This window comes from Arthrobacter sp. Sr24 (assembly GCF_054511175.1).
Genome location: NZ_JBTNDB010000019.1, coordinates 1 through 57,671, shown reverse-complemented (window position 1 = coordinate 57,671; position 57,671 = coordinate 1). Strand labels below are relative to the sequence as shown.

The 57,671-nt window shown below is 59.8% G+C and carries 51 protein-coding genes (1 of these 51 running past the window's edge); 33 read left to right on the top strand and 18 right to left on the bottom strand.

What is annotated here, in order from left to right; all coding sequences use genetic code 11:
• From ACX80D_RS12745 to glmM, 13 genes are all read left to right on the top strand, one after another.
• A protein-coding gene (locus tag ACX80D_RS12745; RefSeq protein WP_459323081.1) for a carbohydrate ABC transporter permease crosses the window boundary here: on the top strand, positions 1-219 show its final stretch. It extends 693 nt beyond the left edge of the window; the window shows 219 of its 912 coding nt (coding positions 694-912); its start codon lies off the left edge, out of view; it ends in the stop codon at positions 217-219.
• A gap of 125 nt (positions 220-344) precedes the next feature.
• Positions 345-1,694 (top strand): ABC transporter substrate-binding protein, encoded by a 1,350-nt coding sequence (locus ACX80D_RS12740; RefSeq protein WP_459323079.1) that lies wholly within the window; start codon positions 345-347, stop codon positions 1,692-1,694.
• A 224-nt stretch (positions 1,695-1,918) separates the two neighbouring features.
• Entirely contained in the window at positions 1,919-2,947 is a 1,029-nt protein-coding gene (locus tag ACX80D_RS12735) for a P1 family peptidase (protein ID WP_459323077.1), read from the top strand.
• Positions 2,948-3,107: 160 nt separating this feature from the next.
• Positions 3,108-3,329 carry a translation initiation factor IF-1 gene (gene infA, locus ACX80D_RS12730; protein WP_009358723.1) on the top strand — a complete coding sequence of 74 codons (222 nt, stop codon included), beginning with the start codon at positions 3,108-3,110 and terminating at the stop codon, positions 3,327-3,329.
• Positions 3,330-3,358: 29 nt separating this feature from the next.
• Complete coding sequence (rpmJ, locus tag ACX80D_RS12725) at positions 3,359-3,472, top strand: 50S ribosomal protein L36 (RefSeq protein WP_011775570.1); 114 nt, start codon at positions 3,359-3,361, stop codon at positions 3,470-3,472.
• Positions 3,473-3,662: 190 nt separating this feature from the next.
• On the top strand, positions 3,663-4,040 hold the full coding sequence (gene rpsM / locus ACX80D_RS12720) for a 30S ribosomal protein S13 (RefSeq protein WP_459323076.1): 378 nt from the start codon (positions 3,663-3,665) through the stop codon (positions 4,038-4,040).
• A 108-nt stretch (positions 4,041-4,148) separates the two neighbouring features.
• Positions 4,149-4,550, top strand: coding sequence for a 30S ribosomal protein S11 (rpsK, locus tag ACX80D_RS12715; RefSeq protein ID WP_038464649.1), 402 nt, complete (start codon positions 4,149-4,151; stop codon positions 4,548-4,550).
• A 131-nt stretch (positions 4,551-4,681) separates the two neighbouring features.
• A complete protein-coding gene (locus ACX80D_RS12710; protein ID WP_062286657.1) occupies positions 4,682-5,692 on the top strand; it encodes a DNA-directed RNA polymerase subunit alpha in 1,011 nt (336 codons plus the stop codon).
• An 86-nt stretch (positions 5,693-5,778) separates the two neighbouring features.
• Positions 5,779-6,273, top strand: a complete 495-nt coding sequence (gene rplQ / locus ACX80D_RS12705; protein ID WP_459323075.1) for a 50S ribosomal protein L17 — start codon at positions 5,779-5,781, stop codon at positions 6,271-6,273.
• A 103-nt stretch (positions 6,274-6,376) separates the two neighbouring features.
• Positions 6,377-7,276 carry a tRNA pseudouridine synthase A gene (locus tag ACX80D_RS12700; protein WP_459323073.1) on the top strand — a complete coding sequence of 300 codons (900 nt, stop codon included), beginning with the start codon at positions 6,377-6,379 and terminating at the stop codon, positions 7,274-7,276.
• A gap of 259 nt (positions 7,277-7,535) precedes the next feature.
• Positions 7,536-7,979, top strand: a complete 444-nt coding sequence (gene rplM, locus ACX80D_RS12695; RefSeq protein WP_363843371.1) for a 50S ribosomal protein L13 — start codon at positions 7,536-7,538, stop codon at positions 7,977-7,979.
• Between the two features lie 37 nt (positions 7,980-8,016).
• The gene (gene rpsI / locus ACX80D_RS12690; protein WP_459323072.1) at positions 8,017-8,532 is read left to right on the top strand and encodes a 30S ribosomal protein S9; all 516 of its coding nucleotides are present in this window, start codon (positions 8,017-8,019) and stop codon (positions 8,530-8,532) included.
• Positions 8,533-8,842: 310 nt separating this feature from the next.
• Positions 8,843-10,189, top strand: coding sequence for a phosphoglucosamine mutase (gene glmM, locus ACX80D_RS12685; protein WP_459323070.1), 1,347 nt, complete (start codon positions 8,843-8,845; stop codon positions 10,187-10,189).
• A gap of 90 nt (positions 10,190-10,279) precedes the next feature.
• Here the strand turns inward: glmM and mscL are convergent, their stop codons facing one another.
• From mscL to coaA, 3 genes are all read right to left on the bottom strand, one after another.
• Positions 10,280-10,687 (bottom strand): large conductance mechanosensitive channel protein MscL, encoded by a 408-nt coding sequence (mscL, locus tag ACX80D_RS12680; RefSeq protein ID WP_459323068.1) that lies wholly within the window; start codon positions 10,685-10,687, stop codon positions 10,280-10,282.
• Positions 10,688-10,760: 73 nt separating this feature from the next.
• Positions 10,761-11,333 carry a M15 family metallopeptidase gene (locus ACX80D_RS12675; protein ID WP_459323067.1) on the bottom strand — a complete coding sequence of 191 codons (573 nt, stop codon included), beginning with the start codon at positions 11,331-11,333 and terminating at the stop codon, positions 10,761-10,763.
• Between the two features lie 518 nt (positions 11,334-11,851).
• Positions 11,852-12,820 carry a type I pantothenate kinase gene (coaA, locus tag ACX80D_RS12670; RefSeq protein ID WP_459323066.1) on the bottom strand — a complete coding sequence of 323 codons (969 nt, stop codon included), beginning with the start codon at positions 12,818-12,820 and terminating at the stop codon, positions 11,852-11,854.
• Positions 12,821-12,961: 141 nt separating this feature from the next.
• On the opposite strand from coaA, the gene glmS reads away from it, so the two are divergent.
• From glmS to ACX80D_RS12645, 5 genes are all read left to right on the top strand, one after another.
• The gene (glmS, locus tag ACX80D_RS12665) at positions 12,962-14,914 is read left to right on the top strand and encodes a glutamine--fructose-6-phosphate transaminase (isomerizing) (protein WP_459323064.1); all 1,953 of its coding nucleotides are present in this window, start codon (positions 12,962-12,964) and stop codon (positions 14,912-14,914) included.
• A 69-nt stretch (positions 14,915-14,983) separates the two neighbouring features.
• Entirely contained in the window at positions 14,984-15,331 is a 348-nt protein-coding gene (locus tag ACX80D_RS12660; RefSeq protein ID WP_363843391.1) for a holo-ACP synthase, read from the top strand.
• Between the two features lie 2 nt (positions 15,332-15,333).
• Complete coding sequence (locus tag ACX80D_RS12655; RefSeq protein WP_459323062.1) at positions 15,334-16,902, top strand: NAD(P)H-hydrate epimerase; 1,569 nt, start codon at positions 15,334-15,336, stop codon at positions 16,900-16,902.
• A 391-nt stretch (positions 16,903-17,293) separates the two neighbouring features.
• Entirely contained in the window at positions 17,294-18,331 is a 1,038-nt protein-coding gene (gene mgrA, locus ACX80D_RS12650; protein WP_459323060.1) for an L-glyceraldehyde 3-phosphate reductase, read from the top strand.
• Between the two features lie 238 nt (positions 18,332-18,569).
• Positions 18,570-19,649 carry an inositol-3-phosphate synthase gene (locus ACX80D_RS12645; protein WP_459323059.1) on the top strand — a complete coding sequence of 360 codons (1,080 nt, stop codon included), beginning with the start codon at positions 18,570-18,572 and terminating at the stop codon, positions 19,647-19,649.
• Between the two features lie 165 nt (positions 19,650-19,814).
• Here the strand turns inward: ACX80D_RS12645 and ACX80D_RS12640 are convergent, their stop codons facing one another.
• The 6 genes from ACX80D_RS12640 to ACX80D_RS12615 form a co-directional block, all read right to left on the bottom strand.
• Positions 19,815-20,774, bottom strand: coding sequence for a DUF559 domain-containing protein (locus ACX80D_RS12640; RefSeq protein ID WP_459323058.1), 960 nt, complete (start codon positions 20,772-20,774; stop codon positions 19,815-19,817).
• A 175-nt stretch (positions 20,775-20,949) separates the two neighbouring features.
• Positions 20,950-22,656 carry a glycoside hydrolase family 13 protein gene (locus ACX80D_RS12635; RefSeq protein ID WP_459323056.1) on the bottom strand — a complete coding sequence of 569 codons (1,707 nt, stop codon included), beginning with the start codon at positions 22,654-22,656 and terminating at the stop codon, positions 20,950-20,952.
• A complete protein-coding gene (locus tag ACX80D_RS12630) occupies positions 22,656-23,525 on the bottom strand; it encodes a carbohydrate ABC transporter permease (protein ID WP_459323055.1) in 870 nt (289 codons plus the stop codon). The genes ACX80D_RS12635 and ACX80D_RS12630 overlap by 1 nt, the downstream gene beginning before the upstream one ends.
• Complete coding sequence (locus ACX80D_RS12625) at positions 23,522-24,442, bottom strand: carbohydrate ABC transporter permease (protein ID WP_459323053.1); 921 nt, start codon at positions 24,440-24,442, stop codon at positions 23,522-23,524. Before ACX80D_RS12625 ends, ACX80D_RS12630 begins: the two co-directional genes overlap by 4 nt.
• A gap of 3 nt (positions 24,443-24,445) precedes the next feature.
• On the bottom strand, positions 24,446-25,777 hold the full coding sequence (locus ACX80D_RS12620; RefSeq protein ID WP_459323052.1) for an ABC transporter substrate-binding protein: 1,332 nt from the start codon (positions 25,775-25,777) through the stop codon (positions 24,446-24,448).
• 9 nt (positions 25,778-25,786) lie between these two features.
• Positions 25,787-27,946 (bottom strand): alpha-galactosidase, encoded by a 2,160-nt coding sequence (locus tag ACX80D_RS12615; RefSeq protein ID WP_459323050.1) that lies wholly within the window; start codon positions 27,944-27,946, stop codon positions 25,787-25,789.
• Positions 27,947-28,063: 117 nt separating this feature from the next.
• Here ACX80D_RS12615 and ACX80D_RS12610 point away from each other — a divergent pair, with 117 nt between their 5' ends.
• Entirely contained in the window at positions 28,064-29,239 is a 1,176-nt protein-coding gene (locus ACX80D_RS12610; RefSeq protein ID WP_459323048.1) for an ROK family protein, read from the top strand.
• Positions 29,240-29,334: 95 nt separating this feature from the next.
• A complete protein-coding gene (locus ACX80D_RS12605; RefSeq protein WP_459323047.1) occupies positions 29,335-29,898 on the top strand; it encodes a hypothetical protein in 564 nt (187 codons plus the stop codon).
• A gap of 146 nt (positions 29,899-30,044) precedes the next feature.
• On the opposite strand, the gene ACX80D_RS12600 is transcribed toward ACX80D_RS12605, so the two are convergent.
• The gene (locus ACX80D_RS12600) at positions 30,045-33,209 is read right to left on the bottom strand and encodes a S8 family serine peptidase (protein ID WP_459323045.1); all 3,165 of its coding nucleotides are present in this window, start codon (positions 33,207-33,209) and stop codon (positions 30,045-30,047) included.
• 367 nt (positions 33,210-33,576) lie between these two features.
• Positions 33,577-34,827 carry a D-inositol-3-phosphate glycosyltransferase gene (gene mshA, locus ACX80D_RS12595; protein ID WP_459323043.1) on the bottom strand — a complete coding sequence of 417 codons (1,251 nt, stop codon included), beginning with the start codon at positions 34,825-34,827 and terminating at the stop codon, positions 33,577-33,579.
• A 215-nt stretch (positions 34,828-35,042) separates the two neighbouring features.
• Between mshA and alr the strand changes: the two genes are divergently transcribed.
• From alr to tsaD, 5 genes are read left to right on the top strand one after another with little or no spacing between them, the layout of a single operon-like run.
• Entirely contained in the window at positions 35,043-36,263 is a 1,221-nt protein-coding gene (gene alr / locus ACX80D_RS12590; RefSeq protein WP_459323041.1) for an alanine racemase, read from the top strand.
• Positions 36,263-36,886: a tRNA (adenosine(37)-N6)-threonylcarbamoyltransferase complex ATPase subunit type 1 TsaE gene (tsaE, locus tag ACX80D_RS12585; protein WP_459323040.1), complete on the top strand. Its 624-nt coding sequence runs from the start codon at positions 36,263-36,265 to the stop codon at positions 36,884-36,886. Before alr ends, tsaE begins: the two co-directional genes overlap by 1 nt.
• 2 nt (positions 36,887-36,888) lie before the next feature.
• Positions 36,889-37,623, top strand: a complete 735-nt coding sequence (gene tsaB, locus ACX80D_RS12580; protein ID WP_459323039.1) for a tRNA (adenosine(37)-N6)-threonylcarbamoyltransferase complex dimerization subunit type 1 TsaB — start codon at positions 36,889-36,891, stop codon at positions 37,621-37,623.
• Between the two features lie 39 nt (positions 37,624-37,662).
• Positions 37,663-38,247, top strand: a complete 585-nt coding sequence (locus ACX80D_RS12575; RefSeq protein WP_459323038.1) for a GNAT family N-acetyltransferase — start codon at positions 37,663-37,665, stop codon at positions 38,245-38,247.
• Positions 38,244-39,335 (top strand): tRNA (adenosine(37)-N6)-threonylcarbamoyltransferase complex transferase subunit TsaD, encoded by a 1,092-nt coding sequence (tsaD, locus tag ACX80D_RS12570; protein WP_459323036.1) that lies wholly within the window; start codon positions 38,244-38,246, stop codon positions 39,333-39,335. The genes ACX80D_RS12575 and tsaD overlap by 4 nt, the downstream gene beginning before the upstream one ends.
• Before the next feature lie 57 nt (positions 39,336-39,392).
• Here the strand turns inward: tsaD and ACX80D_RS12565 are convergent, their stop codons facing one another.
• The 3 genes from ACX80D_RS12565 to ACX80D_RS12555 all read right to left on the bottom strand — a co-directional run bounded on the left by ACX80D_RS12565 (position 39,393) and on the right by ACX80D_RS12555 (position 42,942).
• Positions 39,393-40,682, bottom strand: a complete 1,290-nt coding sequence (locus ACX80D_RS12565) for an APC family permease (protein WP_459323034.1) — start codon at positions 40,680-40,682, stop codon at positions 39,393-39,395.
• Positions 40,683-40,835: 153 nt separating this feature from the next.
• Positions 40,836-41,480 carry a DedA family protein gene (locus tag ACX80D_RS12560; protein WP_459323033.1) on the bottom strand — a complete coding sequence of 215 codons (645 nt, stop codon included), beginning with the start codon at positions 41,478-41,480 and terminating at the stop codon, positions 40,836-40,838.
• Positions 41,481-41,799: 319 nt separating this feature from the next.
• Positions 41,800-42,942: a glutamate--cysteine ligase gene (locus ACX80D_RS12555; protein WP_459323032.1), complete on the bottom strand. Its 1,143-nt coding sequence runs from the start codon at positions 42,940-42,942 to the stop codon at positions 41,800-41,802.
• A 109-nt stretch (positions 42,943-43,051) separates the two neighbouring features.
• Here ACX80D_RS12555 and ACX80D_RS12550 point away from each other — a divergent pair, with 109 nt between their 5' ends.
• Complete coding sequence (locus ACX80D_RS12550; protein ID WP_459323031.1) at positions 43,052-43,873, top strand: shikimate 5-dehydrogenase; 822 nt, start codon at positions 43,052-43,054, stop codon at positions 43,871-43,873.
• Between the two features lie 221 nt (positions 43,874-44,094).
• Here the strand turns inward: ACX80D_RS12550 and ACX80D_RS12545 are convergent, their stop codons facing one another.
• Positions 44,095-45,330, bottom strand: coding sequence for a class I SAM-dependent methyltransferase (locus tag ACX80D_RS12545; RefSeq protein WP_459323030.1), 1,236 nt, complete (start codon positions 45,328-45,330; stop codon positions 44,095-44,097).
• Between the two features lie 145 nt (positions 45,331-45,475).
• Between ACX80D_RS12545 and ACX80D_RS12540 the strand changes: the two genes are divergently transcribed.
• The 4 genes from ACX80D_RS12540 (at position 45,476) to ACX80D_RS12525 (ending at position 49,383) form a co-directional block, all read left to right on the top strand.
• Positions 45,476-46,453, top strand: coding sequence for a siderophore ABC transporter substrate-binding protein (locus tag ACX80D_RS12540; protein ID WP_459323029.1), 978 nt, complete (start codon positions 45,476-45,478; stop codon positions 46,451-46,453).
• A gap of 149 nt (positions 46,454-46,602) precedes the next feature.
• On the top strand, positions 46,603-47,574 hold the full coding sequence (locus ACX80D_RS12535; protein WP_459323028.1) for an ABC transporter permease: 972 nt from the start codon (positions 46,603-46,605) through the stop codon (positions 47,572-47,574).
• On the top strand, positions 47,567-48,631 hold the full coding sequence (locus ACX80D_RS12530; protein ID WP_459323026.1) for an iron chelate uptake ABC transporter family permease subunit: 1,065 nt from the start codon (positions 47,567-47,569) through the stop codon (positions 48,629-48,631). The genes ACX80D_RS12535 and ACX80D_RS12530 overlap by 8 nt, the downstream gene beginning before the upstream one ends.
• The gene (locus tag ACX80D_RS12525) at positions 48,628-49,383 is read left to right on the top strand and encodes an iron ABC transporter ATP-binding protein (RefSeq protein ID WP_459323025.1); all 756 of its coding nucleotides are present in this window, start codon (positions 48,628-48,630) and stop codon (positions 49,381-49,383) included. The genes ACX80D_RS12530 and ACX80D_RS12525 overlap by 4 nt, the downstream gene beginning before the upstream one ends.
• A gap of 135 nt (positions 49,384-49,518) precedes the next feature.
• Here the strand turns inward: ACX80D_RS12525 and ACX80D_RS12520 are convergent, their stop codons facing one another.
• Complete coding sequence (locus ACX80D_RS12520; protein WP_459323023.1) at positions 49,519-50,331, bottom strand: ABC transporter permease; 813 nt, start codon at positions 50,329-50,331, stop codon at positions 49,519-49,521.
• Positions 50,328-51,233 (bottom strand): ABC transporter ATP-binding protein, encoded by a 906-nt coding sequence (locus tag ACX80D_RS12515; protein ID WP_459323022.1) that lies wholly within the window; start codon positions 51,231-51,233, stop codon positions 50,328-50,330. Before ACX80D_RS12515 ends, ACX80D_RS12520 begins: the two co-directional genes overlap by 4 nt.
• Before the next feature lie 320 nt (positions 51,234-51,553).
• On the opposite strand from ACX80D_RS12515, the gene groES reads away from it, so the two are divergent.
• Together groES and groL are read left to right on the top strand one after the other, a co-directional pair.
• A complete protein-coding gene (gene groES, locus ACX80D_RS12510; RefSeq protein WP_038464523.1) occupies positions 51,554-51,850 on the top strand; it encodes a co-chaperone GroES in 297 nt (98 codons plus the stop codon).
• Positions 51,851-51,953: 103 nt separating this feature from the next.
• A complete protein-coding gene (gene groL, locus ACX80D_RS12505) occupies positions 51,954-53,558 on the top strand; it encodes a chaperonin GroEL (RefSeq protein WP_459323020.1) in 1,605 nt (534 codons plus the stop codon).
• A gap of 102 nt (positions 53,559-53,660) precedes the next feature.
• Here the strand turns inward: groL and ACX80D_RS12500 are convergent, their stop codons facing one another.
• Positions 53,661-55,565 (bottom strand): heavy metal translocating P-type ATPase, encoded by a 1,905-nt coding sequence (locus tag ACX80D_RS12500; RefSeq protein ID WP_459323019.1) that lies wholly within the window; start codon positions 55,563-55,565, stop codon positions 53,661-53,663.
• A 338-nt stretch (positions 55,566-55,903) separates the two neighbouring features.
• On the opposite strand from ACX80D_RS12500, the gene guaB reads away from it, so the two are divergent.
• Positions 55,904-57,415 (top strand): IMP dehydrogenase, encoded by a 1,512-nt coding sequence (guaB, locus tag ACX80D_RS12495; protein ID WP_459323018.1) that lies wholly within the window; start codon positions 55,904-55,906, stop codon positions 57,413-57,415.
• Positions 57,416-57,671 lie beyond the last annotated feature (256 nt).

Here is a 57,671-nt window from a genome sequence, read left to right as displayed (position 1 = left end):
GAATGGAACGAGTACCTCTGGCCGCTGCTGGTGGTGGACAGGGCCGAGATGATGACCCTGCCCGTGGGCCTGACATTGCTGCAGAACAACGACGGCGTGACCAACTGGGGTGTGCTGATGGCCGGCACCGTTCTCATCACCGTCCCAGTGCTGATCGTGTTCTTCCTGCTTCAGAAACGCATTGTCACCGGGCTCACTTCCGGTGCCGTCACCGGCTAAGCGCCCGCAGCTTCTTCATTCTTTTCCGTACGCTTTTACACCCGCCTCTTCTACATTCATGAGCAACCCAGCAACCGTGCCCTCCGCAGCCTTGCGAGAGCGGCAAATTATCCAAGGAGATCAGCATGAACGCTTCACCCTTTGCCAACCTGAATCGCCGCCAGCTACTGCAACTGGCCGCCCTCGTGGGTGGTTCGGCAGCTCTGGCAGCATGTGGTGGACCCGCCGTCGGACAGGCTGGTGGCGCTGCCACTGACGAGGCCATCGACTGGAAGGGTGTCACTGCCGCCAAGGAGATCACCTGGTGGTCCAACCACCCCGGCACCTCCAAAGACCTTGAATCCGAGCTCATTAGCCGCTTCAAGGAGGAGACAGGAATCCAGGTCAACCTCGTCACCGCCGGCGCAAACTACGACGAAGTGGCGCAGAAGTTCCAGGCATCCTCAGGTGCCAGCAACATTCCTGACCTGGTGATTGCCAGTGACGTATGGTGGTTCCGCTACATGATCAACGGTCAGATCCTGCCGCTGGATCAGTTGGCGCAGCACCTTGAAATGGACACCGCGGACTTTAACACCACTCTTTACAACGATTACGAATTCGGTGAAAATCACTGGGCCATTCCCTACGCCCGTTCCACCCCGCTCTTCTACTACAACAAGTCCGTGTGGGAGAAGGCCGGATTGCCTGACCGTGCACCCAAGACCTGGGCTGAATTTGATGAGTGGGCCCCCAAAATTGCCGCTGCCACTTCCGTGACGCCGCTGGGACTGGGCAAGGGAACTTCCTGGACCGCGTGGTGGTTCTGCAACATGCTCTGGGGTGCGGGCGGTGCTTACTCCAAAGACTGGACCATGACCCTGGATACTCCAGAAGCCCTCGAAGCGGCCAAGTACCTGCAGAAGATTGTGTACGAGGACAAGAGCGCTGCCGTTACTGCGAAGGACCAAGTAGCCGATTTCGGTGCAGGCCTGACCGGGTGCACCATTGCCTCCACCGGGTCCCTCAGTGGCATTATCGATGCAGCCAAGTTTGACATCGGAACCGGATTCCTGCCCGAGGGCGTCCAAGGGGCAGCCTGCCCCACCGGAGGCACCGGCTTGGCAATCCCCGCAGGAAAATCACCCGAGCAGCAGTTGGCCGCCGGCATGTTCTTGAAGTTCTTGACCAACGCTGAGAACACTGCGTATTTCTCCTCCAATACCGGCTACATGCCGGTGCGTACCTCCGCTGTGGAGGGCGAAACCATGAAAGCTGTTTACGCGCAGCAGCCGCAGTTCCGAACTGCTGTTGATCAGCTGGCCACAACTCGTGTTCAGGACTGGGGTCGCGTGTTCGTTCCCAACGGCGACAAAGACCTCACCACAGCCATTGAGAAGATCATGCTCCAGCAGGCAGATCCCGCAGAAGCGTTCACCACGGCCGCTGCCTCCATCACCAAGTCCTACGAGGAAAACGTCAAGCCCTACCTCTAAGCGTTCTGGCCGTTTTGGCCCTGTGCCGGGCTGGCCCGCAGCACACCACGAGAAAAACTGCCCCTAACCGGGATTACTCTCCGCGTGTGCTGTGGGCCAGCTGGCGTTTGTGCTGAACGTGAGTCTTAGGGTTTCGGGCCCCCGTGGTGAATGTCAGTGCCCCGGTAGATAATCAAGGCACGCAGTAAGTGCAGCTCATCACTAGCGGCAAAGGAGTTCAGCAGATGAACATTGGAAATGCCGAAGCACACAGAGACGTAAGTACTCAAGGAAGTGCAGTAGGAAACGCTGAACCGGGCTCGTACGGAGCCATCACCGATGTGCCCGGTATCCGAGTGGGTCAGGCCCAACGCCACACCGGCGGATGGCTAACCGGTGTAAGCGTGGTCCTACCGCCGCCAGACACCATTGGGTCGGTGGATGTCCGGGGCGGAGGCCCCGGCACTCACGAGACCGATGCCTTGGATCCTTCCACCATGGTCTCCACCGTTGACGCGATAGCGCTGACCGGGGGCAGTGCTTATGGGCTGGCGGCCGCCGGGGGAGTGCAGCGATGGTGCGAGGAACAGGGTCGCGGGTTCCCTGTGCCCGGAGGCGTCGTGCCTATTGTCCCGGCTGCTGCCATTTTTGATCTGGGACGAGGAGGTGACTTTACCGCCCGGCCAACCCCGGACATGGGTTATGAAGCGGCACTTGACGCTGCTGGGTCTCCGGAAGGGGCCGACGTCGTCCGTGGGAATGTGGGCGCCGGGACTGGCGCCGCCCTGGGGGCCGGACAGTTCAAGGGCGGGCTGGGAACAGCTTCGGTGCGGCTGACGGGGGAAAATGCCCACATTGTGGTGGGTGCTCTCGCAGTGGTCAATGCTGCAGGCATTCCGTGGAGGCCGGGAGCTCCTACAATCCCCGCCGGAGACGGGCTGAACACCACGCTGGCCGTGGTTGCCACGAATGCCACGCTCACAGTAGCTCAAGCCCAGCGCACGGCCACCGCCGCACATGCTGGAATGGCGCGGGCACTGAACCCGGTGCACACCCTCGCCGATGGGGATACGATCTTTACTCTCGCCACATGCGCGCAATCATTGGTGGTCGACCCCAAGCTTCCCGTGGGTTCTCTGATTGAGCTGCAATCGGCCGCGGCGGAAGCGGTTCGGCTGGCGATCTTAGATGGTGTGGCTTGCGCAGAAGAAGTGCAAACCCCGGTGGGGATACTTCGACCTTTCGCGGCGGGGGCGCCGCAGAGCTCAATTTAACTTATTTGACTATTTGCACTATAGTGGGTTGTTGGTTGTCTGTGCCTGCCCAATTATGGGATGCGCACTTGCGAACAATAATTAGTAGTAAATCCAATGCCGGACTGAAACGGCTCCCACAGGAGCTTTCTAAGACGGCGCAACAAAGTTAGCGGAGGATATGGCCAAGAAAGACGGGGTCATTGAGATCGAGGGCGTTGTGACGGAAGCGCTGCCCAACGCGATGTTTCGTGTTGAGCTGACGAACAAGCACATCGTTCTTGCCCATATCTCAGGAAAAATGCGCCAGCACTACATTCGTATCCTTCCTGAGGACCGAGTTGTGGTGGAGCTGAGCCCGTACGACCTAACCCGTGGTCGTATCGTCTACCGCTACAAATAACCACAACTGCAATCACGCAAAGGAATGCCATGAAGGTCAAGCCGAGCGTCAAGCAGATCTGCGATAAGTGCAAGGTGATTCGCCGTAACGGTCGAGTCATGGTGATCTGCGAGAACCCGCGCCACAAGCAGCGCCAGGGCTAATTTCTCTTCTTCAGGAGAAACCCCGGGCTTTTGCTCACGCAAGTAAATTAATAAGGCAGCACAAGTTGGACGAAGGCGGAGCAATCCGCAACCGTGTCAACGGACCCCTGGTCGGAGGCCAGGGCCGCATCGATAAAATATGCGGGTGTACTGCCTACGACCTCCGGTTTACACATAGGAGAAGCCAAATATGGCACGTCTCGCTGGCGTAGACCTTCCCCGCGAAAAGCGGCTGGAAGTAGCGCTTACATACATCTACGGCGTGGGCAAGACCCGTGCAAAGAATGTCCTGACCGAAACGGGTATTTCCCCGGACGTCCGTGTCAAGGACCTTTCTGACGCTGAACTCGTTCAGTTGCGTGACAACATCGAGGGTAACTACAAGGTTGAGGGTGACCTTCGCCGCGAAGTAGCAGCTGATATCCGCCGCAAGGTTGAAATCGGCAGCTACCAGGGTATCCGTCACCGTCGCGGCATGCCCGTGCATGGCCAGCGCACGAAGACCAACGCACGTACCCGCAAGGGTCCGAAGCGCACCGTCGCAGGCAAGAAGAAGGCCGGCAAGTAAAACCCGCTCGCCAGCTTGAAAGGTTGCCTTATGCAGCTGTTTCAGATGTTGGCAAGCGTGGGCTTTAGCCTATGCCGTCCCCTCATTAAACTTTAGTAGGAGAATAAAATGCCCCCAAAGACTCGGGGCGCGGTTCGTAAGCCGCGTCGCAAGGATAAAAAGAATATTGCGCTGGGCCAGGCGCACATCAAGAGCACCTTTAACAACACCATCGTTTCCATCACGGATCCGAACGGTGCTGTCATTTCATGGGCTTCTGCCGGTGAAGTTGGCTTCAAGGGCTCGCGTAAGTCAACTCCGTACGCTGCACAGATGGCTGCTGAAGCAGCTGCCAAGCGCGCACAGGAGCATGGCCTTCGCAAGGTTGACGTTTTCGTAAAGGGTCCGGGCTCGGGCCGCGAAACGGCTATCCGTTCGTTGCAGGCTGCTGGCCTCGAAGTTGGCTCCATCTCGGATGTCACTCCCAGCGCCCACAACGGCTGCCGTCCGCCCAAGCGCCGTCGCGTCTAACGAGAATTAAAGCTACAGAGTTGGCCTTCACTACGGTGGGGGCCAACTCCGCCGCCGTTAAGTCTCGTCAGCCGCCATTTCCACTACCTGTGTTGCGTCATATAGCGGATGCTCGCTGAAAGGAAAACCCAGTGCTCATTGCACAGCGCCCCACCCTATCTGAAGAGGTAGTTTCCGAGAATCGCTCACGGTTCATCATTGAACCGCTGGAGCCCGGCTTCGGTTACACCTTGGGAAATTCACTGCGTCGGACCTTGTTGTCCTCCATCCCTGGCGCTGCTGTCACCAGCATCCGCCTCGATGGTGTCCTGCATGAGTTCACCACGGTTCCCGGTGTGAAGGAAGATGTCACTGAGATCATCCTGAACATCAAGGGCCTGTCCGTGTCTTCGGAGCATGACGAGCCCGTCGTCGCCTACCTGCGCAAGCAGGGTCCTGGCGTCGTTACGGCTGCCGACATTGCTCCTCCGGCCGGTGTGGAATTCCACAACCCTGACATGCATATCGCCACACTGAACTCGAAGGGAAAGTTCGAACTCGAACTGACCATCGAGCGCGGTCGCGGTTACGTTTCAGCAGCTCAGAACAAGAACGTAGATCAGGAAATTGGCCGTATCCCGGTTGACTCCATCTACTCACCCGTTCTGAAGGTGACCTTCCGCGTGGAGGCCACCCGTGTTGAACAGCGCACCGACTTTGACAAGCTGATTGTTGATGTAGAGACCAAGCAGGCTATCTCCCCGCGGGATGCCATTGCCTCTGCCGGCACCACGCTAGTTGAATTGTTCGGTTTGGCTCGCGAGCTGAACACTGCCGCTGAAGGTATTGAGATTGGTCCGTCCCCGACGGATGCCGCTCTTGCCGCAGACATGGCCCTGCCGATCGAGGATCTGGACCTTACCGTCCGTTCCTACAACTGCCTCAAGCGTGAGGGCATCCACTCCGTGGGTGAACTCGTTGCTCGCTCCGAGGCTGACCTGATGGACATTCGTAACTTCGGTGCGAAGTCCATTGACGAGGTAAAGGCAAAGTTGGTTGAGCTCGGTCTCTCCCTGAAGGATTCCCCTCCAGGATTTGATCTGGCCGCCCGTGCCGCAGCCCTTGATGAGAACGACGACGCTTTCGGCGACGACGAACTCTAAAGTTCGAACAACAAATTTTTTAGTCGCCTGGGCGGATGTGTTTGACACATCCGCCACAGTGCGGCTGACACTTGAGGAGAAACACCATGCCTACACCCGCTAAGGGTCCCCGCCTCGGAGGCGGAGCGGCTCACGAGCGCCTAATGCTCGCGAACCTGTCCGCCGCTCTGTTCGAGCACAAGCGGATCACCACCACCTTGACCAAGGCCAAGCGCCTGAGCCCCTACGCAGAGCGACTGGTAACTTTCGCAAAGCGTGGAGACTTGTCATCACGCCGCCGCGTTCTCGGCCTGATCAGCGACAAGGGCATTGTCCATGAGCTGTTCACCGACATCGCCAAGGCTGTAGAAAACCGCGACGGCGGCTACACCCGTATCACCAAGATCGGCAACCGCAAGGGCGACAACGCTCCCATGGCTGTCATCGAACTCGTTCTGGACCCGGTCAGCGCTAAGCAGGCCGTTGTGAAGGAAGCTACCGCTGCTGCCGCCAAGGCTGCCCCGGTTGAAGAAGCCCCGGTTGAAGAAGTTGTAGAGACCGAAGTTGTAGCTGACGAAGCTGCCGCTGAGGAGACCAAGTAAGACCTAAGCGAAAGCTTAGAATTTACTTAGAAGGACCTGTCGCCCTGCTGGGTGACAGGTCCTTCTGCATGTCCGGAACTTGCCCGACCCCTAGAATTGAGCCATGCATAATCCGAAATTGACCCCCGAATACCAAGGCTTGATTCGGGCACGCCTGGACATTGCCTACGATGGCGGACCCTACAGCGGGTGGGGTATTCAGCCAGTTGAGCGCACTGTACAGGGAGTGATTGAGGAAGCTTTGGCCGTCATAGTGCGCCGTCCTGTCAGGCTTACTGTGGCCGGACGCACCGATGCCGGCGTCCATGCCCGCGGTCAGGTCGCTCATTTTGACCTGACCCCGCTGGAATGGGACGGGCTTCGGCGCGGGCATGATCTATTACCTGAAGCGTCGCTTCGAAGGCGCCTGAACGGGGCCCTGGGGATGGTGTTGCGCGAGTTGCGGGGGACTGTAGAGATTGTTGACGCGTCACGAGCTCCAGTGGGCTTCGATGCCAGGTTCTCCGCGCTGTGGCGGCGTTACAGCTACAGGATCGCTGATGGCTCTACGCGGAAAGACCCGTTGCAGCGGGCGCTGACGTTATGGCACGAACGCGATCTTGACGTTTCATTGATGAACCAGGCCGCGGTGCCCATGTTGGGGCTGCAAGATTTCCGAGCTTTCGCTAAACCCCGTGATGGCTCGACAACTGTCCGAACGCTGCAGCGCTTCGACTTTGAGCAGGACTCTGACGGTGTGATTAACGTCAATGTCCAAGCTGACGCCTTCTGCCACAACATGGTGCGTGCCCTACTAGGAGCTTCGCTGCGGATCGGTGAGGGACAGGAGTCGCCCGCGTGGATGTATGAGCGATTAATGGCGGGAATCCGGGACGCAAAGTCGGTTTTAGCGGCTCCCCACCCGCTGATCCTGGAGGAAGTTCACTACCCGCACGAGACCGCCATGCATGAAAGAGCCGTCCTCACTCGAACCCGAAGGGCCGTTCCTGAGCCCGTTGTGTGAAGAAATCCGGGCTTGCACGTACCCCCGCTTTGACCCGGGGTCATTATTAAAGGTATCGTGGATAGTCGTTGTGCGTGTCCTATCTCGATACCACGCGCCCGTTACAGGTCCGGTTGCAGGACTACCACTGAATGGGCGTCATCGGGAAGTGTAAGGATGACTGGTGTTAGAGCCCTCACCTCTGTTCCGGTAAACGCATAGATAGCAGGTGTCAACCATCTGTGACACCACCTAAGAACAAGAAACGAAGGCAAAAACCGTGCGTACGTATACCCCGAAGCCCGGCGATATCTCCCGTCAGTGGCACATTATTGATGCCAATGACGTTGTCTTGGGCCGTCTTGCCAGCCAGACCGCAACACTGCTGCGTGGAAAGCACAAGCCGACCTTCGCTCCCCATATGGACATGGGCGATTTCGTCATCATCATCAACGCCGAGAAGGTTGCCCTGACCGGCGCCAAGCTCGAACAGAAGCGCGCTTACCGCCACTCCGGTTTCCCGGGCGGCCTCTCAAGCGTTAACTATGCAGAACTGCTGGAAAAGAACCCGGTTCGCGCAGTGGAGAAGGCCGTAGCCGGCATGCTCCCGAAGACCAAGCTGGGCAACGCTCAGATCAGCAAGCTGAAGGTCTACCGCGGCGCCGAGCACCCCCACGCAGCTCAGCAGCCTCAGACTTTCGAAATTACCCAGGTCGCCCAGTAGTCCTGGCCACCGCCTAAATCATTAACCAAGGAGAATCGTGGCTCAGAACACTGAAGAGCTGAACACCGAGGCCGTTGTGGCCGAGGAAGAAGTTTTGACTAGCTACACGAGCGAAAGCTCAGCTGCAACTGATGCAGCACCCAAGAAGGAACGCCCGGCACTGACTGTCTCAGGCGCAGCTGTTGGCCGTCGCAAGCAGGCAATCGCCCGCGTTCGCGTCGTACCCGGCACCGGCAAGTGGGTTGTGAACGGCCGCGAGCTGTCCAACTACTTCCCGAACAAGCTGCACCAGCAGGAAGTAAACGATCCCTTCCGCATCCTGGATCTGGATGGTGCCTACGATGTTTGGGCCCGCATCCACGGTGGTGGCCCCTCGGGCCAGGCCGGTGCATTGCGTCTCGGTGTTGCTCGTTCCTTGAACGAGATCGACGTTGAGAACAACCGCGCCATCCTGAAGAAGGCAGGCTTCCTGACTCGTGACGCTCGCGTCATCGAGCGTAAGAAGGCTGGTCTTAAGAAGGCTCGTAAGGCTTCGCAGTACTCCAAGCGCTAAATATTACCGCTTACACAAAAGCCCCGCTCACCACGAGCGGGGCTTTTTTGTCCCCAAATCCCTGACGCTATCTCACCTTTGGTGTGTTTTTCGCGGACGCTATCGCACCTTTGTGATTTTTCTGCATAACAAGTCCTAGTGTGCAGCATTCGTTCAGGTGCGATAGCGCTGGGCAGATTGACACCATTGCTGCGCTAGCGTCGCCAGGGATGGCACCATTGCTGCGCTAGCGTCTGGGGGAGGGACGGTGTGGCCGAGGGCATGCCGACGGCGGAACGGATTTCCCGTTTCATGATTTAGACTGAACAGGATGTCAAGATTATTTGGAACAGACGGTGTCCGCGGTTTGGCCAATGGCCTGCTGACGGCTGAATTGGCCCTATCCCTCGCACAGGCTGCTGCTGTGGTGCTCGGTCATGAACAGATGAGCGAGGGTAAGCGCCCTCGTGCTGTGATTGCTCGTGACCCCAGAGCCAGTGGAGAGTTCATTGCTGCTGCCGTAGAGGCAGGCTTAGCAAGTGCTGGCGTAGACGTTTACGACGCTGGCGTACTGCCCACTCCAGCGGCTGCCTTCCTCATTGCTGATCTGGGTGCCGACTTCGGGGTTATGATCTCGGCCTCGCACAACCCGGCGCCGGATAATGGAATCAAGTTCTTTGCTCGGGGTGGCAACAAACTCCCCGACCACGTTGAGGACGCCATTGAGGCACAGTTGCAGCTCGCCCCCTTCCGTCCGGTGGGCGTAGATGTGGGGCGAATCCAGCGCTTCTCGGATGCCGAAGACCGCTATGTGGTGCACCTGCTCGGGACCTTGCCGCACCGCCTGGATGGTCTGAAGATCGTCTTGGACTGTGCTCATGGAGCGGCCAGCGGTTGCTCGCCTCAGGTATTCACAGATGCAGGGGCACAGATCACAGTTATTGGCGCTGACCCTGACGGCCTGAACATCAACGACGGTGTTGGCTCCACACATCTGGGACTGCTCCAGGAAACGGTGCTGGCTACCGGGTCGGATCTTGGGATCGCCCATGATGGAGATGCCGACCGCTGCCTTGCCGTGGATCACGAAGGCAACATCATTGATGGCGATCAGATCATGGCTGTTCTGGCGCTGGCGCAGAAGGCTGCCGGGGAGCTGAAGGACGATGTCTTGGTAGCCACCGTCATGAGCAACCTTGGCCTGAAAATCGCGCTGCGCAACGCTGGTATTACTATCCGTGAAACAGGCGTAGGCGACCGTTACGTGCTCGAAGAAATGCGCCGCGGCGACTACACTCTCGGTGGTGAGCAGTCCGGGCACGTTATCTTCTCCAAGTACGCCACTACAGGTGACGGCGTGCTGACTGGTTTGCAACTGGCTGCCCAGGTTGCCAAGACCGGCAAAACCCTCAAGGAATTGGCTGGTGTCATGACTAAGCTTCCCCAGGTCATGATTAACGTCAAGAACGTGGACAAGAGCAGGGCCGCTTTAGTGCCGGCCATCAATGCTGCCGTGGCCCGGGCCGAAGCAGAGCTGGGTGACACCGGTCGTGTGCTGCTGCGTTCCTCAGGAACAGAAGCGCTGGTACGTGTCATGGTTGAAGCCGGAGACATTGAAACCGCAGAACGCATTTGCGATGACTTGGTCAGTGTGGTCAAGGCCGAGCTTTCGTTCTAATTTCTCGCTTCAAAGTTCTTGCAACGAAAGAAGGTGGCCATCCCGTGAGGGATGGCCACCTTCTTTCGTTTGTGTTCAGGGTAGTTGTCGTTAGTGCTGGCCGCCGCTGGGCGTGGTCTTGAGTGCATCGCGGATTTCGGTGAGCAGGAGGATCTGCGGATCCACGGCTGCTTCCTCTTCCTTGATGCCAAGTTTGGCGTTGCGTCGGGCGATCATGTGGTTCATTGGGACTACAACTATGAAGTAGATGGCGGCAGCAACAATGATGAAGTTCACCAAGACGGTGAGGAAGACACCGAATTTGATGTCAACTCCATTGATGGTCAGGATTGCGAAACTGTCAAAGTCGGTGGAACCGACTAGTGCTGCGATAAGCGGCATCAGGATGTTCTCAACGAGGGAGTTGACCACTGCCCCGAAGGCTGCACCGATGACGACGGCGACGGCAAGGTCTACGACGTTGCCCTTCATTATGAAATCTTTGAATCCCTTTAGCATGCACTCAAGCTACCGCACTCTTGATGAAACTGGGTGAATACTGGGTGTATTCGCGGGAAAACTATTTGTAGCCCTATTTGTAGCCGGGGGCGCCGGGAAGCCCCAGATACTCTTCGTAGCTGTGGAAGCCCCGAACCAACATGTCCTCAGCGACAGCCACACCCACATAGCGAAGATGCCACGGCTCGGCCGCATATCCAGTCGTTGATTCAGAACCAGGACCATAGCGAACCACAAAGCCGTGTTCGTGGGCATGAGCGGCGACCCACTGGGCCCCGGCTGTCTCCGCAAAGCAGGAATGGAATTCACAGGCCGTACCAGCGCCTGCATCACCAATGTCCATAGCTAGTCCGCTCTGGTGCTCGGAAAATCCGGGCCGGGCCGAGGTGGTGTCAGCTGTCGCCGACCCCTTGGTGGCCACGTAGCCGCGGTAGAGGCCCATCTGCGTGTCATAGGAGCGGTAGCTGCTCAGCAGACTTAGCTGCACTCCCTGTGCTGCTGCAGCGGTGAACATGCGTTCGGCGGCCGTGGCGGCTTCGGCACGTAGCAATCCAGGCTCCCCAGATCCCTCGGGTATCGCCGGAACTATAAGATCCGACGGCGAATACTTCAGCGGGGCTAGCGCGTGATGTTTATTAACCAGCACCAGGGGACTCTTGGGATTGAAAATGTTCAGCAGCGATCGATCTTTCGGAGTGGATGCCCCTGAAGCAAAAGCCTTGTGAACGGGTGAATCTTTCGCCGCGCCCTTGATCAAGGGAGGCGTGGGTGTGGCTGAAGGGGGCAGAGGAGTCGCAGAGCCGCCCGACACGGCAAGCTTCGAGGCAGCACTCGATGATTCGCTCGCAGACGGCGAAGACCAAGACGTCGAGGAAGAGGGGGAATCGGAAGAGGAAGCAGTTTTTGCTGGAGTAGACAGCGGCGAACTAGCAGAAGGCACCCAAGGAGTGCCCGGCGTCGTGCGCAGAACTGTTGAGAGGGCTGGTTGTGGACCGGCGACTGGCTCGGTGGAACCTGCCAAGCCGAGGGCCCCTCCAACAACCAATGCGGCACCCACACAAGAAAGCATGACCCCGCCGGGCCGCGGCCATGAGAACTCGCGGCGCAGGCGTTCGCCGGGTGACTGTCGGGGGCGGCGTGCCTGGTGGAATCCCACAACGGGCACTAGACCTTCCTCAACAACATGCGTCGGATGGAATGGTCAGCGTCCTTGGTGAGCACCAACTGGGCGCGGCCGCGGGTGGGCAGCACATTCTGGAGCAAATTGGGTTCGTTGATGCTCTTCCAAATTTTCGAGGCCGTAGCGGTGGCCTCGACATCGGAGAGGTCTGCGTAGCGCCGGAAATAGGAATCCGGATTTGCGAACGCGCCACTACGCAAGGAACGGAAACGGTCGATGTACCACTGCTCAATGTAGCTGGTTTTGGCATCCACGTAGATGGAGAAATCGAAAAAATCACTCACGGCCAGGCCGGAGCGTCCATCGGTGCGGGGGCGGGCTGCCGCGAGCACATTCAGGCCCTCAACAATGAGGACGTCGGGGCGGCGGACCACCACTTCCTTGTCCGGCAGGATGTCGTAAGTCAGGTGCGAGTACATGGGGGCGCGGACCTCTTCGGCGCCGCTCTTGATGGCGCTGACGAAGCGTAACAAGGCTCGGCGGTCGTAGGACTCCGGGAACCCCTTTCGGCCCATGAGACCACGGCGCTCAAGCTCGGCGTTGGGATAAAGGAAGCCGTCGGTAGTGACTAGTTCCACATTGGGAGTGTCGGGCCAGCGGCACAGCATCTCCTTGAGGACGCGCGCCGTTGTGGATTTGCCCACAGCAACGGAGCCGGCAACACCAATCACGAAAGGGGTGCGGGAGCCGCGCTCGCCTAGAAAAGTGGTGGTGGCGCTGTGCAGGTGACCGGCCGCGCCAACGTAAAGGTTAAGGAGGCGGGAGAGGGGCAGATAGACATCGTGTATCTCTCGCATGTTCAGTTGGTCCCCGAGTCCACGGAGCCGCTGAACATCGGATTCGTCTAGGGGCTGCTCAATTTTATTGGCAAGACGAGACCACGTCTGGCGGTCCAGCTCCACGAAAGGAGAGGCACTGACGCCGTTGCTTGGCTCGGTTCTTTGCGCTGTCACATCTGCAATTCTGCCTTGTTTGGGGTGAGGTGGGAAACGAGACCCAGATAACAGTGTCTGGGTCGAGACATATTTTCAGGGCCGAACACTAGGAAGACGTAGAACGTCCTTTGAATTCCGCGGGGCTTATGATTGTTTTTCATGTGTGGAATTGTGGGATACGCCGGCACCGCCCCGGCTCAAGGTAGTGCGTCAACGACTGGCCAGCGTGCCCTAAAAGTGATTGTGGAGGGTCTGCGCCGGCTGGAATACCGCGGCTACGATTCCGCCGGAATCGCTGTGGCGGGTGCAGAGGGCATCGCCATGCGCAAGAAGAGCGGAAAGTTGGTCAAGCTGCTCGATGAGCTGGAAGCCAACCCGCTGCCGGACGCATCTGCAGGGATCGGGCACACCCGTTGGGCAACGCACGGTGGTCCCACCGACGCCAACGCCCACCCCCACGTTGTGGCTGGCGGGAGCTTGGCCGTGGTGCACAACGGCATCATTGAAAACTATTCACGACTCAAGGCCGATCTGCTGGCCCGTGGCCACAGCTTCGCTTCAGAGACTGACAGCGAAGTAGCCGCCACGCTTCTCGGCGAAGCCTACGCCGAGTTGGAGGCCTCTGATTCAGAGTCCTCGGCTTCAAGCTCAAACACTGACGCGCACGACGCCGGAGCCTCCGATGGCGGTCGGCTCGCCTTGGCCATGCGCCAGGTTGCGCAGCAGCTCGAAGGCGCCTTCACGCTGGTGGCTACGCACGCCTCCCAGCCAGGTGTAGTGGTTGCCGCCCGCAGGAACTCACCTCTTGTTGTGGGTTTGGGTGAGGGCGAAAACTTCTTGGGTTCGGACGTTTCCGGATTCATTGACTACACCCGTCGGGCCGTGGAACTGGGCCAAGATCAGGTAGTCTCCATCACCGCCAACTCGGTGGAAATCACCGACTTCCACGGCGCGCCTGCGCAGGGCAAAGAATACTTGGTGGACTGGGATGCTGCTGCCGCTGAAAAGGGTGGCTACCCCTCCTTCATGGAAAAGGAAATCCATGACCAGCCCGACGCCGTAGCGCAGACCCTGCTGGGACGCACCGACGGCGAAGGTGTTCTAACCTTGGATGAATTGCGCGTTGATCCGTCAGTTCTGAAATCCATCAACCGGATCATTGTGCTGGCCTGCGGCACCTCCGCTTATGCCGGACAAGTTGCCCGGTACGCCATCGAACATTGGTGCAGGATCCCCACCGAGGTGGAGCTGTCCCATGAGTTTAGGTACCGGGATCCCATCGTGGATGAGCGCACCCTGATCGTCTCCATCTCGCAGTCCGGGGAAACCATGGATACCCTGATGGCTGTTCGCTATGCGAAGGAACAGGGTGCAGTAACGGTCTCGATCTGTAATACCAATGGTTCTACGATTCCCCGCGAATCCGATGCCGTGCTGTACACGCATGCGGGCCCGGAAATTGCTGTGGCCTCCACCAAGGCATTCCTAGCCCAGATCACCGCCACCTACCTTCTGGGCCTGTATTTGGCACAGTTGCGCGGGAACCTGTTCCAGGGCCAGATCAAGGACATTCTGGCTGAACTGGCCAAGACCCCGGCCAAGATTGCTGACGTGCTGGCCAATGCTGAGCAAATCAAGAGCCTTGCCCGCAGCATGGCTGACACCCGCACCGTGCTCTTCCTGGGGCGTCATGTGGGTTACCCCGTTGCCATGGAAGGCGCCTTGAAACTCAAGGAACTGGCCTACATCCACGCCGAGGGCTTTGCTGCAGGTGAACTCAAGCATGGTCCCATCGCGCTCATTGAAGAAGGCCAGGCCGTTATTGTGGTGGTTCCTTCGCCGCGTGGCCGCGATTCCCTCCACGCCAAGGTGGTTTCCAATATCCAAGAAGTTCGTGCCCGCGGCGCCATGACCATTGTGATTGCTGAGGAAGGGGACCTCTCGGTACAAGACCATGCAGAGCATGTGTTCTACATTCCCGAGACCAGCACCCTGTTGGCACCGCTTTTGGCCACGGTTCCGCTACAGATCTTTGCGTTGGAACTTGCCTCGGCCAAGGGATATGACGTGGACCAGCCGCGCAACCTTGCCAAGTCTGTCACCGTCGAGTAGCAGTTCGAGCCGCGGCGCCTCATGACCCAGTGAACGGGTGAGTCAGCGCGTGGGGGATAGGGTGGAGCCATGATTATTGGCATTGGTGTAGATGTAGTTGACATTGAACGTTTTGGCCGCCAGCTGGAGCGCACGCCCGGGCTTCGCGAACGTCTCTTTGTGCCGGCTGAGCGTGGCCTGAATACCCGCTCGCTCGCTGCACGTTTCGCCGCGAAGGAGTCTGTGGCCAAGGCGCTGGGTGCTCCCGCTGGTATGAACTGGCAGGATTGCTGGATTGGGCTAGATGAGCACGGGCCCACCATTAACGTCAAAGGCACCGTGGCAGCCGTGGCGAAATCCAAGGGCATCAAGCACTGGCACTTGTCTATGAGTCACGACGGCGGTATTTCCACCGCCATGGTGATTGCCGAAAGCTGATAATGATCAGCGCCTACACCGCCACCGCGATCCGCGCCGCTGAGCAGCCGTTGTTGGCTGCTGGACACGGTCCGGAGCTGATGCGCCGGGCAGCGCACGGGCTGACACAAGGCGTGGTGAAGGTCTTACGGGCACGCGGGCGCCGCGTGTACGGGGCGCGCGTGGTGGTGCTGGCCGGGTCGGGCAACAACGGTGGTGATGCGCTCTATGCTGGGGCCGCTTTGGCTGCCCGTGGTGCACGCACGACGGCGGTTCTCACCGGCGCTCGAACCCACGCGGAGGCGCTGGCTGCTTTTCGGCGCGCGGGAGGGCGCTGCGTTACTCAGGAAGACGCGGCGTCAGCGGAGCTGTGGGACGAAACCTTCTGGGACGAAGCCGTGCGGGCCGACGTGGTGCTGGACGGACTCTTGGGCACGGGCGGGCGCGGGGGCCTACGCGGCGCCGCGGCTGAACTGGTGGCCCGGTTGCAAGATTTGACAGGCAGAGACCGGCCCGCCGTGGTGGCCTGCGATCTGCCCAGCGGTGTGGACGCCACCACGGGAGCCGTTCACGGGCCTGTGTTGCGAGCCGACACGACCATCACCTTCGGGGCGCATAAGAGTGGGCTGCTCGTGGCGCCCGGAGAACAATTCTGCGGCACTGTGGAGCTCGTTGACATTGGAATTACTGAGTTCCTTGAAGATCCTGTGATGTTTCGGCTCGAAGCTGCTGACCTAGCGCAACTTCTCCCTCGCCCCGCGGCCGCCGACCACAAATACACGCGCGGGGTGGCGGGCGTTATTGCTGGTTCGCCGCAGTACCCAGGTGCCGGATTGCTGGCTGTTTCGGCGGCTTCGGCGTGCGGCCCCGGCATGGTTCGGTACCTTGGCCCCGCATCCATGGCGGCTGCCATTCATGGACGCAATCCAGAAGTGGTTTGCTCTGCGCAATCGCCACGGCAACTGCATGTTCAGGCGTGGCTAGTGGGACCTGGGATCGACGGCGACGACGCTCAAAGAGACCGGGCCGCTGCTGCCATCGACTCAGGGTTACCCACTGCGGTTGACGCAGGCGCACTGGAGCTAGTAAGCCCGGCCCAAGGGCAGGCAAACTCTCATTTGATCCTCACCCCGCATGCCGGCGAGCTGGCAGCCATGATGTCCCGTGCCGGAATTGGGGTGGACCGTGCCAGTATCGAGGCGGAACCACTTGCTGCGGCACGCGCGGCTGCAGATTTACTCGGTGCTGTGGTCCTGCTGAAGGGCGCCACCACGGTGGTTGCCGCGCCCGATGGCACGGTGTTCACGCAGGCCAACGGTGCCCCGCAGCTGGCCACCGCCGGGAGCGGAGACACGCTGGCCGGGATCCTCGTTGCACTGCTGGCCATGGCCGCTGTTACGGTGAAAGTTGGGAAGCCTCGCGAGCTTGCACCCACAGGTCTTGCACCCCACGAGCTTGCACGCACAGCTGCTCTGGCGGCGGCGCTGCACGGTGAACTCTCTCAGGTTGACGCTGACGCTCCGCTAAATGCCGGACAGCTGGCGGCTCGCATCCCAGACGTTTGGGCACGGTTGTGCCAAATAAAACAGTAGTTAGAGCAACACTTTTTAGCTGCGCTTCCTATTGAAATCACGGGGTGGGCGGAGCCGCCGAAGAGCCCGCTCTCACCGACTGCTGTCTGCCAGGTGGGACGGCTGCAACAAGCGCCCCCCGTGCTCCGACGTCGCAGGTTCTTTGGCGGACTGCCCTTGGGGCGCGGGGACGACGGCGCGCTGCCGGATATCGTGTTGCTACAGCTATACCCAAGGCCAACCAGTGGTGGATGTACGCTTCCCTCAAGCTGTTCAACCGAGGCGACAATGCGGTGGACTTCACACTCCAAGGAGCGGGCCATGCCGCGCATTCGGTGCTGGTGATGCGCGCTCCGGATCGCGACTAGACACAGATCACAGTTCTGCGTTGAAACGTGGCAATATAGAACGTATGACCTTTCACGCCGCGGAGAACCGCTATGAAACCATGCCCTACCGCCGAGTCGGCCGCAGCGGACTGAAGCTGCCTGCCATCTCTTTGGGTTTGTGGCATAACTTTGGTGACGACAAGCCCTTTGAGATCCAGCGCGATATTCTGCGCCGGGCCTTCGATCTGGGTGTGACTCACTTTGACCTGGCCAATAACTACGGCCCGCCAGCAGGAAGTGCCGAGACTAACTTCGGCCGTCACTTCAAGGATGACTTTGCCGCGCACCGCAATGAACTGATTATCTCCACCAAGGCTGGCTATGAGATGTGGCCTGGCCCGTACGGCGAATGGGGCTCACGCAAGAGCCTGCTGGGCAGTCTGGACAGCTCGCTGACACGCATGGGCCTGGACTATGTAGACATCTTCTACAGCCACCGCCCGGACCCGGAAACTCCCATGGAAGAAACCATGGGCGCACTGGATTATGCTGTCCGGTCCGGCAAGGCCCTGTACGCGGGTATCTCCTCCTACACACCCGCACAGACTCTAGAAGCCGCTCGCATACTGAAGGAAATGGGTACCCCGCTGCTCATCCACCAGCCCTCCTACTCCATGCTCAACCGCTGGACCGAGGACGGGGAGCCGAACCTTTATGAAACGCTCGACGCCGTTGGGGCCGGCTCCATCGCCTTCTCGCCTCTGGCTCAGGGTGTGCTGACGGACCGTTATCTGAAGGGTGTGCCCGCCGATTCTCGCGCTGCCAAGGAGCACTTCCTGTCCGAGAATGATCTGACGGAAGAGAAGATGGCGCGGGTTCGCGGACTCAACGATATTGCTGCCGGACGTGAGCAGTCGTTGGCGCAGATGGCCATCGCCTGGATTCTGCGCGATCAGCTCAAGGGTGCCCCGGTGACCTCAGCTTTGGTAGGCGCTTCCAGCGTTACCCAACTGGAGAACAACGTTGCCGCCATCAACAACCTTGAGTTCAGCGAAGCCGAATTGAGCGCGATCGATGAGTTCGCCGTCGAATCTTCCATCAATAGGTGGGCGCAGAAGTAGGATCAGGCACGCTTTCAGTAGCGAAAGCAAGTGTTTGTGACAAAATAACGAGACATTGTTGCCCCGAGGGAACAAAATCGGGGCAACAAGAGTTGACTAGAATGGTTAAGGCGCCGTAGGGGCGTCAGATCCGGCCAAGTAGCCGTGCGTCGTGTCTTTATGTGAAGCGTGAAGTCGTGCGTCGACCCATCACCGCAGAGTGTGCGCCGGATCCGTGTGATTTTTATGAAGGAGTTCCGTGTCCAATCATCCTATTCGGGTGGCCATTGTCGGTGTAGGCAACTGTGCCTCATCCTTGGTCCAAGGCGTCCAGTACTACCAGAATGCTGATGCCAGTGTTAAGGTTCCCGGCCTGATGCACGTTGAATTCGGCAAGTACCACGTCAATGACGTGCAGTTTGTGGCCGCTTTTGACGTTGACAGTAAGAAGGTCGGCCTAGATCTCTCTGACGCCATTGGCGCCAGCGAGAACAACACCATCAAGCTTGCAGACGTCCCCAACCTGGACGTTCCGGTCCTGCGTGGGACCACTCTTGACGGTCTGGGCAAGTACTACCGCGAGACCATCGTTGAATCAGACGCTGAAGCTGTGGACGTTGTGGCCGAGTTGAAGGCCGCCAAAGTCGACGTCATGGTTTGCTACCTGCCCGTCGGTTCCGATGCTGCCGCCAAGTTCTACGCCCAGTGCGCCATTGACGCTGGCGTGGCCTTCGTCAACGCACTGCCTGTCTTCATCGCCGGCACCAAGGAATGGGCCGACAAGTTCACCGCCGCTGGTGTTCCGATCGTGGGAGATGACATCAAGAGCCAGATCGGTGCCACCATCACGCACCGTGTCATGGCCAAGTTGTTCGAAGACCGCGGCGTGGTCCTGGACCGTACCTACCAGCTAAACGTTGGTGGCAACATGGACTTCAAGAACATGCTTGAGCGTGACCGCTTGGAATCCAAGAAGATCTCCAAGACTCAGGCCGTCACCTCCAACACCTCAGCCGTGTTGTCCGCTGATGATGTCCACATTGGCCCGTCCGATTACGTAGCCTGGCTCGATGACCGCAAGTGGGCTTTTGTCCGCTTGGAAGGTCGCAACTTCGGCGACGCCCCTGTCTCGCTGGAATACAAGCTTGAGGTGTGGGATTCCCCCAACTCGGCCGGTGTCATCATTGACGCTATCCGTGCAGCCAAGATCGCTTTGGATCGCGGCATCGGCGGACCCATCCTGTCCGCTTCCAGCTACTTCATGAAGTCCCCGCCGGAGCAGTACGCCGACGACGTGGCTCACGAAAAGGTAGAAGCCTTCATCCGCGGAGACATCTAACCCGCAGCTTCCTCCTTCTCTTCTTCCTTCCGACGCTAGTGCAGCAATGGTGTCTTTTTCCTAGACGCTAGTGCAGCAATGGTTGGATGCAACAGAACGCTCTCTCGCTCTGGTGAGGGGGCGTTCTGCTGTCTGTGAGCTCTTCTGCGGTAGCGATCCACGAAGCTAGGCTCTGAATTGGCCGGAGGCAAAACCGGAAGTGATTGAGGGGTCTGTCCTAGCATTTCGTAGGGCCCATCTGATGCCGTCAAGAGCAGTTTCAAAACCGTCTGCCAGGTCTTCCTGAGTGAAGATCAGAACGGTCCAGCCGGCTGCTTCGAACGCCTTGTCGCGTCGCCTGTCGCTGCGGCGTTGAATCTCGTCCAGGTGGTGGCCGCCGTCGTACTGCAAGGCAAGGTGCTGGTTGCGGTAGCCGGCATCGGCAGATGGAGCATCGGGGCGATCCCAGAGCTTGATCTGTAGCTCCGGTTCTGGCAGACCGGCGTCGAGCATGGCTAACCGCAGGAGTGTTTCAGGGCTGGAATCGGAGCCCACCCGAACCAGCTCGAGGGCCTCCCGGGCACGGACGATCCCTTGTAGGTTGGGGTGCATGCTGAGCATGGCCCGCAAGGATGCGATCGTGGCGTAGGGTTCTTCCCGGCCCTCAAACACCGCCCGTGGAATGCGTACTAACTGATCTCCCATGCAGACCAAATCGGCAACTGGGAGCGTGCGGCTCAGGTCCAACCATGTGCGGGCCCGAGTGCTCAGCCGCAGTTCGCCGTGGGCCTCAGTTTCATTCGGGAAGGTGGTCAGCTTATGTGCTGTGATGCCGCGGCGCCGCACCCCTGCCGTACGCCGGGGAGAGCTGATATGCAGCTCGTTTGAATCTGCGAGCCACGGCGGAAGAATCAGCTGGTGGAGCCTGGCCGCCGTTGTATGCGAGATCCACGAGCCTTGTGAGGTCGCATTCACCGCCCGGGCGGCTTCCCTCAACTCAAAGTTCCACTCCCCAGGGCGATAAATGCCGTAGCTGACACTTTCCACTGACTTGCCGCGCAGTTGATGGCGGGGCAACCCGCGAGAACGAGCCTCTACTACTGTGAAGGGAGCTAACGGGACCGCGGATACTTCTTCAGGCTCCATGGACCAATTCTGGCCCAAAAATGAAACCCCTGCGCAGAGTTATCCACAGGCGCCCACCCACCTCCGTCGGCATTTCATCATGCGCCAAACGGAGGTGGGAGAGCGTCCTGCCAAAACCAGCCATTGCTGCGATAGCGTTCTTAAAAAACGCACCATTGCTGCGATAGCGTCTGGGTTAGGGGGTGAGCCAGAGAGTTGTTTCTCCCGGGATTCTTCCACCTGTGCCTGCTGTTCGCTCCGTGCCTGCTGCCTCGCCGGAGCTGAGGACCACCTTGGAGCGGTCGACGTCGGGCGGCAGCACTGCGGGAACCGCACCAAAGTTGGTGATCACTTCCCAGCCGTTGGGCCGGCGGTAGTGCACCGTATCCGACTCGGGCGCGCTGAGCCACTCGAGCGACTCCTCGGACTGCAGTTCGCGCCGCAGCTTCAGCGCCGCACGGTACATCTCCAGCGTAGAACCGTCAGCCCCGTCCTGCGCGTCGGCCGCGAACTCGCCAAACCAGGCCGGCTGCGGCAGCCACGGCACACCACCAAAACCAAAGTTCGCTTCAGAGGAAGACCACGGCAGCGGAACCCGGCAACCATCGCGGCCCTTGACCTTGTTCAGGGTGCGGAACCAGGTGGGATCCTGTAACGCAGAAGCTGGCAGGTCTGCCACTTCGAATAGCCCGAGTTCTTCACCCTGATAGAGATAAGCGGATCCGGGCAGGCCCAGCATAAACAGCGTCGCAGCCCGGGCCCGGCGCAAACCACGCGCCTCATCCAAGACCGGGGTAGCGCCGTCGGCCAAGAGCCACGCTTCCATATCCTCTCGGGTGCTCCCATCGGGCAGAGCATAACGGGAGGGGTGGCGGACCACGTCGTGGTTGGAGAACACCCACGTCGAAGACGCCCCGGATGAGGCGGCTTCGGAGAGACACCTTTGGGCAATGGCACGGAATTCCGTAGCAAGGAAAGGTGCCTGCAACAGGTCAAAGTTGAACGCTTGGCCCAGCTCGGTGGGGCGAGCATATTTCAATCGTCGGTCGGTGAACGGTACCCACGCCTCGGCCACAGCGGCCCGGGGCGGATCGTATTCATTGAGAACCCCGCGCCAGCCCTCAAAGACTTCGTGGACGGCGTCGCGGTCAAAGAGCGGATCGGAACCGTCATCGACCAGGATTTCCAGCTCCGGCTTGGAACGCAACGGCAAAGACATGTCCTTGACGAGCGCGTGTGCCACATCGATCCTGAAGCCATCTACGCCGCGGTCAGACCAGAAACGCAAGGTGGTGTGGAAGTCTTCGCGCACCTCGGGGTTATCCCAGTTGAAATCGGGCTGCTCCGTGGCGAACAGGTGCAGATACCACTGACCCAAGGAGCCAGCATTTGGCCCGACCTGCTCAACCACCCGCGTCCAAGCACCTCCACCAAAGTGGGAGGGCCAATCAGAAGGCGGCAGCTCGCCGTCGTCCCCTAAACCGTCCAAGAAATGGTACCGGGCACGCTCCGCGGAGCCCGGCGCGGCGGCAAGAGCGGCCTTAAACCACGCGTGCCGGTTGGAGGAGTGGTTGGGCACAACATCCACAATGACCCGGATGCCGGCTGCGTGCGCGGCGGCAACCATGGCATCGAAATCCTCCAGTGAGCCCAGGCGGGGATCAACGTTGCGGTAATCATCGACGTCGTATCCGCCGTCGGCCAGCGCCGATGGGTAGAACGGGCTGAGCCAGATCGCGTCGATACCGAGCTCGGAGAGGTAGCCCATGCGGGCGGTGACACCGGGCAGATCTCCCATGCCATCGCTATTGGAATCGGCAAAACTGCGCGGATAGATCTGGTAGACGGCGGCCTGACGCCACCAGGGAGACACAGCCGAAGAAGTAGAAAATGACGCGGTCATTATTTGATGGATCCTCTCATGACGCCGGAAATGACCCAGCGCTGGGCGAACATGTAAATCAACAGTAGCGGTGCCATAGCCATCAGGTAGGAGGCGAAGGCTGTTGTGTAATCGGTGTTGAATTGGCCCTGGAAGACGTACTGGACCAGGGGGAGGGTGCGGGTTGTGGGGTCCGAAAGGATCACCAGCGGCAGCAGGAAATCGTTCCACGCCCACAAACAGGTCAGGATGCCAACGGTAGCGTTGATGGGCGTCAGGATGGGGAAGATGACCTTCCAAAACGTGGTCCACGTGCTGGCGCCGTCCATGACAGAGGCCTCTTCGAGCTCGGCCGGGATCGATTTGATGAACGCCGTGTACACAAAAACGTTGAAGCTGAGCCCGTACACCGTGTACAGCAGGAACAGCCCCACGGGGTTATCCAGCCCCAGCATCGCCATCTCCTTGGTCACCGGAAGCATGATGATGGGGAACGGCACGAACAGCGCCGCGATGAAGAAATAATATAGCGCCTTGAAAAATGGTCGGTGCATATTGCGGGCAATGGCGTAGGCCACCAGCGAATTGGTCAAGATAGTCAGGATGACCGCAGCAACTGTCACGATGCCCGAAATCAGCAGCGCATTGGGGAAATTGGTCAGCTTCCAGGCGTTGGAAAAGTTCTCCAGATGGATGCTGGTGGGCAGCGCCAGCCCGTTGCCGCCGAGCTGGTCCGAGGACTTCAGCGCGGTCACAATGGTGAAGTACAGCGGGATCAGCACCGTCAGCGACAGTACGGCTGCCAAGAGCGTCAGCGGTATGTTCACGGATGTTCGACGCCGGATCTTGGCTGGGGTGCCTGCCTGCGCCTTTTCGATTACTTGGCTCATTGAAGCTCAGACTCCTTGCGTGAGAGGAAGCGCATTTGCAGCAGCGACAGGACGACGATGACTACGAGATAGACCACGGAGTTGGCCATCTGGTAGCCGTATTCCCCGCCTTCGAAACCGCCACGGTAAATGACCATGGCCACGGATTCGGTGGACGTTCCGGGACCACCGTTGGTCAGTGCCACGATCTGATCGAACGCCTGCAACAGGCCCTTGAGGGCCAGGACCATGTTGATGGTGAAGTACCCGGCGATCATGGGGAACGTAATGGAACGGAATTGACGCCAAGGAGATGCGCCGTCCAAACTCGCGGCCTCATATAGTTCCCCGGGAACTGTCTGCAGTCCAGCCAGGTAGATGATGACGCTGAAGGCAATGGACTGCCACGCCGTCACGCCAACGATTCCCAGCCACGCCAAATCAGGATTGGCAAGGATGGAAGATGAGAGCCACTGGATGCCCAGTGCCTGACCGATCAGGGGCAGGTTGTTGGAGAGCAAGTAGTTGAAGACGTAGCCAACAATCAGCACGGAGAGGATGTTAGGGATGAAGAAGATCCCGCGAAATGCTGTTTGGTACTTGATCTTGGAATTCAACAAGATGGCAATGAAGAGAGCGCCGAGGTTGACCACAATGGTGGTGGTGATGGCGAAAAGGAACGTGAACCCGTAGGAGGCCATGATCCGATCATCTTTGAACAGGTTCACGTAGTTGGACAGTCCCACAAAGTCCCATTCGCCGTAGCCGGCGTAGTCAGTGAAACTGTAGAACATGCCCGTCAGGGTGGGGACGGTGTGCAGGATGACGAACAAGACCAGGGCCGGAACCACCATCCAATAGAAGGTCTTGTTGGCCCGGGCGGGGCGACGTCGTTGCAGCCCGGCTGTGGTGCGGGGCTTGGTGGCCGTGGCGGTCATGATCTAGTCCCCTTTCTTGGTGATGGTGCGGGCGGCGACCTTTTCAAATTCGTGGTCCATGCGGTTCAAAAATGCTGGCTGGTTCTTATCCAGGACGAACTGTTGCAAGATCGCGTCAAAGGGGATGCTTGCCGGGACATGGTGGTCGAAGTAGCCGATGACTCGGCCGTCGTTGAAGAAGCCCTGCATTCCGGCCAAGGCAGGATCGGTGCTGAGGGCGGCGTCCTGCACTGGTGTTAGCGACGATTGGGCCTTGGCGTAGTAGTCCACAACCGCAGGCGACATGAGGTACTCAACGAACTTCCTGGCCTCCTCCGGGTGTTTGCTGTCCTTGCCAATGGCGAGGGTGACATCCACGCCGGAGACCAGCACGTTCTTGGCGGGATCGTTGGTGGTGGGGTAGGGGAAGGAGGCGATGTTCGCATCGGGGTTCGACGCGCGGACGGCCGGGATCGCGAAGCTGCCCTGCAGGTACATGGCTGACTTACCGGCACCGAAGGCGGCGTTGCCGTCGTTGTAGCCTGCGCTTTCGGCGCCGGGTTGGGCGTAGCTGAAGAGTTTCAAGAGTTTCGTGGAGGCATCCGTGCCGTCCTGGGCGAAACTTGCTGCTCCGGTCTCTGGAGTCCAACCAGAGGTTCCCACACTGTCAAAAAAGTCTGCCGGCATGAGGTTTCCGGCCAGGTTGACGAAGGAAGGCAGGACCGTCCACGCATCCTTGAGCGTGAAGTAGAACGGGTCGACTCCGTTAGCTTTGAAGGTGTCCGCTGCTTTGATGAGCTCATCCCACGTTTGTGGCACCGCTACCTTGTTCGCAGCAAAAATCTCCGGGTTGTACAGGATGCCGCTGGCATTATTGGCAAACGGTAGACCGTTCGTCTCGTTGCCGTGGCAGGTACCCAAATCATTGAGGATGTCCTGAACAGCGGGTTGGACCCGCGGGGCCGCTGGCATATCGGAGAGGTCGGCAAACACGCAGGCCTTGGCCAGGTCGCCGAAGTTCCCGTTGCCATTCAGTGTCAGGACATCGGGGGTGCGGTCCTTGACGAGCAGTGTCCTGATGGCGGTATCAGGGTCGGGGGAGTTATTGATGACGACGCGTATGTTGGGATTTTCGGCCTCAAAATCCTTCACAATCTGAGTGAATTGAGCCACGGCCTCGGGTTTGAACTGGAAAAAGTCCAAGGTGACGCGGCCGTCGTCGTTCGCGGAACAACCGGTCAAAGCCAAGGACAGTGCCAAGGCTGCGGTGGTTCCGGCGGCCATCAGCCGGCGGCGAGCTGGCAGGCGGTGCAGGCGCCGCAGTCTGGGCGGCCTGGTATTTGGGGTCTGGTTCATGGGGACTCCTTAGTTGGCCTGATCGACAGTGATCTGATCAGCAGTGATCACAACGGCGTGTTCGGGGAAGAGCACGGGGGACTGTATTCCGGTGGCGGCGAGCAGGCGTCCGGAGAGGATGGTTTCGCCAAGCGTCCACTCGAGCGGTGACTGGCCGTTGCCGACGTTCTCATCGAGTGGTTGGGAAAGCTGGATTCGGTAGAGCGTATCCGGTAGCAGTCCCGGCAAGGTGATGCGCCCGGACGGGTAGGTGGTGGAGGCCGTGCGCTGGGTGAGTGAGTAAACGGCACGGCTGCCGTCGGCGGCGACGACGCCGCGGACATCCAAAGCGGGATCGGGCAGGTCCGCGTGGACGCTGGCGCCGGTGTGAAATAGCTCGCGGTTCTTCTTGTGGAAGTCGACCCAATAGGCGAGCTCCGCCGTCTCTTCGGTGGAAATTTCCGAAATGTCCCACTCAATGCCAAAGTGGCCGAAGATGGCGGTGCGGGCCATGAATCCAAGGCTGTGTTGGCGAGCAGTGGAGTGGGATTTCGGCCCGCCAATGTGGGCGCCCATGAGCTCATAGGGCACCAGCAGGCCGGTGTTGGCCTGGTTATCGAGGCGTTCGATCGGGTCTATGCAGTCGCTGGTCCAGATCCTGTCCGTGGAATCCAGAATGCCCAGATCCACCCGGGCCCCACCCGAAGCGCAGCTTTCAATCTCCACGCCCGGGTGGCGGTGCTTCAACTCGGCGAGCAGGCGGTACAGCGCCAGTGTTGAATTCCGCACTGAGGGGTTGCCTGTGCGGGGATCCGCTGCATCGAGCAGATCGCGGTTGTGGTCCCACTTGATGTAGCTGATGGGGTACTCGGAGAGAATCGCGTCCAGACGGCCCAACAGGTACTCAAAGCACTCCTGGTTGGCGAGGTTCAGCACCTGCTGCTGGCGTGCGGAGACTGGCCAGCGCCCGGCCGTGTGCAGGATCCAGTCCGGATGATTACGGGCCAGTTCGCTGTCCGGATTCACCATTTCCGGCTCAAACCACAGCCCGAACTCCATCCCCAGAGCGCGGACGTGATTAATGATGGGCCCCAAACCCTCCGGCCAGACAGCGGCGTCCACAAACCAGTCGCCCAGTCCAGCGGTGTCATCGCGCCGGCCTAGGAACCAGCCGTCATCAAGGACAAAACGTTCGACGCCGACCTCGGCAGCCTTCTCGGCCAGCCTTGTCAAAGTGGTCAAGTCGTGATTGAAATACACCGCCTCCCACGTATTGAGTGTGACGGGGCGGGGCCGGCTCGGGTGGTGGGGGCGGGTCCGGAGATCTTCATGGAACCTGGCCGAAAGCTCATCCAAGCCGTTGCCCCAAGAACCCAGTGCCCAAGGGGTGGTATGGCTTGCTCCTGGAGCGAGAACCACTTCGCCGGGCAGTAGCAGTTCGCCGGCGCTCAAGAAGCCATCGCTGGTGATGGTGCGTTCGGCAGAGAGGGTGTGATTGCCGCTCCATGCCGTGTGTACGCCGTGGACCAGGCCGCTGCGGAAGCCGAAGTTGTCCTGGCCCGCCAGCATGAGCAGCGTGGCATCCGCACCTGGACGCCCGCGGCGGCTCTCACGAACATGCGCGCCCACCGTCAGTGGACGGCTCTGAGCGGTGCGTTCCTTTAAGTGGCGGCCGGTGAAATCTTGGACGGTGGTGGCGCTCGCCGGCAGCGGGAAGACGGCGGTGAGGCGGTGCAATAGATAGTCGTTGTCCCCGGTGTTACTCAGGGTGTGGCGCTGTTTGAGGACGCCGGCTGCCGTCAGTTCCAGCTCGGTGAGCAACTGTAGCCCGCCTGTTTGGTCCTCCGAGGTGATGGTGAGGGAGGATTCATTGACGAGCGCCGTCGTCGTACTTAGGGCGCTGGCCCAGCCGCCGTTGGTGCGTTGGCCAACGAGCGCCGGGGTGCCCTGCCAGCCGAAAACTTCCTGCGGGAGAATGCTCAAGCGGGCGGGGGCGTCGATGCCCCCGGAAACGCGTTGCGGACGGGCGGCGATGGCCAGTGAGGAAAGCTCTGCGGGGGAGAGGGCTCCCGTAGTGGGGCCCCAATGGATGATGGTCGGGGTGCCGGCTGTGGTCAGGTCCACGATGACCGAGGTGCCAGCGCGGTGTAACTGGACGTGTGCGGGGAAGGGGAGGGCTGCGATGCTCATTGAATAGTTTTACCGCAAAACTAATTAGCGTGTCAAGAGTCACTTTCAGGGACGGTTTTCGCTGCAATAGTGATTGTTGAACTGGAATTACCTTCGAAATGCAATAAAGTAGTGGCTATGAACACCGATTATCCCGTAGCAGCCGTGCAAGGATCGCAGCAAGGGAATCCCGCTGCGCTGGCAGATTCGGCCCTAGAACTGGCACGGACGGTCCTGGTTCGCGGGCCCATATCTCGCGGTGACTTGGCCCGAGAGCTGAAGTTGAGCGTGGCCAGCCTGACCCGGCTGAGTAAGCCGCTGTTGGACTCCGGATTGCTCGTTGAGGGGGAGCTCCTTGCTGACGGCACCGTGGGCCGGCCCGTCAGATTGCTCGATGTGCGCAGCGACAGTGCCCATTTTGTGGGGGTCAAAGTTACTGGAGACATGGTGCAGGCCGTTCTGACGGATTTGCGGGCCACCATTCTTGCTGGTGCGTCGCTGTCGTTGACAGATACTTCTGTGGAGACCGTGGTGGCGGGGGTTACCGCGCTTGCGGAGCAACTCGGATCCGGCGCGGGTATGAATCTCACGGGAATTGGGGTTTCTCTGGGCGGTCAGGTGCGGCCCGACGGCGTTGTCCACCGGGCGCCGTTCCTAGGCTGGAGCGATGTGCCACTGGGTGAGATGCTTGCAACGAGCCTTCACCTGCCCGTGGTGGTCGACAACGATGTAACTGCCCTGGTAGCGGCGGAACAGTGGTTTGGGGCTGGCCGCGACGTAGCTGACTTTGCCGTGATCACTGTCGGCGCCGGCGTGGGTTACGGGCTGGCTATTCGTGACCACGTCATCCGCACCGTGGACACCGGGCTGGGCCTAGGTGGACACTTTCCCTTGGACCCCAACGGACCGCTCTGCATGGAGGGCCATCGCGGCTGCTCCACTGCCATGTTGTCCAGCCCCAGTATTTGCGCCCAGATATCAGCAGCGTTGGGCCATCCTGTGGATTTTAGTGAGGCCTTGAGACTGGCCGCCGAGGGAAACCGTGTGGCGGGGGCGGTCTTTGATGCTGCCGGAAAATCCCTGGGCAGACTGATAGCCGCAACGACCAACCTCACCATGATTAACACAGTTGTGCTAGGCGGTGAGGGTATTGCTCTGTTCACCGCTACCGAGGCTGCAGTGCGGGCCGGCATGGCAGCGGACCGAGATCCCGAAGCTAGCGAGGTGAAGCTCCGCGTGGCCTCGGCAGACTTTACCGAGTGGGCCCGCGGAGCGGCAGCAGTGGCCATCCAGGCGCAGGCATTCGTGGTTTAGCGTTGTTTACGATGTGGGCTGCGCACTGTGGGCTCCACTCTGTGGGCTGCCAGCATGGTGCGTTAGCATGGCAGAACCTCGAGGAAGGCGCCATCATGCCAACTATGTATCGAATCAGCGGCACCGCAAAAGCTGTGAAAGTTGTAAAAGCGGTAAAACTACTGACAACTGTTTCGTCGCGACTAACCGCGACGCTGCTGTTGCTCTCCGTTGTGGCAGTAGTTGCCGGGTGCGCGCAACAGGACCCAAGTGCTGGAGTACCTCGCTCCGGCGAAACCCCTTCCGCGACAGCGTCACAACCTGCGGGCACCGGCGTTGACCTCACCATCACGCTCACGGAATCACCCAATGCCACGCCGCGGACATTCCGCCTCGTAGCTGCAGGCTCCACTCCGGAGCCGGAATCCACGTTGCCCGATCCTGCCGCCGCACTGGCTGCCGTTGAAGCTCACGGCGAGAAGGCCTTTTTCCCTGTCCCAGACCCCAACCGTATGTGCACCCAGCAATATGGCGGCCCGGAAATTGCCCAGGTGACCGGCTGGTTCCATGGCAAGGAAGTCAACTCCTCCTTCAAGCGCACCGACGGCTGCGAAATCTCACAATGGCGGGCCCTGGCTCCACTGTTTGGGGCACTCGGCGGCGGCACCGGCGCCATCTAAACCCCAAGGCGCCGAGGCTAGCGGTACCCAACCCGGCCCCGCACGCCTTGCCCCCAACCCAGCCCCGCACGACGGCGGCCATCCAGTTGGACTGAATGGCCGCCGTCGTGCGTGAAAAATAAATGCTGTTCTAAAGGGAACGGGTCCTAGAGCAACAAATTTGTGGGAGCTTGTTCAACGGAGAATTCCGACTGGCCTTTCTTGCCCTTCTTCGGCTTGTCTTTCTTATCCTTCTTGTCTTTCTTAGGCTTGTCCTTGCCGGGATGATTGCTGTCCTCATCTGGAACCACGGCCGTGCCGCCGGGGGTGACAATGACGGAAATAAACGTCTGCGTACCCGCGTCACCAAAGGAAACACGGCCCAGATAGTTGCCCGGAGCCAGCCCGGTCCAGGTCAGTGTGACATCGCCGGACTTGCCGTTTGCCAGTTTCAGCGGATTCGGTGAGACCGTGGCATTGCCAGCATCGGCGCCGAGAATTCCGGCATCCACCGTGGCTTCTACCGCGCCGCCGTCAGTGCTGGAGTACAGGTTGGCGAGGACGTGGTACGTCCCGGGAGCTGGGTTGCTCAGAGACAGCGTCTCACTGGAGGAGGCCGTCCGGACGTCACTGTACTGTCCTTGCGGGTTGAACACGATCATGTCGTAGTCGGCACCCTCGTCCGCGGAAATGACCTGGAACTTGGCCAGCTCAGTCCCCTCCGGAACAACAACTTCCTTCAGGAAGTTTGAGGCATTGGTGCCCACTGCGAGTGCACCAGGGACCAGGCTAATTGTGTTGGAATCAGCCTTGGAAAGCCCGTTCAAGGTCAGTGCCACAGGGGCGTTGGTCCCGGACACTACCGGAATCTTGCCGCTGCTGTTGCCATTGTCGGTACTGAAGCTGATCTCCGGCTGCACCAGGGCAGCCAACGGGCGCACGGCAACAGGTGAGGTTACCGTAGCTCCGGCACCCTGCCAGCTCAAGCTACCCATGGCGAACGCGCCCAAAGCTGCTGTGTTGTTCTCGAAGGTGACCTTAAAGGTGCGCTGCTGACCAGCCTGCGAGAAGTTCAACACCGAAGGGGTCACCTTGACGTTGACGCCAGGGACGTTGGCCGCGGCCCGGTACACGCCGGGAGTCAATGCCGTAACGGTGCGGGTGACAGTGACCTTACCGGCCAAGGATCCCACGGCGAAGGATGCCACGTTCATGTCGCGCGGAGCGGTACTGCCCAGCCCAGGCATGCCCAGATCAACTCCGGTTCCTTGGATGAACTTTAGGTATTCGGTGTCGCCGGCGTCGTAGACGAGCCCAGGTGTGAGGGCCTTGACCACCGCGGTCTGGCCAGCACCGGTGGCAAAGAGATCGGTGTTCTTGGTGCCGTCGGCGTTGAGAACATCCGTGGCCGTGGTCATCATGGCGGACTTGACCGTGGCAGGTGACCAGGTGGGGTTCTTGGCCATCACCAGAGCCGCGAAGCCGGCAACATGCGGTGCCGCCATGGACGTACCTGACATCATGCCAAAGTCTTCTCCGCCGGTGGCAATGGGTGAAACGCCGGCCAAGACGGCAACACCAGGGGCTGCAACATCTGGCTTGAGCAGATCCGAATCGGTGGCGCCCAATGGTCCGCGAGACGAGAAACCGGCAATCTGAGGCTGCGGGGCCACCGGCAACCCGGTGGTGTCGGTGTCAACCAAGGAGACCAAAATATCCGGGTTGGCCGTGATCTTATCCTTGATGATTTGCGTTGCCGGTGGGTTTACATGAACTGTGGGCACGGCATGCAGATCCACGTCCTCGGAGGACGGGTCAACATTGGTCAAGATCATGCCAACGCCGCCAGCCCGCTTAACCTCAGCGCTCTTGGCGGTACGGTCAATCACACCACGGTCACACACCACAATCTTGCCAGCCACTTTGGTGCCGTCAAGGGTATTGGGTCCACATAGCTCCGGGTTGGCCGCACCGGCGGCAGCAGCCGTGGGTGCAAGGATCACAGGACTCGCCGGAACGCCCTGGCTCATCATGCTGGCACCGCGGAACTTGGTGCCATCGGCGAACTCCGCCGTGCCTTGAAGCTCGGAAGAGAAGGAGGTGGCCGCCACAGTGGTCAGCCACGGAGCGCCATGGTTGACAGTGCCAGCCGTGGGGCCGGAGTTGCCAGCCGAAGCTGAGACGAAGATTCCTGCCGAGGTTGCCGAGAGGAAGGCTAAGGACACCGGATCAGTGGTGGAAGAGGTGCTACCCGAGATGGAGTAGTTCAACACGTCCACGCCGTCCAAAATGGCTTGGTTAATGGCTGCGACAGCCGATGAAGAGTAGCAACCGCCAGTATCGGGATCGGTGTCTTCCCAGCAAATTTTGTACACAGACAATTTGGCTGCCGGGGCCACGCCGCTGGTGATACCCATGGCGCGGTCACCAATATTTGCTTCTACATTGGCATTGCCGGCGGCCGTGCTGCCGGTGTGCGTACCGTGGCTGGAAACGTCCACGGGTGAGAGTACTTCTTCGGGCGCGCGATCCTGGGGCGCCACATAGCTCAGGAAGTCCTCGGCAAAGTAATGCGCGCTCAGAACCTTAGAGTTACAGGCGCTGCCATCAAAATCAGCTCCCGATTCCACGCCCTGCTGGCATTCGCCGGAGAAGGTGTCACCGTTGGCCTTGAGCATGGCAATGTTGCCGTCATCGGTGCGGTATGGGACACCAACCTGCGGTTCACCCGTCAGGGGGAGGACCTCCTCACCGGCGAAGAACGGGCTCGACGGCGTGTAACCGGTATCGATGATGCCCACCACAACGCCTTCTCCCGCTTTCTCCTGACCTCCGAAGCTCGTGTTCCAGCTGCCGTCCTTGCCGCTGAGGCCCAGGAAATCGGTGCTGGAGTAGTCGGGTGCGTTTTCTGTATCCGGAGCCACGGTCAAGACGCTGGGGTCTTTGGCCAAGGCCAGAGCCTGATCAGCAGAGAGTTCCGCTGAAAAGCCATTGAGGGCTGCGGTGAAGGTTCGCTTAACCTTGACATTCTCGCTCTTGGCAACGGCAGCTTGCTTGGTTTCAAGGTGCTTTTTGTACTTCTTCACCTCGGCGCGAGTGGAATCAAGCTTCTGGCCCGCCTTCGGCTTCGTTGCCGCAAGGCCAGCGGTGCCGCCGTCGTACATGGCAATGGGCTGCTCGGCGAGGACCACGATGTAACGCCCAGCTGGGAAGTTCAGAGGGTCAACATTTGTTTGAGTGATACTGGGCATGCTCAGCTGGCTCGGGTTGGCCGATGCTGGCAATGCCCCCACTGTGGTCAGAAGCAACGGCAGGCCTGCGCCTAACGCCACGACCTTTCGCAGTCTGGGACTTCGAAAGAGAGTTCTTCCCGTTCGTTTCGTGGTCATGGTGCGCTGAACCTTTCAACAGGGTCTCCGTGTGGCCTTTTGCCTCACGGATGCAACATGGCAGGGCGGCAGGCAACTTTGACAAGTGATGAAAGCGCTATGAACCGACGTAGCCAACGGGAAAAGGCTACCGACCAGTAGCCTGTTTGTGACCCCAAACACAGCAGAAAGCGCGCTAACTAGTCAGATGGGTAGGGGTGCTGTCCCTAGGCATAGATCTTCTTGTCAGAGCGACTTAACTGTGCCTTCGAACTTAAGCGACTTAGCATTTGAGAAGCTCAGCACTTGAGTGGCTCAGCACTTGAGTGGCTTAGCAGCCGGGCGGAGTCACATATTGGTAGGTCAGCGCCAGGTCGTAGCTCAAGACCGTGCGGGCAGCGGTTCGTTCCCAACCAAACGCTCCGGCAAAAACAGAAGCTGCACGGCCCATATCGATGCGGGTTTCACTGAAGTCATGCAAGGAAGCGATCGCCTCGGCCCAGAGCCGTGGGGACCGGCCCTCCACCAGCAAGCCGGTGCGGCCATCGCTGACAGCTCGGGGAAGCCCACCAATATTTGTGGCAATAACAGGGGTGCCACAGGCCTGGGCCTCCAAGGCGACCAAGCCGAAGGATTCGCTAGAGGACGGGACGGCTACTACGCTGGCGCTGCGGTACCAATCAGCTAGCTTGGTAGCTTCCACGGGGGGATGGATGGTAGCGCAATCTCCGAGTTTTAACTCTTCGATGAGTGCTTGAAGATCATATTTGTCAGAGCCGCTGCTCGAGCCAAGAAAGGACAGCTGCAGATCAATGTCGGGGCGCTCTGCCCGCAAAATTGCTGCTGCCTTGACGAGCGCATGGGGGCCCTTTAATCGCTGCATCCGACCAGCAAAAACGACGTGAAAACGCCCGGGAGCGATGCCCAGATTCTGCCGCGAACGGTCCCTGAAGGCCGGTTTGAAAATTTTCAGGTCAACGCCGGGGGAGACCACATCGATGCGTTGTTCACAGCCGTCATAGTGGCGCTCCAGCTCGGCGGCCTCGGCGGTGGTGTTGGCAATCAGTCGAGTCGCTGCCGCCACGATGTGCTGTTCACCATCCTCGCGCACACCAGGTTCTGCGCTCTGGCCCTTGGGTAGGTGATGATTTTTGACCCGGGCCATGGTGTGCATGGTGTGGACTAGTGGAAGATCAAGGCGCTTCGCGGCCAAAATTCCAGCCATCCCAGAAACCCAATAGTGGGAGTGCAGGACCCTGACGGGTTCGCCAGGAAGGGCACTGACGTGATCGGCGACGGCGTCGGCCATTTCAGTGATGAGCTCAGGGAGGGCTTCTTTGGAGACCTTGCCGAACGGGCCCGCCACAATATGGTGGACGGAGACTAGAGGTGCCAATTCAACGGTCTCGGGCTGATCCGCGCAGGTGCGTCGCGTGTAAATGTCTACGGCGACGCCCGTTGCAGCCAGTTCCAGCGCTAGTGCACGAACATAGACGTTCATACCCCCGGCGTCGCCACCGCCGGGCTGATCCAGTGGGGAGGTATGGAGGGACAGCATGGCGACGCGTCGAATCTGATGCATGGTGTTCCCCTCCTGCTGAACCGTTGGTACTGAACCTTGGACATCCGGTGTCTCCGGTCTGCCAATACAAGCTCTAATCTTGCCACTGCCTGCCGCTGCAACCTAGCCCGGGCAGCTGCTCCTGCGCTGGAGCAATGTGTGATGACTGGCACGGCAATGCGTGGGCAACAGGGAGTCGGCAGAAAAAGGAGTGCAGGACGGGCTAAAATGGACGGGTGAGCCACTCCGTCGCGCCGGTTCCCGTGCCTGCAACAGGCCTCGAACGCCAAGCCATCATTGACCTGTCCGCAATCGCCAACAACATTCGCCATCTGCGGGAGATTGCTGCCCCCGCAAAATTTATGGCGGTGGTCAAAGCCGACGCCTATGGCCACGGCATGATCCAGGTGGCGCGCACTGCGGTGGCTGCCGGGGCACAATGGCTGGGTACAGCCCATGTCAGTGAGGCGCTTGCGCTGCGTGCCGCCGGCATCGAGGCGCCGGTGCTGGCTTGGTTGCACACGAGAGACACCGACTTTGAGTCCGCGGTGGAACAGGACATTGATTTGGGCTGCTCCGGCTGGGAGCTTGAGCACATTGTGTCCGCGGTCCAGGCCCGGCAGCACCCTGCCCGCATCCACTTGAAAATTGACACCGGGCTGGGCCGCAACGGCAGCACCTGGGAGGCATGGCCGGCGCTGGTTGCCGCGGCGGTAGCTTATCAAGCCCAGGGACTGATCCAGGTAGTGGGCGTATTTAGCCACCTAGCCGTCGCCGATGAGCCCCAACGCCCCGAGACGGATGAGCAACTGATCCGTTTCCGTGAGGCGGTTGCCATTGCCGAAGAAGCTGGCGCCCGGCTGGAAGTGCGCCACATAGCCAACACCCCAGCCACCTTGTCACGGCCCGATTCGCACTTTGATCTGGTCCGTGTGGGGCTGGGCATCTACGGTCTCTCACCGTTTGCCGACCGCACCTCCGCCCAGCTGGGTTTGGTTCCGGCCATGACCTTGCAGACGCAGATTGCCGCTTGCAAGGACGTCCTCACCGGTCAAGGTATCTCCTATGGGCTCAATTACAGCACCACAGGAGCTACCACCCTAGGTCTGGTTCCGGTGGGTTATGCCGATGGGATTCCGCGCATTGCCACCGGTGGCCCCGTCCGCGTCAACGGCATCACCTACCCCGTGGTGGGGCGGATCGCCATGGACCAGATGGTGATTGATCTGGGCGCGCATGGTCGTGACGGCTTCGCCCATGCCGCTGTTGCCGGCTCTGCGTTGGGCGCAACAGCTGAGCTGTTTGGCAACGGGCACGACGGCGGACCCCTCGTTGAGCAGTGGGCCGCAGCTGCCGGGACGCTCAACTATGAGATCGTGACTCGAATCAGTCCGCGTGTACCGCGCAGTTATGTGGGTGGGTCCGAGGCTGAGGCCAAAGCTGGAGGCGCTGCGTGATGGCCTGGGAGTTTTCCACCAGCACCGCCGCGCAAACGCAGCAACTGGCGCAGAAGCTGGCAAAGCTGCTGAAGGCGGGCGATTTGATTGTCCTCAGTGGCGAACTGGGCGCCGGAAAAACCACCTTCACTCAAGGACTGGGCCGAAGCCTGGGTGTGCGCGAAGGCATCATTTCGCCCACTTTTGTGCTGGTGCGCATCCACCCGAACCTGCCCGATGGCCCCAACCCGGGAGGGCCAGATCTGGTCCATGTTGACGCTTACCGCCTAGGCTCACCCGGCGAGATTGATGACATTGACTTGGAAAACACCATGGACACCTCGGTGACAGTGGTGGAATGGGGTGCGCAGCGTGTGGAGCACCTCGCCGCCAGCCGGCTGGAAATTGAGCTGGTGCGCGCCGTTGGCGGAGAAACGCTATCCATTCTCATGCCCGTCGCGGCAGAAACTGCTGACGCCGAGTCCCTGGGCGAGGCTGACAGCATTGGTGCCGGCACCTTTGACTACGCCGACGAAGACGACGACGAACCCCGCACCTTGCGCTTGCAAGCAGTCGGGCCGCGCTGGGAAGGTACTGATTTTTCGGTGCTGGGCCAGCTTGTGAACACAACAGAACAGATGTAAAAGTGCGAATTCTGACCATTGACACCTCCGCTGTCGCCAGCGCCGCGTTACTCGACTTTGACCACCTAGACCCGGTTCAGACGGCGGAACTGGTGGCCAATTTTGCCACCACCGATACCCGCAGCCACGCCGAAGTGCTAGCCCCGGGGGTGAAATCCCTGTTCACCGACCCCGTGAGCGAGGGCCCGGCCCTTGATGCGATCGTGGTGGGCACCGGTCCTGGCCCTTTTACCGGGCTACGCTCCGGCATAACGATGGCCCGTACATTGGCCTTCACCTGGGGCGTTCCGCTGTACGGCATGATGAGCCTGGACGCACTGGCACACCAAGTTTTCGATGCCCCCGCTTACCGTGACGGACGGGCGGTGGGTCCGCTGGCCATGCGTGACTTTGTGGTGGCCACCGACGCTAGACGCAAAGAAGTGTACTGGGCACGGTACAGTGCCGGAGCTCAACTGATCGATGGGCCACATGTCGGCCCTGCCGATGAAATTCGCGGGGTCCAAGTGTTTGGTGCTGGCGCTGGACTATACGAAGAAGTCCTGGCTGCCAACGGTTGCGATGTCTACCCACTCTTCGCTGACGCCCAACCCTCAGCCCTTGAACTGGGCCGGGCCGCGGCCCGCAAGATCGCCGCAGTAGGCTCCCTAGAGAGCGCCGGTCTGTTGGATTCCACTCCTCTCTATTTGCGTGAGTCCGACGCCAAGGTTCCCGGCCCCCGAAAGCGGGCACTGTAAATGCCCCCGGAGGGAAGGCCAGCGGGAGGGTCAGCTGGAGTGCCAGCGGGAGAGCCGGAGGGAGTCCCAGCGGGAGGCGCCGCACAGGGCGAGCACCAGCCCGCCGTTCTACGGGACATGGTGCCGGCGGACATTGACTTCATCACGGCACTGGACCGCCAACTTTTTGGCATCGATTCCTGGCCCCGGACCATGTTCGTGGATGAGATGGCCCAGCCAGAAACCCGGCGGTACATCATCGCGGAGCTGCCATCCGGCGTCGAACATCAGAGCAGTGAAGGTCAGGGGACAAGCAATAGTCCGTGGAAAACGGTGGCGGGTTACGCTGGGCTGATGTGTGTGCCGCCCATTGGCGACATTCAAACCATTGGTGTGCTGCCGAAATTCGAAGGGCGCGGCATTGCTCGGGCCATGCTCGATGAGCTCATTGCCGAGGCGATTCGGCGCGGTGCGCAGGACGTCATGCTGGAGGTTAGTTCCACCAATCCCCGGGCGCAGCGGCTGTATCAACGTTACGGTTTTGAGCATATTCACACGCGGCGCAAGTACTATCGGGACGGCTCGGACGGGCTCATCATGCGCCTGCAGCTTCCCGTTTCAACCACTTCGAAGGACCCATCATGAACCAGAGCAACCCGCTGATCCTGGGGATTGAGTCCTCGTGCGATGAAACAGGTGTGGGGCTTGTCCGCGGCACTGAGCTGCTGACCAACACGGTGTCCTCGTCCATGGAGGAACACGTCCGCTTCGGTGGCGTCATCCCGGAAATTGCCTCCCGTGCGCACCTTGACGCCTTCGTGCCGACGCTGTCCGCCGCGCTCGCCGATGCTGGCGTGAGCCTTGCCGACGTGGACGCGATCGCCGTCACGAGTGGTCCCGGTCTGGCCGGCGCGCTCATGGTGGGTGTCAGTGCAGCGAAGGCACTCGCATTGGCGACGGGCAAACCCCTCTATGCCATCAACCATTTGGTGGCACACGTGGGTGTGGGCCTGCTGGATGAGTCTATTGCTGCGGTGTACGACGGCGGGGCCCTCCCCGAGAATCTCGGTGCCCTTTTGGTGTCCGGTGGCCATACTGAGATCCTGCGGGTGCGCAGCATTGCCTCTGACGTGCAGCTGCTCGGTGCCACCATTGACGACGCCGCCGGGGAAGCATTCGACAAGGTGGCCCGACTACTGGGTCTGAACTACCCTGGCGGTCCGGCCATTGACCGCCTAGCCAAAGAAGGCAACGCCAAGGCCGTGCGCTTCCCGCGCGGGCTGACTATGCCGAAATATATGGGCACCGCCGAAGTGCCCGGCCCGCACCGCTACGACTTCTCCTTCTCTGGTCTCAAGACCGCAGTGGCGCGCTGTGTTGAAGGGTATGAGGCTCGCGGCGAGGAGGTCCCCGTGGCTGACATTGCGGCGTCGTTCCAGGAAGCTGTACTGGATGTCATCACCGCCAAAGCCATTCTGGCGTGCCGCGAACAGGGCATCACCACGCTGCTGCTGGGCGGCGGAGTAGCGGCCAATTCACGGCTCCGGGAACTGGCCGGGCAGCGGTGTTCGGCCGCTGGAATCACTCTTTTGGTGCCGAAGCTGTCCCTGTGCACCGACAACGGCGCCATGGTGGCCGCCTTGGGCGCGCAGCTCGTCATGAACGGCGTGGCCCCGAGCGATCTGTCCTTCGCCCCGGATTCCTCCATGCCCGTGACCAGTATTAGCCTCTAACCTGATTTCGACTTGCCACTTCACGTTCATGTTTCGCTGGCGGATCAACGTTTAGTGTCAACTCGATGAGCGGAGGGGAGCTGCGGCGCCCGGAAACCGTAGCCGGAGCAGCCGGTAGAGAATTCCCAGCGCGAACATCACCAATCCGGCCAGTACGGAGCTGAGCGGCAGTGTGGCGACCAAGATGACGCACGCCGCGGCTCCTAGCAGTTGCAGCGCTCGCGGATAGCGGCGGTCGGCTCCGCTCTGCGTGAACGCGGCAACGTTAGCGACCAAGTAGTAGACCAGCACGCCAAAGGATGAGAACCCAATGGCGCCGCGCAAATCAGCGAAGGCGACGATCACGCAGATCACCGCACCCAGAGCGAGTTCGGCTCGGTGCGGAACCTGGAATCGCGGGTGGACGGCGGCAAGGTACTGCGGCAGATCGCCTTCCCGGGCCATGGCGAGAGTGGTCCGTCCCAACCCGGCCACCAGCGCAAGCAGGGCACCTAACGACGCTAGAGCGGCACCAACTCGCACCACCGGAGCCGCCCAATCCCAGCTCCCGGCCGCCACCGCATCGGCGAGGGGAGAAGCAGTGGCGGCAACGCCGTCGGGCCCTAACACAGCGAGAAGACTGACGCCTATACCGGCGTAGAGGACGGCGGCGATGCCCAACGCCAGCAAAATGGCGCGGGGGATGGTCCGGCGGGGCTCGCGAACTTCCTCACCGAGTGTAGCGATCCGGGCATAGCCAGCAAAGGCGAAAAACAGCAGCCCGGCCGACTGCAGGATTCCGTACCACCCGTGCGAAAGTAGCCCGTCGCCGAGAAAGGTGCCGGGATTGCTACCGGTGGCTGGGTTGCCCGCCCACACGGCCGCAACCGCAATGGCTAGAGCTGAAAGAACCGCCACCACAATGATGCGGGCCAGCGCCGCGGTTCGGGTCACGCCCCGGTAATTCACTGCAACCAGAAGCACGACGGCGGCAATCGCCACCGGGCGCTCCCACCCCTCGGGCGCGGCGTAGGCGGCAAAGGTCATGGCCATGGCAGCGGCGCTGGCCACTTTGCCCACCACAAAACCCCAGCCTGCGAGGAAACCGGACCACGGCCCCAGCCGCTTGCGACCGTAGATATACGTGCCGCCGGAAGTGGGATACGCCGCGGCTAGCTGGGCGGAGGAGGTGGCATTGCAGTAGGCCACAAAGGCCGCCACGGCCAATCCAACAAGCAAACCGGAGCCCGCAGCTTGGGCGGCAGGGGTGAAAGCAGCAAACACGCCGGCGCCAATCATGGAGCCGAGTCCAATGACCACGGCGTCGAAGGTGCCTAGCTTGCGGGCCAGCGTCGCTGGGGTGCTCATATGAAATGCCTGCTTTGTTCGCTTCAATCTGACTGTTTGAGATTAGCCGATGCGCGTGAACGACGCATGAACGCCTAGTTGGCCGCTGGCAGTGTCAAGGGGCGGCTCATGGAGTCCTTCGCTCCGGGGACCAGCCCCAGGACACGATCACCTTCAACTAGCAGGAGAGGACTTATCCGAATGCCGCCTACGCAGAATGCTGATGGCGCCGGGAATCACGGAGAGCAGAACCATCGTGATCGCTATGAGGTCAATGTTTTTAGCGATGATCTCATAGTGCCCTAGCCACGTTCCCAGCATGACGATGGAACCGGCCCAGGCCACGCCCCCAGCAATGTTCCACAGCGTGAACTTCTTGTGGTTGTAGTGGGCAATTCCGGCGACGAGGGGCGCATAGGTGCGGACTACAGGGACAAAGCGTGCCAGCACAATGGCCCAGCCACCATGTTTGGCGAAGAACTCCTCGGTCTCCACCAGGTATTTGGTTTTGAGCACGCGGGCTTCGTCCTTGAACCAGCGCCGTCCAAATTTGCGCCCGAGCAGGTAGCCCACCTGATCACCGGCGATAGCAGCAAGCACCACCACCCCAATCAGAACCGGAAGCGAAATGTTGAGCTGCTGGTGCAGGAGCCCTGCAGTGAAGAGGAGTGAATCGCCGGGGAGGAAAGGGAAAAGGAGACCCGATTCGATGAATACAATCAAAGCTACGACGGCGAGCGTGGCAGGTCCCAGCCCGCTGAGTAGGGCCGCGGGGTCCAAGACCGAGAGGAGGCCGGTGGGAATCATGGAATGCAACAAGAGGATGCCTCGCTCAGGGGGTCGGACGGGTAGAAGGTCGGACAGGTGGAAGCAGAAGTAGCGCTGGGACCAGAATTAACTGTAGACCCGGCAGCTGGGTCAGGTTCGGGAAAAGTTGCTGCGCTCACATGTGAGAGTGGCGACTCAAGCGGACGGAAGCGGGGCAACGCTCTGATAACTGTGCCCCAGCTCTCGGCAAAAGCCGTTAGGAAGCCCTTGGGGTGTGGGGCGCCGGGCGCCGGTCCGTGGCGTGGATCTGGCCCCGCGATTTACTAAAAGGGGCGCGCTAGCGTCGCCGAAGACTGCGTGGGATGAGAGGCTAGTTGCTTGCCATCTCTGCCACTAATTCACGCACGACGGCGCGCAGCTCACCCTGGTGGGCTGCGGCGACTCGGCGCTGGCGTTGGTAGCTTGCGCCCGTGGCAATGATGTTCTCTACGCTGGCGAGTTCATCGGCGCAGCCCAACTTGGCGGCCACAGGTTCCAGCTTGTTCAGCAGTTCCACAAGGTGCTCGGTGACGAGCTGTTCCTTGCCAGCGGCATCGAGGATGATGATGGCGTCCATGCCGTATCTGGCAGCTCGCCACTTGTTTTCTTGGATGTGCCACGGTGGCATGGTGGGGATGGTGCCGCCGTCGTCAAGCGTGTCAGAAAAATCCTGCACCAAACACTGCGTCAGGGCAGCAACGGCGCCAATTTCCTCGAGTGTGGACATGCCGTCGCAGATGCGCATTTCAATGGTTCCCAAGCCAGCCACAGGACGGATGTCCCAACGGATTTCATTGTGCGCATCGATGACACCGGTGGTGAACATGTCCTGAACATACGATTCGTACGAGGCCCAATCAGGGAATTGGAACGGCAAACCTGCGGTGGGTAGTTGCTGGAACATCAAGGCTCGCTGGGAGGCGTAGCCGGTGTCCTGACCATTCCAGTAAGGGGAGGACGCCGAAAGCGCCTGAAAATGCGGGAAGTGATTAACCAGGCCGTCGAGCACTGGCATGGCCTTGGAAACGTGGTCCAGACCCACATGCACATGCACCCCGTAGATGAGCATCTGCGAGCCCCACCACTGGGTTCGATCCACCAGCTTGGCGTAGCGTTCCTTGTCCGTCACGGCCTGAGCGAAAGGGTCGCTGAAGGGGTGAGTTCCGGCACTGAGTAGCTCCAAGCCCAGCGGGGTGGTTGCCTTGCGCAGCGTGTTCAAGCTCCGGCGCAAATCTTCGAGCCCCTCAGAAACCGTGTGGTTAACGCCAGTGACCAATTCCACAGTGTTTTGCAGCATCTCACCCTTGATTTGAGGGTGTTCACCATCAACCCAAACGTCTGGATCAGCGGCCAAGATGTTGGCAAAAACATCGTTGGCGCGCGCTGCTAGATCGCCGGTTTCGGAGTCAACGAGAGCAATTTCCCACTCCAAACCAAGTGTAGATTGCTCAGATTTGGCGAAATCAATCTTCACTGCGAGGCCTCCTAGGCAATGCTGAATGGTGCTGAAGTAAGGGATGCGACGCGGCACGACACCAGCTGCATTTACGATTGTAGTTCAGGATCTGCGGCACAATGGATGCATGCCGATCCTGAACAAAGACATGACCTTGTGCATTTCCCTCGCGGCCCGCCCCAGCAACATTGGCACGCGCTTTCACAACTACCTCTACGACGCTCTGGGCCTGAACTTTATCTACAAAGCGTTCGCCCCGACCGATCTCGCGCAGGCCGTTGCCGGCATCAGGGGTCTGGGCATTCGTGGCGCCGCCGTCTCCATGCCGTATAAAGAGGACGTCATCGCCCTCATTGACGTCATGGACGCCTCCGCCTCGGCCATCGATTCGGTCAACACCATCGTCAATGACAGCGGCGTGCTCACCGCCTACAACACCGATTACCTCGCCATTGCCCGGCTGCTGGCTGAGAATGCCCTCGACCCAGAAACAACTGTGTTGTTGCGTGGCTCCGGCGGAATGGCTAAGGCTGTTGCCGCTGCCCTGCACGACGCCGGATTTGCGCGGGTCACGATAGTGGCTCGCAACGAGGAGCGAGGCCGGGCTCTTGCTGCGCTGTATGGATTCTCTTGGTTGGCTGAGGTTAGCGATGCCAGCGATGTGGCCGCCGGCATGCTCATCAATGTCACCCCGCTGGGGATGGCGGGAGCAGATGAAGCCGTGCAGTCCTTCAGCGACGCACTGGTGAGTGCCGCGCAAGTGGTGTTTGACGTCGTCGCGCTTCCCGCCGAAACCCCGCTGATCAAGGCGGCCCGTGCGGCCGGAAAGCAAGTTATCACGGGCGCCGAGGTCATCGCCATTCAGGCCGAGGAGCAGTTTGTGTTGTACACCGGGGTGCGGCCCAGCGCAGAGCTGGTCCGCGAAGCCTCCGAGTTTTCCCGCAGCTGACCCCGGACGCTCGCGCAGCAATGGTGTCTTTCCTCCGGACGCTCGCGCACCAATGGTGTCTTTCCTCCAAACGCTCGCGCAATGCGCGTAGACGTGGGTTTTGGGGTGACTCCGGCAGTGCGAGAGGGTTGTTGAGAAACGCACCATTGCTGCGAGAGGGCTGTTGGTGAAGGCCTATAAATGCTGACCTGAAGCGGCCCACTTAGCAGAAGAGCGACTGGTTAGCGCGCGTGTGGAGCATCCGCGAAGTCGTGGGGTTCCACCACGATGGCGACTCGGTCCTCGCCAATCCGTGTCAGTACCAAAGTCGCCTTGTTGGGGCCCTTGCCGGAGCCAGTGAGAAGTTGTCGGCGCAGTTCTTCCGGGGTGGTTGAAACTCCACGTTTCTTGATGTCCAGAACGCCAATCCGGTTGGCTTTGACCCAGGCCTTGAGGGCCTTGACGTTGAATGGCTTGACTTCGAGGACCTTGTAGCTCCGAGCAAAAGGAGTGTCGATCGGCTCATCGGAGGAGAGATAGGCAATGTGTTCATCGAGCAGATGGGCGCCCATCACGCGTGCTAGATCCGCCACAAGGCCGGCGCGGATGACTGCACCATCGGGCTCGTAGAGGAACCCGCTGACAGGGCCGATTTGAGCATCCTGCTCCTGTGGCTGATATTTTTCGGCGCTGGTCAGTTCGGCGCTGCCGTGTTTACCGATAACCAAAGCGGCGCGGCGTATGCCGGGGCGTGCCAGCTGATTGAAGTACAGCCCGGCCTCCACCACATCACCATTGATGGAAATCCATTGGGCCTCTGCGGTATTTGGGACGGCATCGTGGGGGATCCCCGGCCCCATTTTCACGCCCACTGCCAATCCCTTGTCCGCCAGCTCCTCCACGAAAGATAGCGGAGGTGAGAAGGCTTCGGGATCAAAGAGCCTTGTGGTGCCGGAGGTGCTGGTGGTGCGGCGGGCTGGATCCAGCCACACGCCCTCAATACCTGCGAGGTCAACGTTCTGAGCATTGGCACAAAGCACCTGCGCGTGCGGGAAAGGCATCAGGTTTACCGTGGTGCAGGCCGCGGTAATTTCATCCATTTCCACGGCCGTGACATTGATATCCAGACTCGCCATAGCTAAGGAATCAGCACCCAAACCGCAGCCCAGATCGGCAACTTTGGTGATGCCCGCCGTCGTAAATCTTTGGGCATGTAAGGCCGCAATGTTCAATCGAGTGGCTTGTTCCAGGCCAGCCTGGGTGAACAGCATTTGGTGGGCGAACTCGCCAAATTTGGCTTCTGCCTTGGCTCGCAACCGGGATTGGGTCAAGGCGGCGGCAACCAGCTCGGGGGAGTGGCCTGCTTTACGAAGTGAGTCGTTAAGTTTGAGGGAATCTTTTTCGTTATAGGGGCGCAGGGATAACAAAAGTTCCCAGCCTTCAACGGTTAGGAGCGGAGAAATTGCATCATGGGACATGCCCCAAGCCTAACTGCCGCAACTACTATGATGAGGGTCACAGTAAATACGCTACGCATAAGTTGCGCAATTATTTCCGGATGTAATAGTTTGTGATGACTGCTTATAAGGATTGCCTAAGCTAACCTACCTCTGGAGAAAAACGATGCTGAAGAAGCACCTACTCACGTTTGCCGCTACCGCCGCTGTTCTGGCGCTCACTGCCTGTGGCGGGCAGGCGGCCGCTACTTCTGAGGAAACCGCTGCGGCATCATCTGTCACCGTCGAAGACAATAACGGTTCGCAGACCATCAACCTCCCGCTGTCATCCGTTGTCGCTACCGACAACCGCACCTTTGAGACTCTCTCCGACTGGGGTGTAAAGCTCACGGCCGGTGCCGTCGCGTTGATGCCGAAGACCAGTGCTTACAAGACCGATACCTCCATCATCGACTTGGGCAGCCACCGCGAGCCGAACCTCGAAGCCGTTGTGGCCGCAGCTCCCCAGCTGATCGTCAATGGTCAGCGTTTTGCTCAGTTCCACGATGACTTCACCAAGTTGGCCCCGAATGCCACGGTACTTGAGTTGGATCCCCGCGAAGGTGAACCCTTAGATGCCGAGCTGAAGCGTCAGACCACGGTTCTGGGCGAGGTTTTTGGCAAGCAGGCTGAAGCGAAGAAGCTCACTGATGATCTTGACGCCGCGATTGTCCGGGCCAAGAAGGCCTACACCAAGGACTCGACGGTCATGGCCCTGATCACCTCCGGTGGCAACATCAACTACGCTGCTCCCGGCAACGGCCGCAGCTTGGGCCCTGTCTTTGACATCCTGGGCCTGACCCCGGCTCTGGAAGTCAAGGACGCCAGCACAGACCACCAGGGCGATGACATCTCCGTTGAAGCCATTGCCGGCTCCAACCCAGACTGGATCTTCGCCATGGACCGCGACGCCGCCACCGGCGCTGAGGACCCCACCTACGTGGCTGGCAAAGAACTGCTGACCAAGTCTGATGCCCTGAAGAACGTCACCGCTTCCAAGGAAGGCAACGTAATCTTCATGCCCAACGATTCCTACACCAACGAAGGGATCCAGACCTACACGGAGTTCTTCAACGCCATCGCCGACGCTTTCGAAGGCAAGTAATTTTCCTGATTTCCTAATGTGGTGGCGGGTCTGGGCCTCTTATCCAGACCCGCCACTGTGTTGGTTTCAACGGTGTTGTTTTACTGCGCTGGTGTCTGCTGCGTAAATTCCATGAGCAATCTGAAAGGGACGGCTGGACGATGACGGCCATGACCACCCGAGCCCCCTCCAAGGGCAAACTCTTTGACCCCAAACTCATCATCGGCATTGCCATCGTGGCTCTGCTGCTGGTGATTTCTCTGTTTACAGGTGTATACGACATTTTCGGCGGCAAGGATGGCGGCGAGATGTTCGCCATCACCCGCATCCCGCGCACCATTGGGCTGGTATTGGCGGGGGCCGCCATGGCGATGTCCGGGCTGGTAATGCAGTTGCTGACGCAAAATAGATTTGTCTCGCCCAGCACCACCGGAACCACCGAATGGGCGGGATTGGGCCTGCTGGTAGTCATGATCCTCTTTCCCACGGCCAGCATTCTGGCTAAAATGTCAGGCGCCATCGCGGCCGCCTTCATCGGCACCATGATCTTCTTTTTGTTTCTGCGCCGAGTTTCTCTAAAGGCGTCGTTGACAGTTCCTATTGTGGGCATCATGCTCGGCTCGGTGGTCGGCGCAATTTCCACTTTCATCGCTCTGCAAACCGATATGCTGCAGAGCCTGGGAATCTGGTTCGCCGGTAGCTTCACCGCAGTCCTGCGTGGGCAGTATGAGGTGCTGTGGATCGTAGCCATTGTGGCCGTGGTGATCTTCATCGTTGCGGACAGATTTACCGTAGCCGGTCTCGGCGAGGACATCGCCACCAACGTGGGCCTGAACTACAACCAGATCATGCTTCTCGGTACCGCACTGATCGCCGTCGCCACCGGCGTTGTGACCGTGGTGGTAGGCAATTTACCGTTCCTAGGGTTGATTGTCCCAAACATTGTCTCCATGTTCCGGGGTGATGATCTGCGCAGCAACCTGCCGTGGGTTTGTCTACTCGGCATTGCAATCGTGACGGTCTGCGACTTGATTGGGCGCACCATCATCATGCCCTTCGAGGTACCGGTTTCACTGATCCTAGGCATAGTCGGTGCCATCGTATTTATTGGACTTCTCCTAAGGCAGCGTCGAAATGCTTGATACCGGCACGAAGGTTTCTGTACCTGCCCGCAAAACCCCGAAAACCAGCCCGCGGATACGAAAATCAGGACCACTTCCTACGAAGGCTGTCAGCCGCAGGTACTGGATTGTCCTGAGCTTGCTGATTGTGCTGGCTCTAGGTTTTGGTGCTGGCCTACTCGCTTGGGATAACCCGATGCCCGTGGGCTCTCCCGGATTCTGGCTCATCGCCGAACTACGAGTCACCAGTGTAGGGGTCATGCTCATTGTGGCCGTATGTCAGGCGCTGGCCACCGTCAGTTTCCAAACGGTCACCAATAACCGCATCATCACCCCCTCCATCTTGGGGTTCGAATCCCTTTACATGGCGGTTCAAACAGCTGCCGTCTTTTTCATGGGCGCTGCTGGGGTTGTCGCCGTCCAAGGCGTCCCGCAATTCATGTTGCAGGTGGCCATCATGGTGGCGCTCTCGCTGGCACTGTTTGGTTGGCTGCTGTCCGGCAAGTATGGAAACCTGCAGATCATGCTGTTGGTGGGCATCGTCATCGGGGGCGGGCTTGGCTCCATCTCAACGTTCATGCAGCGTCTGCTGACGCCGAGTGAATTCGACATTCTCACGGCCCGGCTTTTTGGCTCCATCTCCAACGCCGATGTCAGCTACCTGCCTGTTGCCATTCCACTGGTCGTGGTGGCTGGCGTTCTTCTCCTCCTGAACTCCAAACGCCTCAACGTCATCGCACTGGGCAAGGATGCCAGCATCAACCTTGGCTTGAACCACCGCTTTGAGGTGATGCGCGTTCTGTTTCTGGTCTCCATCCTGATGGCCGTCTCTACCGCATTGGTTGGCCCCATGACATTCCTGGGCTTTCTCGTTGCCACTTTGGCTTATCAGCTCGCTGACAGTTACGACCACCGCTACATCTTCCCCGTTGCAGTCCTGACCGGATTCGTAGTCCTGTCCGGCGCCTACTTCATCATGAAGAACGTCTTCTACGCCGAAGGTGTGGTCTCGATCCTCATCGAAGCTATCGGCGGCACCGTCTTCCTCATCTTCATCCTCAGAAAGGGCCGTTTGTGATTACGCTCAAGGACGTCCACAAGAAATACAGCAGCGAAGTCGCCATCGGCCCGGTGGATTTGGTCATTCCGACCGGAGGGATCACGGCCATGGTGGGCCCTAACGGCGCGGGAAAATCCACGTTGCTGACCATGGTGGGGCGCTTGCTGGGTCTGGACGCCGGAACCATCGAGGTAGCCGGTTACGACGTGGCCAGCACCTCATCTAAGGACCTGGCCAAGATCGTCTCAATCCTGCGCCAAGAGAACCACTTCGTCACCCGGCTCACGGTTCGCCAGCTGGTAGGTTTTGGCCGTTTTCCATACTCCAAAGGCCGTCTCAACGCACAAGATGAAGAGCTCATCAGCCGTTCCATAGACTTCCTAGGCCTGGAAGATCTAGAAAACCGTTACCTTGACCAGCTCTCCGGTGGCCAGCGCCAGCGTGCCTATGTGGCCATGGTCTTGGCCCAGGATACCGAGCACGTCCTGCTCGATGAGCCGCTGAACAACCTGGATATGAAGCACTCCGCGCAGATGATGCAGCATCTGCACCGCGCCGCCGCGGAACTGGGGCGCACCATCGTGATCGTGCTTCACGACATCAATTTTGCCGGGCACTACGCCGATTACATCTGTGCCGTGAAGGACGGGAAAGTCATTGAGTTTGGCACTCCGGCCCAGATCATGACGGGCGAGGTCCTGAGCCGGGTCTTTGACACCCCGGTTGAGGTTATTGACGGTCCTCGTGGTCCGTTGGCCGTGTACTACTGAGAAACTCCCGACGCTATCGCAGCAATGGTGTGATTTTGACGGACGCTAGCCCACTGAGGTGCGATAGCGTCCCGATTTTTTCAGCCATTGCTGCGATAGCGTCTGCTGTGTGCGTCTGGGCGGTGCAGGCGACTGCTAGCTGTCCTTGCGGATCCAACGGAACGTGATGCGGCACAGTACCAGGCCTGCCACGAGCCACAGCCCCATGACCAAAGCCACCAGTCCTAAGTCCCACGCACCGCTGGACTCTGCGGCCTCAAACGATGCTGGCAAGAACACGCTGCGCATGCCCTGGGCCATCCATTTCAGCGGGAAAATACTGGCGAAGTTTTGCAACCAGGAAGGCAGCTGAGTAAAACTCAAATACACGCCAGAGATGAATTGCAGAACTAATACCAGAGGGATCACCACTGCGGTGGCACTTTTGCCTGTGCGCGGCAACGCGGAGAGGGCAATGCCCAAAACGCAACTGGTGATCACACCAAATAAGAAGACCCAAGCAAACGTCAGCCATTTGTCGGCATCCGTGGGTAGCTCAACGTTGAAGGCAAAGCGGGCGACCAACAGCAGCAGCAATACCTGCGCCACGGAGCTCACCAGCACCATGCCGATCTTGCCCATGAAGTAGGCAAACACCGGCAGGGGAGTACCTCCCAAACGTTTGAGTGTCCCATCGCCCTTCTCCGTGGCGATATCCACGGCCAAGTTTTGGACGCCGCTGAGCAGCATGCCCGCGGCCACCATACCCGGAACATAAAACGCGGCCCAGGAAATGCCGCCACTGCCATCAGGTGCAGCGCCCACATTTTCGGTAGTGCTGAAGGCGACGGCAAAAATGGAGAGCATCACGATCGGGAACAAAAACGTGAAAAACACCGAATCGCCCTGACGGAAATACAGTTTAAGTTCGTAGCCGATACGGAACATGCCCAGCTGCAAAGTTCTCATGCCGCACCGCCTTCCAGAGCAGCCGGCTTGGAATCCTGCGATTCCGCCTGCTGTGCGGCCGCGTGAGCGCCCACCATGTCCAAGTAAATGTCCTCGAGACTTGGCCGGGTGATTTCCAGGCCAGGGACCTCCCCTCCATGCTCCGCGAACAGCCGGGCTGCCAGTGCCGCTGGTTCGCTGGTGCGTTCAGAACGGGTGGCCCCACCTTGGCGCCACCGAACTAACGGCACACGGGCCTCGGTGCCGCCTATCTCGTCAATTGCACCAATGTCTACTAGTTTGCCGCCAGCAATCACGCCGGCTCGGTCAGCCAGCGTGGCCGCCTCGTCGAGGTAGTGAGTGGTCAACAAGATAGTGGTCCCTTCGCTCTTGAGCTGATTGATCAGGTCCCAGAATTGCCGCCGCGCCTCCGGATCAAAACCCGTGGTGGGTTCATCGAGAAACAAAAGCTTGGGCCTGCCAATGATCCCCAAGGCCACATCCACGCGCCGACGCTGACCACCGGAGAGTTTGCTGATCCGCGTTTTGGCCTTGCTGCCCAGCCCCACAGCCTCAATAACATCGGAGACCTTGCGTGGGTGAGGGTAATAGGCGGCGAAGTGATTCAACTGTTCAAGGACTGTGACGTTGCCGCTCTCACCTGTCGACTGCAGCACGATTCCCAGTTGGGCTTTCCAATCCAAACCACCCTGTTGCGGATCTACGCCTAGCACTTGAACATCGCCGCTAGTCCTATCTCGGTAACCCTCCAAGATTTCAATAGTGGTGCTCTTCCCAGCGCCATTGGGGCCCAGAAGCGCAAAAGTTTCGCCCTCATGGATATCGAAGCTGATGCCATCGACGGCCGTGAAGGTGCCATAGCTTTTCTTCAGGTCACGCACTTGAACAGGGCTTAAAGTCATGGCTGCATCTTTTCACCCGCACCTGATTGTGAACAAGCCGCACGAACACCGCGGCCAAAGCTGCCACCAAAGGTGCGCCGTGAGCGAAACTAGGCCCGCCGTCGTCGTACTTTTCACGACGAATCTGGCACTCGCCTTGACCGAGTGCTAATCAGTTCCCTAGAGTCGGAGTTAGCACTCTCACCCTGAGGGTGCCAACTTGCTTTTCTTTTTGGCCATGGGAGCATCACCGGCACCGCGACGACGGTTGGGCTCCAAAAAATCATGGACGAGAAGATTGCCAAGCATCCAAAAAATTTACGTGTGAAGGAGAGGTCCGAGTGTCGGTCTCTATTAAGCCTCTTGAGGATCGTATTGTTGTTCGCCAGCTCGAAGCAGAGCTGACTACCGCTTCCGGTCTGGTTATCCCGGACACTGCCAAGGAAAAGCCCCAGGAGGGCGAAGTAGTGGCAGTGGGCCCCGGACGTGTTGACGACAACGGCAACCGTGTTCCGATCGACGTTGCTGTTGGCGACGTAGTCATCTACTCCAAGTACGGTGGCACCGAAGTCAAGACCGGTGGCGAGGAACTGTTGGTTCTCTCTGCCCGCGACGTACTGGCAATCGTCGTTAAGTAACGACTTTCGTCAACCACTTTTGTAAAGCCCCGTGCCCAGATCTGTGATCGAGCCAATCGAGACCAGTCACCGGTGCGGGGTCTTTGCGTGAAAGGACAAACGCATGGCAAAGCAGCTTCAGTTTAATGACGATGCACGCAAGGCCCTCGAGGCCGGCATCGACAAGTTGGCGGACACCGTCAAAGTAACGTTGGGCCCGCGCGGTCGCAACGTTGTGCTCGATAAGAAGTGGGGTGCTCCCACCATCACCAACGACGGCGTGACGATCGCTCGCGAAGTTGAGTTGGAAGACCCCTACGAAAACCTTGGCGCACAGCTGGCCAAGGAAGTTGCCACGAAGACCAACGATGTTGCCGGCGACGGCACCACCACGGCCACCGTTCTGGCACAGGCACTGGTCAAGGAAGGCCTGCGCAACGTAGCCGCAGGTGCGGCTCCCAGCGAGCTCAAGCGCGGCATCCAGGTTTCGGTTGAAGCCATTGCCAAGCGCCTGCTGGAGAACGCTCGCCCGGTTGAGGGTGGACAGGTTGCAGAAGTTGCAGCCATCTCCGCTCAGAGCCAGGAAATCGGCGATCTTCTCGCCGAGGCGTTCGATAAGGTCGGCAAGGATGGTGTCATCACCATTGAAGAGTCCTCCACCACCTCCACCGAACTGGTCCTCACCGAGGGCATGCAGTTCGACAAGGGCTACCTGTCCCCGTACTTCGTCACTGACGCAGAACGCCAGGAAGCAGTCATGGAAGACGCACTGGTTCTGATTAACCAGGGCAAAATCTCCAACCTGCAGGAGTTTCTGCCGCTGCTGGAGAAGGCGCTTGCTGCCAACAAGCCGCTGTTCATCATTGCTGAAGACGTCGACGGCGAGGCACTGTCCACGCTGATCGTGAACCGCCTGCGCGGCACGTTGAACGTTGTAGCTGTCAAGGCACCGGGCTTCGGTGACCGCCGCAAGGCCATGCTGCAGGACATTGCAATCCTGACCGGCGCACAGGTTGTCTCCCCGGAGATCGGCTTGTCCCTGGACCAGGTTGGCCTTGAGGTACTGGGTACGGCTCGCCGCATCACGGTCACCAAGGACAACACCACCATCGTTGACGGTGCTGGCACGGCTGAGGATGTTGCTGATCGTGTTGCTCAGCTGCACGCCGAGCTCAAGCGCACCGACTCCGACTGGGACAAGGAAAAGCTGCAGGAACGTCTGGCCAAGCTGGCCGGCGGCATCGGCGTCATCAAGGTTGGCGCAGCCACCGAGGTTGAGCTCAAGGAAAAGAAGCACCGTATCGAGGACGCTGTCTCCGCTACGCGCGCTGCTTTGGAAGAGGGCATTGTTGCCGGTGGCGGTTCCGCACTGGTACAGGCCGCCAAGGCACTCGACGAAGATGCTGCTGTGCTTGCGCTGACTGGCGACGCCGCAACGGCTATCGCACTGGTTCGCAAGGCTGTTGCTCAGCCGCTGCGCTGGATCGCACAGAACGCTGGCCATGACGGCTACGTTGTAGTGCACAAGGTTGGCGAACTTGAAGACGGCTTCGGCTTCAACGCAGCTACCGGCGTCTACGAGAACCTGGTTTCCGCTGGCGTCATCGACCCGGTCAAGGTCACCCGTTCAGCCCTGCGCAACGCTTCCTCCATCGCAGCTTTGGTGCTCACCACCGAAGTTCTCGTGACGGAAAAGCCTGCCGAGGTCGAAGAAGCACACCAGCACTAGTCCCCACTCGCCGGTTTAATCTCGGCTGATTAAAGACGGCGCTTGCGGATAAAGATGGTTGTATACAGCCATCCGAATCCGCAAGCGCCGTCTTTTTGCGTTCTACTTCCGGCGCCGCCCAGGCGCCAGAGCGCGCAGGGCATACAGGATCGTGGCCAGGTCGATCACTTCTTGAGCCAGGGCACCAGCCACGGCTGGAATCTTGCCAAAAGCGGCGAAGAACATTAACCCCACGCTCAGGATGATGCCGATCCAGATGCTCTCCACTGCGATCCGGATGGTGCGTTGCCCGATCGCCACAGCCTGTGCCACCTTGGCGAGATCATCCACCATGATGACAACGTCTGCTGACTCGCTGGCAGCGGTGGAACCCTTGGCACCCATGGCAATACCGACGTCGGCCGCGGCCAGAACAGGTGCATCGTTAATGCCGTCGCCCACCATCAGCACACCACGGTTTGGCAGTTCGCTGACAAGCCGGACCTTATCGGCAGGTAACAACCCGGCGTGGACTTCGGTAATGCCAGCTTCGGCCGCGATGAAGTTTGCTGTGGCTGCGGCGTCACCGGTGAGCATTACGGTGTCGGCAACTCCCAAGTCTTGTAATTGAGCCAGTGTTGCGGCGGCTTCGAGTCGAAGCGGATCGCGCATGATCAAGGTCCCGGCAAACTCACCATCAACACCCACATATACGGCAAGCTGTCCTCCAGTTAGCGGAGCCTGTTGGACCCCGGAGGCTTGTGAAGCTACAAACGACTGCTTGCCGACCAGTACCCGGCTCCCATTGATGAGAGCACTTACCCCATCGGTGGCATGCTCGGTTGCATCTTCGGAAGTTGACAGAGGTAGACCCCGCGAAAGCCCTTCAGCCACGACCGCAGCCGCAAGTGCATGGGAAGAATACTGTTCTGCGGAAGCAGCGAGAGTCAGCAACTCATCCGGGTGCATGGAAACGCTACGTACTTCGTCCAATGACGGGTTGCCCGCGGTGAGCGTCCCGGTCTTATCGAAGGCGGCCGTCTTGACCCGAGCCAATTGTTCAAGGGTGCCTCCGCCCTTGACAATGACCCCCGATTTCGCGGCTCGGCTCATGCCACCAAGGAAAGCGACCGGTGCCGCGATCAGCAGCGGACAGGGTGTGGCCACCACCAGTACCTCCGCAAAGCGGGCCGGGTCACCGCTGAGGTACCAAGCGATTCCCGCTAGGGCCAATGAAAACGCGGTGAAAGGAACGGCGTATCGATCCGCCAGGCGCACCACGGGCGCCTTACTTTCCGACGCCTCTCGCACTAGGGCAATAATGCGGCTGAACTGCGAATCCTCTTCACGGGCGGTGACCCTGAAGCGGATCGCGGCAGGCCCGTTGACGGCGCCACTGGGCACAAAATCTCCGGAGGCATGCTCCACAGGCAGGCTTTCACCGGTCAGCGCGGACTCATCAAACATGGCCGGACCGTTCAGCAGGGTCCCATCCACCGGCAGCACCTCAGAAGGGCGGACCAGCAAAGTATCACCAATCTCAACCTCAGCCAGTGGGACATCACTCGTGGATCCGTCGGCATTCTCGCGGTGGGCTGCCCGGGGCGCACGGTCCATGAGGGCCCGCAACTCACGGGCGGCACGTCCGGTGGCATAATCTTCGAGTGCGGCACCGCCTGTCAGCATCAAAATGATGATTAATGACGCCAAATATTCGCCGACAGAGACCGTCGCCACGATCGCCGTGATGGCGAGAATGTCGATTCCCCAATGGCCACGCAGAATGTCTTTGACCATGCCGAAACCCTGGTAGAGGACGATCGCCATGGCGTAGAGGCTCGCGCTCCAGCGGGCGCCCGCGTCAGCACCCAGCAACAACATGAGGCCCACAACTAGGCCAACCAGCACGGTCAGCCAGACCAGCGGGTAACGCCTTAGTGCGGCCACAATCCGGGATTGTTCAGGAGCCTCCGTGGCCGCGGAAGCATGGGCCAGAGCTGACGCTGGGGCAGGTGCTTTTTCCTTCATGGGCAACACTCTTCCCTAACGGCACACAAGCCGCCACTGACGGTAGCCTCGTGACAACGGGGCCTGGACCAAAACTGGCCCCGTGAGCACGGTGAGAACCGGGACCAAGGCACCGGACGACGTCGTTCCTCACCGCTTGCTGCCAGCCAGAGTTCCAGCGCTGCGAAGGCACCGGAATGGCCGCGCAGCCCACCGCCGGTGTGACGCACGGAACGGGAATAGGGCAACGGCCGCTTTCGTTTTAGACTGTAACCAACGCACAGGCTAGCTTCGTAATTACGGGACCGGCCATTGGATGCACACCCCTCAAATGGTTCTACCCCCGCCAAGGAGCCTTCGTGTCCCAGCCTGAAATCCATGATCCTTTCGCCTTTGTTGGCCTGACATACGACGACGTTTTGCTCCTTCCCGGGCACACCAACGTCATCCCCTCCGAAGCTGATACCAGCTCACGGGTTTCCAAGCGCATCACGGTCCAGACTCCGTTGCTCTCAGCCGCAATGGACACCGTGACCGAGTCACGCATGGCCATCGCCATGGCACGCCAAGGCGGTTTGGGTGTTGTTCACCGCAACCTCTCGATCGAACGCCAGGCCGAGGAAGTGGATCTGGTCAAGCGCAGCGAATCCGGCATGATCACCAACCCGGTCACCGTTGGCCCTGACGCCACCTTGGCTGAACTCGATGAGTTGTGTGCCCGGTTCCGCGTGTCAGGGCTGCCGGTTGTGGATCAGGATGGCCGCCTCATGGGCATCGTCACCAACCGCGACACCGTGTTCATTCCGGAAAACGAATACTCCACGCGCCTGGTCCGCGATGTCATGACGAACATGCCGCTGATCACCGGCCAGGTTGGCATCAGCCGCGAAGAAGCATCGGGCCTGCTGGCTAAGAACAAGATTGAAAAGCTTCCCCTCGTGGACAAGGCTGGCGTCCTTCGCGGCCTCATCACCGTCAAGGATTTCGCCAAGGCCGAGCAATACCCGTTGGCCACCAAGGACGACGAAGGTCGCCTGCGTGTTGGTGCTGCGATCGGTTTCTTCGGCGACGGTTACGAGCGCGCCATGGCTCTTGTCGACGCCGGTGTTGACGCGTTGTTCGTAGACACCGCCAACGGCCACAGCCAGGGTGTGCTGGAAATGATTCAGCGTCTGAAGAAGGAAAAGTCTGCCGCCCACGTTGACGTCATCGGTGGCCAGGCAGCAACCCGCGAGGGCGCCCAGGCCCTGATCGACGCCGGTGCTGACGGCATCAAGGTTGGCGTTGGTCCGGGATCCATCTGCACCACCCGTGTGGTGGCAGGTGTTGGCGTTCCGCAGATCACCGCCATTTACGAATCCTCCAAGGCTGCTATCCCGGCCGGTGTTCCGCTGATTGCCGATGGCGGGCTGCAGTACTCCGGCGATATCGGCAAGGCTCTGGTAGCGGGCGCCGATACCGTCATGATCGGCTCACTTTTGGCCGGTACCGAGGAATCCCCGGGCGAGACCGTGTTCGTCAACGGCAAGCAGTTCAAGGCCTACCGCGGCATGGGCTCGTTGGGTGCCATGCAGACCCGCGGCAACAACACTTCCTACTCCAAGGACCGTTATTTCCAGGCCGATGTTTCCGGTGATGAGAAGCTCATCCCCGAAGGCATCGAGGGCCGCGTGGCTTATCGCGGGCCGCTGGCTTCGGTGGCTTACCAGTTGGTGGGTGGCCTGCGCCAGACCATGTTCTACGTCGGATCGCCCACCATCCCTGAGCTGAAAGCGCGCGGCAAGTTTGTGCGCATCACGGCTGCTGGCCTGAAGGAATCACACCCCCATGACATCACCATGACCGTGGAAGCTCCGAACTACAACAAGTAAATACCTCTCAAGCACGACGGCGGCCGGTCACCTTTTGTTCAAAGGGTGGCCGGCCGCTGGACTGGTTTAGGTGGTTTAGGTGGTTCAAGTGGTTTAGGTGGTTCAAGTGGGGTGCAGGGCGATGTGGACGCCTTCCCCAGCGCGATTGTTGAAGTGGTTTCATCGAGTTCTGACCTTAGCGGGGGGGGGGGGGGAGGGGGGGACCCAGACCTACCCAGAGGGAAAAAAAAGAGAAAAAAAGAACCAAAAGACCTCC

What these genes read in the sequence shown, in the direction of transcription:
- ACX80D_RS12740 (WP_459323079.1), top strand. Translation starts at nt 345, where the DNA reads ATGAACGCTTCACCCTTTGCCAACCTGAATCGCCGCCAGCTACTGCAA.
- ACX80D_RS12735 (WP_459323077.1), top strand. Translation starts at nt 1,919, where the DNA reads ATGAACATTGGAAATGCCGAAGCACACAGAGACGTAAGTACTCAAGGA.
- infA (WP_009358723.1), top strand. Translation starts at nt 3,108, where the DNA reads ATGGCCAAGAAAGACGGGGTCATTGAGATCGAGGGCGTTGTGACGGAA.
- rpmJ (WP_011775570.1), top strand. Translation starts at nt 3,359, where the DNA reads ATGAAGGTCAAGCCGAGCGTCAAGCAGATCTGCGATAAGTGCAAGGTG.
- rpsM (WP_459323076.1), top strand. Translation starts at nt 3,663, where the DNA reads ATGGCACGTCTCGCTGGCGTAGACCTTCCCCGCGAAAAGCGGCTGGAA.
- rpsK (WP_038464649.1), top strand. Translation starts at nt 4,149, where the DNA reads ATGCCCCCAAAGACTCGGGGCGCGGTTCGTAAGCCGCGTCGCAAGGAT.
- rplQ (WP_459323075.1), top strand. Translation starts at nt 5,779, where the DNA reads ATGCCTACACCCGCTAAGGGTCCCCGCCTCGGAGGCGGAGCGGCTCAC.
- ACX80D_RS12700 (WP_459323073.1), top strand. Translation starts at nt 6,377, where the DNA reads ATGCATAATCCGAAATTGACCCCCGAATACCAAGGCTTGATTCGGGCA.
- glmM (WP_459323070.1), top strand. Translation starts at nt 8,843, where the DNA reads ATGTCAAGATTATTTGGAACAGACGGTGTCCGCGGTTTGGCCAATGGC.
- mscL (WP_459323068.1), bottom strand. Translation starts at nt 10,687, where the DNA reads ATGCTAAAGGGATTCAAAGATTTCATAATGAAGGGCAACGTCGTAGAC.
- glmS (WP_459323064.1), top strand. Translation starts at nt 12,962, where the DNA reads ATGTGTGGAATTGTGGGATACGCCGGCACCGCCCCGGCTCAAGGTAGT.
- ACX80D_RS12660 (WP_363843391.1), top strand. Translation starts at nt 14,984, where the DNA reads ATGATTATTGGCATTGGTGTAGATGTAGTTGACATTGAACGTTTTGGC.
- ACX80D_RS12655 (WP_459323062.1), top strand. Translation starts at nt 15,334, where the DNA reads ATGATCAGCGCCTACACCGCCACCGCGATCCGCGCCGCTGAGCAGCCG.
- mgrA (WP_459323060.1), top strand. Translation starts at nt 17,294, where the DNA reads ATGACCTTTCACGCCGCGGAGAACCGCTATGAAACCATGCCCTACCGC.
- ACX80D_RS12640 (WP_459323058.1), bottom strand. Translation starts at nt 20,774, where the DNA reads ATGGAGCCTGAAGAAGTATCCGCGGTCCCGTTAGCTCCCTTCACAGTA.
- ACX80D_RS12635 (WP_459323056.1), bottom strand. Translation starts at nt 22,656, where the DNA reads ATGACCGCGTCATTTTCTACTTCTTCGGCTGTGTCTCCCTGGTGGCGT.
- ACX80D_RS12630 (WP_459323055.1), bottom strand. Translation starts at nt 23,525, where the DNA reads ATGAGCCAAGTAATCGAAAAGGCGCAGGCAGGCACCCCAGCCAAGATC.
- ACX80D_RS12625 (WP_459323053.1), bottom strand. Translation starts at nt 24,442, where the DNA reads ATGACCGCCACGGCCACCAAGCCCCGCACCACAGCCGGGCTGCAACGA.
- ACX80D_RS12620 (WP_459323052.1), bottom strand. Translation starts at nt 25,777, where the DNA reads ATGAACCAGACCCCAAATACCAGGCCGCCCAGACTGCGGCGCCTGCAC.
- ACX80D_RS12615 (WP_459323050.1), bottom strand. Translation starts at nt 27,946, where the DNA reads ATGAGCATCGCAGCCCTCCCCTTCCCCGCACACGTCCAGTTACACCGC.
- ACX80D_RS12610 (WP_459323048.1), top strand. Translation starts at nt 28,064, where the DNA reads ATGAACACCGATTATCCCGTAGCAGCCGTGCAAGGATCGCAGCAAGGG.
- ACX80D_RS12605 (WP_459323047.1), top strand. Translation starts at nt 29,335, where the DNA reads ATGCCAACTATGTATCGAATCAGCGGCACCGCAAAAGCTGTGAAAGTT.
- mshA (WP_459323043.1), bottom strand. Translation starts at nt 34,827, where the DNA reads ATGCATCAGATTCGACGCGTCGCCATGCTGTCCCTCCATACCTCCCCA.
- tsaE (WP_459323040.1), top strand. Translation starts at nt 36,263, where the DNA reads ATGGCCTGGGAGTTTTCCACCAGCACCGCCGCGCAAACGCAGCAACTG.
- tsaD (WP_459323036.1), top strand. Translation starts at nt 38,244, where the DNA reads ATGAACCAGAGCAACCCGCTGATCCTGGGGATTGAGTCCTCGTGCGAT.
- ACX80D_RS12565 (WP_459323034.1), bottom strand. Translation starts at nt 40,682, where the DNA reads ATGAGCACCCCAGCGACGCTGGCCCGCAAGCTAGGCACCTTCGACGCC.
- ACX80D_RS12550 (WP_459323031.1), top strand. Translation starts at nt 43,052, where the DNA reads ATGCCGATCCTGAACAAAGACATGACCTTGTGCATTTCCCTCGCGGCC.
- ACX80D_RS12545 (WP_459323030.1), bottom strand. Translation starts at nt 45,330, where the DNA reads ATGTCCCATGATGCAATTTCTCCGCTCCTAACCGTTGAAGGCTGGGAA.
- ACX80D_RS12540 (WP_459323029.1), top strand. Translation starts at nt 45,476, where the DNA reads ATGCTGAAGAAGCACCTACTCACGTTTGCCGCTACCGCCGCTGTTCTG.
- ACX80D_RS12535 (WP_459323028.1), top strand. Translation starts at nt 46,603, where the DNA reads ATGACCACCCGAGCCCCCTCCAAGGGCAAACTCTTTGACCCCAAACTC.
- ACX80D_RS12530 (WP_459323026.1), top strand. Translation starts at nt 47,567, where the DNA reads ATGCTTGATACCGGCACGAAGGTTTCTGTACCTGCCCGCAAAACCCCG.
- ACX80D_RS12520 (WP_459323023.1), bottom strand. Translation starts at nt 50,331, where the DNA reads ATGAGAACTTTGCAGCTGGGCATGTTCCGTATCGGCTACGAACTTAAA.
- ACX80D_RS12515 (WP_459323022.1), bottom strand. Translation starts at nt 51,233, where the DNA reads ATGACTTTAAGCCCTGTTCAAGTGCGTGACCTGAAGAAAAGCTATGGC.
- groL (WP_459323020.1), top strand. Translation starts at nt 51,954, where the DNA reads ATGGCAAAGCAGCTTCAGTTTAATGACGATGCACGCAAGGCCCTCGAG.
- ACX80D_RS12500 (WP_459323019.1), bottom strand. Translation starts at nt 55,565, where the DNA reads ATGAAGGAAAAAGCACCTGCCCCAGCGTCAGCTCTGGCCCATGCTTCC.